Source organism: Pseudomonas lundensis (assembly GCF_001042985.1).
Lineage (GTDB): Bacteria > Pseudomonadota > Gammaproteobacteria > Pseudomonadales > Pseudomonadaceae > Aquipseudomonas > Aquipseudomonas lundensis.
Genome location: NZ_JYKY01000030.1, coordinates 1 through 54012 on the forward strand (window position 1 = coordinate 1; position 54012 = coordinate 54012).

General features: G+C 58.3%; 47 protein-coding genes, 1 rRNA gene and 5 pseudogenes. 22 read left to right on the forward strand and 31 right to left on the reverse strand.

What is annotated here, in order from left to right; all coding sequences use genetic code 11:
- Window positions 1–126: 126 nt before the first annotated feature.
- The 3 genes and pseudogenes from TU74_RS19470 to TU74_RS19480 form a co-directional block, all read left to right on the forward strand.
- A pseudogene (locus TU74_RS19470) lies at window positions 127–690 on the forward strand (site-specific integrase); the annotation flags it as partial.
- 90 nt (window positions 691–780) lie between these two features.
- Window positions 781–1887 (forward strand): helix-turn-helix domain-containing protein, encoded by a 1107-nt coding sequence (locus TU74_RS19475; protein ID WP_048377394.1) that lies wholly within the window; start codon window positions 781–783, stop codon window positions 1885–1887.
- A gap of 8 nt (window positions 1888–1895) precedes the next feature.
- Window positions 1896–2402 (forward strand): hypothetical protein, encoded by a 507-nt coding sequence (locus TU74_RS19480; RefSeq protein ID WP_048377395.1) that lies wholly within the window; start codon window positions 1896–1898, stop codon window positions 2400–2402.
- 581 nt (window positions 2403–2983) lie between these two features.
- Here TU74_RS19480 and rfbC read toward each other — a convergent pair.
- From rfbC to TU74_RS19560, 16 genes are all read right to left on the reverse strand, one after another.
- Complete coding sequence (rfbC, locus tag TU74_RS19485; RefSeq protein ID WP_047277588.1) at window positions 2984–3526, reverse strand: dTDP-4-dehydrorhamnose 3,5-epimerase; 543 nt, start codon at window positions 3524–3526, stop codon at window positions 2984–2986.
- Window positions 3526–4410, reverse strand: coding sequence for a glucose-1-phosphate thymidylyltransferase RfbA (gene rfbA / locus TU74_RS19490; protein WP_047277589.1), 885 nt, complete (start codon window positions 4408–4410; stop codon window positions 3526–3528). The genes rfbC and rfbA overlap by 1 nt, the downstream gene beginning before the upstream one ends.
- 478 nt (window positions 4411–4888) lie before the next feature.
- Window positions 4889–5404 carry an Hcp family type VI secretion system effector gene (locus tag TU74_RS19495; protein WP_047277591.1) on the reverse strand — a complete coding sequence of 172 codons (516 nt, stop codon included), beginning with the start codon at window positions 5402–5404 and terminating at the stop codon, window positions 4889–4891.
- Between the two features lie 419 nt (window positions 5405–5823).
- Window positions 5824–6402, reverse strand: coding sequence for a TerD family protein (locus tag TU74_RS19500; RefSeq protein WP_047277593.1), 579 nt, complete (start codon window positions 6400–6402; stop codon window positions 5824–5826).
- 39 nt (window positions 6403–6441) lie between these two features.
- Complete coding sequence (locus TU74_RS19505; protein WP_048377396.1) at window positions 6442–7017, reverse strand: TerD family protein; 576 nt, start codon at window positions 7015–7017, stop codon at window positions 6442–6444.
- 27 nt (window positions 7018–7044) lie between these two features.
- Window positions 7045–8091 carry a TerC/Alx family metal homeostasis membrane protein gene (locus TU74_RS19510; RefSeq protein WP_047277597.1) on the reverse strand — a complete coding sequence of 349 codons (1047 nt, stop codon included), beginning with the start codon at window positions 8089–8091 and terminating at the stop codon, window positions 7045–7047.
- Window positions 8092–8098: 7 nt separating this feature from the next.
- Window positions 8099–8548 carry a tellurite resistance TerB family protein gene (locus TU74_RS19515; RefSeq protein ID WP_047277599.1) on the reverse strand — a complete coding sequence of 150 codons (450 nt, stop codon included), beginning with the start codon at window positions 8546–8548 and terminating at the stop codon, window positions 8099–8101.
- Window positions 8549–8614: 66 nt separating this feature from the next.
- The gene (locus tag TU74_RS19520) at window positions 8615–9814 is read right to left on the reverse strand and encodes a TerD family protein (protein WP_048377397.1); all 1200 of its coding nucleotides are present in this window, start codon (window positions 9812–9814) and stop codon (window positions 8615–8617) included.
- The gene (locus TU74_RS19525; RefSeq protein ID WP_047277603.1) at window positions 9811–10401 is read right to left on the reverse strand and encodes a TerD family protein; all 591 of its coding nucleotides are present in this window, start codon (window positions 10399–10401) and stop codon (window positions 9811–9813) included. The genes TU74_RS19520 and TU74_RS19525 overlap by 4 nt, the downstream gene beginning before the upstream one ends.
- Before the next feature lie 76 nt (window positions 10402–10477).
- The gene (locus TU74_RS19530; RefSeq protein WP_047277605.1) at window positions 10478–11152 is read right to left on the reverse strand and encodes an HAD family hydrolase; all 675 of its coding nucleotides are present in this window, start codon (window positions 11150–11152) and stop codon (window positions 10478–10480) included.
- A complete protein-coding gene (locus tag TU74_RS19535) occupies window positions 11149–12108 on the reverse strand; it encodes an HpcH/HpaI aldolase/citrate lyase family protein (RefSeq protein ID WP_048377398.1) in 960 nt (319 codons plus the stop codon). Before TU74_RS19535 ends, TU74_RS19530 begins: the two co-directional genes overlap by 4 nt.
- The gene (locus TU74_RS19540) at window positions 12108–13202 is read right to left on the reverse strand and encodes a cysteine protease StiP family protein (protein ID WP_047277608.1); all 1095 of its coding nucleotides are present in this window, start codon (window positions 13200–13202) and stop codon (window positions 12108–12110) included. The genes TU74_RS19535 and TU74_RS19540 overlap by 1 nt, the downstream gene beginning before the upstream one ends.
- Window positions 13195–13953 (reverse strand): HAD family hydrolase, encoded by a 759-nt coding sequence (locus TU74_RS19545; protein WP_048377399.1) that lies wholly within the window; start codon window positions 13951–13953, stop codon window positions 13195–13197. The genes TU74_RS19540 and TU74_RS19545 overlap by 8 nt, the downstream gene beginning before the upstream one ends.
- Window positions 13943–15079: a phosphoribosyltransferase domain-containing protein gene (locus TU74_RS19550; RefSeq protein WP_047281264.1), complete on the reverse strand. Its 1137-nt coding sequence runs from the start codon at window positions 15077–15079 to the stop codon at window positions 13943–13945. Before TU74_RS19550 ends, TU74_RS19545 begins: the two co-directional genes overlap by 11 nt.
- A gap of 77 nt (window positions 15080–15156) precedes the next feature.
- Entirely contained in the window at window positions 15157–16296 is a 1140-nt protein-coding gene (locus TU74_RS19555) for a trypsin-like peptidase domain-containing protein (protein WP_048377400.1), read from the reverse strand.
- A 42-nt stretch (window positions 16297–16338) separates the two neighbouring features.
- Entirely contained in the window at window positions 16339–17352 is a 1014-nt protein-coding gene (locus TU74_RS19560) for an ATP-grasp domain-containing protein (protein ID WP_047277615.1), read from the reverse strand.
- 291 nt (window positions 17353–17643) lie between these two features.
- Between TU74_RS19560 and TU74_RS19565 the strand changes: the two genes are divergently transcribed.
- The 5 genes from TU74_RS19565 (at window position 17644) to TU74_RS19585 (ending at window position 20806) form a co-directional block, all read left to right on the forward strand.
- Complete coding sequence (locus TU74_RS19565; RefSeq protein WP_047278526.1) at window positions 17644–18087, forward strand: TM2 domain-containing protein; 444 nt, start codon at window positions 17644–17646, stop codon at window positions 18085–18087.
- A 226-nt stretch (window positions 18088–18313) separates the two neighbouring features.
- Window positions 18314–18823 (forward strand): hypothetical protein, encoded by a 510-nt coding sequence (locus TU74_RS19570; protein WP_047277620.1) that lies wholly within the window; start codon window positions 18314–18316, stop codon window positions 18821–18823.
- A 202-nt stretch (window positions 18824–19025) separates the two neighbouring features.
- Complete coding sequence (locus tag TU74_RS19575) at window positions 19026–19409, forward strand: transcriptional regulator (RefSeq protein WP_048377401.1); 384 nt, start codon at window positions 19026–19028, stop codon at window positions 19407–19409.
- Window positions 19410–19490: 81 nt separating this feature from the next.
- On the forward strand, window positions 19491–20141 hold the full coding sequence (locus TU74_RS19580; protein WP_047277624.1) for a DUF2589 domain-containing protein: 651 nt from the start codon (window positions 19491–19493) through the stop codon (window positions 20139–20141).
- A 65-nt stretch (window positions 20142–20206) separates the two neighbouring features.
- Complete coding sequence (locus TU74_RS19585; protein ID WP_048377402.1) at window positions 20207–20806, forward strand: DUF2589 domain-containing protein; 600 nt, start codon at window positions 20207–20209, stop codon at window positions 20804–20806.
- A gap of 5 nt (window positions 20807–20811) precedes the next feature.
- Here TU74_RS19585 and pmrG read toward each other — a convergent pair whose 3' ends face one another.
- Window positions 20812–21534 carry a lipopolysaccharide core heptose(II)-phosphate phosphatase PmrG gene (gene pmrG / locus TU74_RS19590; RefSeq protein ID WP_048377403.1) on the reverse strand — a complete coding sequence of 241 codons (723 nt, stop codon included), beginning with the start codon at window positions 21532–21534 and terminating at the stop codon, window positions 20812–20814.
- Window positions 21535–22004: 470 nt separating this feature from the next.
- Between pmrG and TU74_RS25120 the strand changes: the two are divergent.
- From TU74_RS25120 to TU74_RS19605, 4 genes and pseudogenes are all read left to right on the forward strand, one after another.
- Window positions 22005–22937: pseudogene (locus tag TU74_RS25120) on the forward strand (methyl-accepting chemotaxis protein); the annotation flags it as partial.
- 141 nt (window positions 22938–23078) lie between these two features.
- Window positions 23079–23792, forward strand: a complete 714-nt coding sequence (locus TU74_RS25125; protein WP_371058662.1) for a methyl-accepting chemotaxis protein — start codon at window positions 23079–23081, stop codon at window positions 23790–23792.
- A gap of 426 nt (window positions 23793–24218) precedes the next feature.
- Entirely contained in the window at window positions 24219–25250 is a 1032-nt protein-coding gene (locus TU74_RS19600; RefSeq protein ID WP_157315196.1) for a DUF2599 domain-containing protein, read from the forward strand.
- Between the two features lie 198 nt (window positions 25251–25448).
- Window positions 25449–25829, forward strand: coding sequence for a hypothetical protein (locus TU74_RS19605; RefSeq protein WP_047277634.1), 381 nt, complete (start codon window positions 25449–25451; stop codon window positions 25827–25829).
- Here TU74_RS19605 and TU74_RS19610 read toward each other — a convergent pair whose 3' ends face one another.
- The 4 genes from TU74_RS19610 to mdaB form a co-directional block, all read right to left on the reverse strand.
- Window positions 25830–27275 (reverse strand): SulP family inorganic anion transporter, encoded by a 1446-nt coding sequence (locus tag TU74_RS19610; protein ID WP_048377406.1) that lies wholly within the window; start codon window positions 27273–27275, stop codon window positions 25830–25832.
- A 171-nt stretch (window positions 27276–27446) separates the two neighbouring features.
- Window positions 27447–29114: a gamma-glutamyltransferase gene (gene ggt / locus TU74_RS19615; RefSeq protein WP_048377407.1), complete on the reverse strand. Its 1668-nt coding sequence runs from the start codon at window positions 29112–29114 to the stop codon at window positions 27447–27449.
- A gap of 87 nt (window positions 29115–29201) precedes the next feature.
- Window positions 29202–30113, reverse strand: a complete 912-nt coding sequence (locus tag TU74_RS19620; protein ID WP_047277640.1) for a LysR family transcriptional regulator — start codon at window positions 30111–30113, stop codon at window positions 29202–29204.
- A 68-nt stretch (window positions 30114–30181) separates the two neighbouring features.
- A complete protein-coding gene (gene mdaB / locus TU74_RS19625; protein WP_047278542.1) occupies window positions 30182–30766 on the reverse strand; it encodes an NADPH:quinone oxidoreductase MdaB in 585 nt (194 codons plus the stop codon).
- Between the two features lie 196 nt (window positions 30767–30962).
- On the opposite strand from mdaB, the gene TU74_RS19630 reads away from it, so the two are divergent.
- Complete coding sequence (locus TU74_RS19630) at window positions 30963–31277, forward strand: putative quinol monooxygenase (protein ID WP_047277644.1); 315 nt, start codon at window positions 30963–30965, stop codon at window positions 31275–31277.
- Here the strand turns inward: TU74_RS19630 and TU74_RS19635 are convergent.
- Complete coding sequence (locus TU74_RS19635) at window positions 31267–32031, reverse strand: sulfite exporter TauE/SafE family protein (RefSeq protein WP_048377408.1); 765 nt, start codon at window positions 32029–32031, stop codon at window positions 31267–31269. The genes TU74_RS19630 and TU74_RS19635 overlap by 11 nt on opposite strands.
- A 142-nt stretch (window positions 32032–32173) precedes the next feature.
- On the opposite strand from TU74_RS19635, the gene TU74_RS19640 reads away from it, so the two are divergent.
- Both TU74_RS19640 and TU74_RS19645 read left to right on the forward strand, forming a co-directional pair.
- The gene (locus TU74_RS19640) at window positions 32174–33058 is read left to right on the forward strand and encodes a LysR substrate-binding domain-containing protein (RefSeq protein ID WP_048377409.1); all 885 of its coding nucleotides are present in this window, start codon (window positions 32174–32176) and stop codon (window positions 33056–33058) included.
- A 149-nt stretch (window positions 33059–33207) separates the two neighbouring features.
- The gene (locus TU74_RS19645) at window positions 33208–34611 is read left to right on the forward strand and encodes an amino acid permease (protein WP_047277649.1); all 1404 of its coding nucleotides are present in this window, start codon (window positions 33208–33210) and stop codon (window positions 34609–34611) included.
- Window positions 34612–34731: 120 nt separating this feature from the next.
- Here TU74_RS19645 and mmsB read toward each other — a convergent pair whose 3' ends face one another.
- Window positions 34732–35619, reverse strand: coding sequence for a 3-hydroxyisobutyrate dehydrogenase (gene mmsB / locus TU74_RS19650; protein ID WP_047277651.1), 888 nt, complete (start codon window positions 35617–35619; stop codon window positions 34732–34734).
- A 10-nt stretch (window positions 35620–35629) separates the two neighbouring features.
- A complete protein-coding gene (locus TU74_RS19655) occupies window positions 35630–37141 on the reverse strand; it encodes a CoA-acylating methylmalonate-semialdehyde dehydrogenase (RefSeq protein ID WP_047277653.1) in 1512 nt (503 codons plus the stop codon).
- A gap of 112 nt (window positions 37142–37253) precedes the next feature.
- Here TU74_RS19655 and TU74_RS19660 point away from each other — a divergent pair, with 112 nt between their 5' ends.
- The 7 genes and pseudogenes from TU74_RS19660 to TU74_RS24020 all read left to right on the forward strand — a co-directional run.
- On the forward strand, window positions 37254–38201 hold the full coding sequence (locus TU74_RS19660) for a LysR family transcriptional regulator (RefSeq protein WP_048377410.1): 948 nt from the start codon (window positions 37254–37256) through the stop codon (window positions 38199–38201).
- 238 nt (window positions 38202–38439) lie between these two features.
- Complete coding sequence (locus TU74_RS19665) at window positions 38440–39789, forward strand: S-type pyocin domain-containing protein (protein WP_082149902.1); 1350 nt, start codon at window positions 38440–38442, stop codon at window positions 39787–39789.
- The gene (locus TU74_RS19670; protein WP_047278554.1) at window positions 39789–40040 is read left to right on the forward strand and encodes a bacteriocin immunity protein; all 252 of its coding nucleotides are present in this window, start codon (window positions 39789–39791) and stop codon (window positions 40038–40040) included. The genes TU74_RS19665 and TU74_RS19670 overlap by 1 nt, the downstream gene beginning before the upstream one ends.
- 99 nt (window positions 40041–40139) lie before the next feature.
- Window positions 40140–40751, forward strand: a pseudogene (locus TU74_RS19675) (S-type pyocin domain-containing protein).
- A 7-nt stretch (window positions 40752–40758) separates the two neighbouring features.
- On the forward strand, window positions 40759–41013 hold the full coding sequence (locus tag TU74_RS19680; RefSeq protein WP_048377411.1) for a bacteriocin immunity protein: 255 nt from the start codon (window positions 40759–40761) through the stop codon (window positions 41011–41013).
- A 22-nt stretch (window positions 41014–41035) separates the two neighbouring features.
- Complete coding sequence (locus tag TU74_RS24015) at window positions 41036–41512, forward strand: hypothetical protein (RefSeq protein WP_047277661.1); 477 nt, start codon at window positions 41036–41038, stop codon at window positions 41510–41512.
- Window positions 41513–41536: 24 nt separating this feature from the next.
- Window positions 41537–41692: pseudogene (locus tag TU74_RS24020) on the forward strand (bacteriocin immunity protein); the annotation flags it as partial.
- Window positions 41693–41837: 145 nt separating this feature from the next.
- On the opposite strand, the gene yfiB reads toward TU74_RS24020, so the two are convergent.
- The 7 genes and pseudogenes from yfiB to rrf all read right to left on the reverse strand — a co-directional run bounded on the left by yfiB (window position 41838) and on the right by rrf (window position 54010).
- Window positions 41838–42341, reverse strand: a complete 504-nt coding sequence (gene yfiB / locus TU74_RS19690; RefSeq protein ID WP_047277663.1) for an outer membrane lipoprotein YfiB — start codon at window positions 42339–42341, stop codon at window positions 41838–41840.
- A 3-nt stretch (window positions 42342–42344) separates the two neighbouring features.
- Window positions 42345–43616, reverse strand: a pseudogene (dgcN, locus tag TU74_RS19695) (diguanylate cyclase DgcN/YfiN).
- Complete coding sequence (gene yfiR / locus TU74_RS19700) at window positions 43613–44188, reverse strand: regulatory sequestration protein YfiR (RefSeq protein ID WP_047277667.1); 576 nt, start codon at window positions 44186–44188, stop codon at window positions 43613–43615. Before yfiR ends, dgcN begins: the two are co-directional and overlap by 4 nt.
- A 147-nt stretch (window positions 44189–44335) precedes the next feature.
- A complete protein-coding gene (recD, locus tag TU74_RS19705) occupies window positions 44336–46420 on the reverse strand; it encodes an exodeoxyribonuclease V subunit alpha (RefSeq protein WP_048377412.1) in 2085 nt (694 codons plus the stop codon).
- Window positions 46417–50109: an exodeoxyribonuclease V subunit beta gene (gene recB, locus TU74_RS19710; protein ID WP_048377413.1), complete on the reverse strand. Its 3693-nt coding sequence runs from the start codon at window positions 50107–50109 to the stop codon at window positions 46417–46419. The genes recD and recB overlap by 4 nt, the downstream gene beginning before the upstream one ends.
- Complete coding sequence (gene recC / locus TU74_RS19715; RefSeq protein WP_048377414.1) at window positions 50109–53558, reverse strand: exodeoxyribonuclease V subunit gamma; 3450 nt, start codon at window positions 53556–53558, stop codon at window positions 50109–50111. The genes recB and recC overlap by 1 nt, the downstream gene beginning before the upstream one ends.
- Window positions 53559–53894: 336 nt before the next feature.
- Window positions 53895–54010, reverse strand: a 5S ribosomal RNA gene (gene rrf, locus TU74_RS19720).
- Window positions 54011–54012: the final 2 nt, after the last annotated feature.

Consider the following 54012-nt stretch of genomic DNA (forward strand, 5'->3'; position numbering starts at 1 on the left):
TGCGATTCTTCATGTACTACAACCGCACCAGGCTCCACAGCTACAACAACTACCTGTCGCCAATAGCCATGGAGCAAAAAGCGGCATAAGCACCGTAAATGGTGTCCGGGATTACTTGACCAGTTCATCCTGGCTTCTATTGATGGGCAGGCTCGCAACCTAGTGCAGTTCGCACTCTGGACCGGAATGCGCACAAGCGAACTCGTGGCGCTGGACTGGGGGGATATCGACTGGCTGAAGGGAGAGGCTTATGTGTCCCGGGCAATGACCCAAGCGGCAGGAGGAAAGGCTGAAGTGACCAAGACCGTGGCGGGGAAACGCAGCATCAAACTGTTGATGCCCGCCCTTGCCGCGCTGACCGCGCAAAAGGCTCACACTTTCCACGCAGGTAATGAGGTGTTCCAGAACCCTCGGACTGGCGAGCGATGGGCCGGTGATCAGCCGATTCGAAAAACCATGTGGGTGCATGCGATGAAGAAGGCCAGGGTTCGGTACAGACGCCCCTACCAAACGCGCCACACCTACGCCTCGATGATGCTGTCTTCTGGGGAGCATCCAATGTGGGTGGCCAAGCAGATGGGGCATAGCGACTGGACGATGATTGCCAGAGTGTACGGCCGTTGGATGCCGACGGCCGATCTAGACGCTGGGAACAGGGCAGAAGCAATGTGGGAACCACCCGAAGTGTAAACCCATAAAATCTTGCAAAAGCATATATTGCAAGATTTCCTTGCATGGACCAATACTGATGACTATGCTCCGCAACCGAATGGAGGAGCCATGACCACCCCAAATATTACCTTCCGCCTACAGCATCTGCGTCGCAAGCACGGCCTGACGCAAGAGGCTCTCGCCGAAGCACTTGGCTTCAAGGATCGCCAGACTCTGTCTCAGATCGAGACCGGAGAGCGCAAACTCAGCTCCGAGGAAATGGTTCGAGCAGCGGAAGTGTTTGGCGTTTCCCTAGACTACTTTACCGATCCTTTTGAACTAGCAGGGGAAGGCCATTTCTCTTGGCGGCAAAACGGCACTAAGCCCGAACTGCTGGATGATTTCGAGCTGCGAGCAGGCCGGTGGATAGCGGCCTATCGCCACCTATCGAAGCTGAAAGGAGAGGTGATTAACTCGTCAACTCGGCGAGTGGCGCTGAATCACCAATCTACCTTCGAAGAGGCTGTCGCCGAAGGCGAGGCTATGGGAAAGGCTCTTGAGCTTGGTAATATTCCATCTCAGAGGCTAGCTGATGCGCTCGAGGAAAAGCTTGACACTCTTGTACTTGAAGTTGACACCGAGCAAGGCATCTCCGGGGCAGCATGCCGGCTGAACCAGCTGAACGCAATTGTGATCAACCGGAATGAAACTCTGGCTCGGCGCAATTACGATATGGCCCACGAGCTTTTTCACCTAATAACTTGGGACACAATGCCGCCTCCTAGGCTGGATATTGAAACTCCAACTGATAAGAAATCGAAACGAGTAGAGCAGCTCGCTGACAATTTTGCGGCAGGCTTGCTCATGCCGGGCAGTCTAATTGAGAGGCTAATTGAGAAGTCTGAGCTAAAAAAAGGTTCAGAACTCGCAACCTGGCTTACCTCAAATGCGCAGATTCTTGGAGTTAGTGCGGTTGCTCTTCAATGGCGGTTGGTTAACATGGGCAAGCTCAATAAGAGTGCCATTGTTAGCGAAGAATTTATTCGAAACCTTGGTGAGGCTCAGCGCACCAAGCCACCAGCCAAGTACGGTAAGCGATTTATGGCGGCCCTGGGCTGGGGCATTGACGAGGGTTATGTCTCGGTGCGCAGAGGAGCCTCGCTTCTGGGCGTGACCGTAGATGAGCTTGCGAAGCTCTTCGAGAATCATAATCTGCCGACTCCGTACGACCTTTGAGGATAACGATGTTCGAGAAGGATCAAATCGTACTTGTCGATACCAATGTGATCCTAGAGGCTCACAGGGTCACTTGCTGGAACACGTTAGCGAGCTATTTCAGGCTTGCGACGGTTGAGACTGTCGTGGAAGAAACTCAAACGGGCTTTCAGAACAGAAGCCCAGCTCAGACGATTCAATTGGCACCTCTTCGTGGCTCATTCCATCACATCGAAAATATCACGAATGAGGCAAGGGCTCAGTTCGCACTGGACAACCCTAACGTGTTGCTCGATCCGGGTGAGCGCGACTTGATAATTTACGCCCGGTCGCTTGATCCTAAGACGACGTGGTTCCTGAATAGCCCGGATATGGCCGCAGTCCGCTACTGCCATCACAGCAAATGGCTGGATCGACTAGTGTCTCTGGAGGCCATGAACAAGCACATTAGCGCCCATACAACCAGTAACCTTCGAGATAACTTCTCGGAAAATTGGCTGAGCGTACGCAAGACCAAACTGCTGCTCGGGATGTAATGACAGCCTTATGCCAGCCTCTTCGCTGGAGGGCACGTAATTGCTTGCTTGGCTGCGGGTTCAAATCCCCCCGGCCACCAACTCAACATCTAAAGACGTCCACGGACGTCTTTTTTTGTGCCTGAAATCCAGAAAAATCAAGGGCTTCGGGGCTACTGGCTTCAAGAGAGGCCATTTGAGTTCCGCTCCTTTTGGTATCCCAAGCGTGCTGGTGCCAATGTTTGGAACACCGCAACGGTGTCAGAAGTAGCTCTCATGCCTGCGTGAGCCCACCACCTGGCCAGCCGCCAGCGCAAGGCAGAGAACAAAGCCAAGCGAGCACTGTCGGGACAATCGTTAGAGAATGTGGCGATTGCCAGGTTCGATTTGAACAAATACTTTGTCACCGCAGCCTGCGCCTAAGACATCTGGCACGCGCTCACCCTGCATAGTTTTCTAAGCCTAGGTTTTCTGGTCATCGTGCGTGTGTACGGCCCGCCACAGGCGTTTTTTGATCAGACGTGGAAGCCGGGGGACTTGGTTAAACAATCGTCTCCCAGCTCGCCACCGGCGGCTGACCGCGGTTAAACCTTGGCGCGATCCTAGAAAACGTCTGCGTCCGCCAGGCACTTGCCCTGACGGTCTTTACCGGACAATGCGGGCTCGCCCTTTAGAGGCCAGTCGATGCCGATTGCAGGATCATTCCAGCTGATGCAACGCTCGTGTTCCGGCGCGTAATAGTCTGTGGTTTTGTAGAGGAACTCTGCGCTGTCGGACAGCACGACAAAACCATGGGCAAACCCTTCTGGCACCCACAACTGGTGCTTGTTTTCAGCGGAAAGGTACGAGCCTACCCATTTGCCGAACGTCGGCGAGCTGCGCCGGATATCCACGGCCACGTCGAATACTTCTCCGTGCACCACACGCACCAATTTGCCCTGGGCGCGGTGAAGCTGATAATGCAGGCCGCGCAGAACGCCTTTCACGGAGCGGGAGTGGTTGTCTTGAACAAATTGCACCGAACGCCCGATGGCGTCTTCAAACTGGCGGTGGTTGAAGCTTTCAAAGAAAAACCCGCGATCATCCCCAAAGACCTTGGGTTCGAATCGCACGACGTCGGGTATGTCTAGCGGGGTGGTTTTCATCAATAGATCTTCTCTAGCAGAAGGCGTTTCAGGTAATGACCGTAATCGTTTTTGCACAGCGGCTCAGCGAGCGCTTCCAGTTGCTCGGCACTGATCCACTTTTGTCGAAACGCCACTTCTTCAGGACAGGCGACTTTCAGGCCCTGGCGGTGTTCCAGCGTGGCAATGAAAAGACTCGCTTCGAGCAGTGACTGGTGCGTGCCGGTGTCGAGCCAGGCATAACCGCGCCCCATGATCTCAACCGACATTTCGCCCCGCTCCATGTAGATGCGATTAACATCGGTAATTTCCAGTTCACCACGGGCTGAAGGCTTGATGCTCTTGGCGATGTCCACCACTTGCTGGTCGTAGAAATACAGGCCCGTCACGGCATAGTTGGACTTGGGCTTGAGCGGTTTTTCTTCAAGGCTGATGGCTTTGCCCTGATTGTCGAACTCCACCACGCCATAGCGTTCCGGGTCTTTCACGTGGTAAGCGAACACGCTAGCGCCTGTCTCACGCTGCATGGCGCTGTGCAGCAGTTCGTTGAATTGGTGACCGTGATAGATGTTGTCGCCCAACACCAGTGCGCATGGGTCATTACCAATAAAGTCCTGACCGATGATGAACGCTTGTGCGAGGCCGTCGGGTGAGTCTTGCACGGCATACGCTATGTTCAGGCCCCAACGGCTACCATCGCCCAGCAATTGAGAGAAACGCGGAGTATCTTGCGGCGTCGAGATGATCAAAATATCGCGAATCCCGGCCAACATCAGTGTGGTGAGCGGGTAATAGATCATCGGCTTGTCATAAACCGGCAATAGCTGCTTTGAAATAGCCAATGTCGCCGGATGAAGGCGGGTGCCAGATCCGCCAGCCAAAATGATCCCTTTACGCTTAAGCATGTTTAATTCCTACACATTCGGTGAGCATCCGTCCCACACCATCTTGTCGAATGCCAAGCCTCGACGAGAGGATCCTTGCGGACATCAAGTCGCGTCCCCTTCAGCGATCCAGAGGACGACTTGGGGCACTGCGTGCCGGTAAGCCTAATACACAATGGCCGACTGCGACGTTATCGCAACCTGTAACGCTGAAAAATTCGATAAAACAATCGAGGCTGCTGAGAATCTTGCGAAACACAGAGCCATTGAGGCGCGGCAGGCAGGATACCTGCAACGTAGTGGATCGGCTTCTTTTTATGCCAATTCAACAGGTTATCGAGGGGGATTGACCGAGAGGGGGCTCAGCGCAAAAGGGAGGGATTGAGAAGACAAGTCTCAGGGTGCTGATTAAATCGCTGGTATGAAAGCATGCATCCATTTTTGAAGCAGTTATCGGCCCTCGTAAGGGCCGATAACAGGCTAGAGCGAAGCCCCAGCTTTAGACATTCGGCGAGCGCCAGTCATCCGAACCCGAAGTGCCGCACACTTCGTGCGTCCAGGTGATTTTGCGATACGTGAAATGCACGTCCTCCAGGTGCGTGAAATGAGCATTTTCCGGGTCCTGACAGTTATGCATGTACCCATTGATCTCAACGATGATCGCGTCTTCAAGCTTGGTGGTGTAGTAATGCTCCTGAGTGCCATTGGCAGACGTTCTGTACCACTGGATGACAACCTCGCTCATGCGCTCACCTGATGTCAGTGCCGCCCACAGCAATGGAGAAGCCTTGTCGAAAACCTTAGTAACGCACACAGGCTTGTGAACGCGCTGCCCGGTTGGCTGACCCGATTGAGGATCACGTGGAATGATGACCTGGTGACTGAACGCCTGGACCATGACCTGGTTTTCATGCCCTTCCTGATAGGAGTTCCCTACTGAATCTGCCGTGAAGGCTTCATTGGTGATCAACCCCTGTTTTTCACCGGTGACGGACATATACGCTGGCGTAGCCATAACTCTCTCCTTGGAATCCATAGGGTAAACCTGCGAATACTGTTTGCAGGTGCCCCTGTAATCCAAGACTTGTGCCAGAACAGCTGAACCCCTTATGCATCGGGGGTTTGAACGCTGAGCGCAACTAAAAAATCATATAAACAGACACTTGATGCCTTCGATTGCGCAACTATTGGCTCACTCCTCTGCAATTAATGGCGCAACAGGCTGCAGGCCCTGGTTATTAAGACTCGACGAATTCGGGGCCGGTAAAAAACAGCCGGTTTGCAGTACGAAAAGTTGCGCAAATGAGGGATGTTGAAAAGGCTGCGTTTGAGCGTGCAATACGCCTACATCCGAAATCGATGACACCCTCCTCGCGACCGCATAAAAAAGGCCCTTCCCGTTTCCGGAAAGAGCCTTTTAATTAACGCAACGCTTTAGCCCAAGTTAACGCCATAACTTGAGGCCAGGGCCGCCAGGCCACCCGCATAACCTTGGCCAATGGCCTTGAACTTCCACTCGCCATTATGGTGATACAGCTCGCCGAAATTCATCGCGGTTTCGGTCGATGCATCTTCACTCAGGTCGTAGCGCGCAATTTCTTTACCGTCCGCTTTGCTCAGAACGCGGATATACGCGTTCGAAACCTGACCAAAACTCTGCTTGCGTGCATCGGCGTCGTGAATGGTGACGGCGAACACCAGCTTCTTGGTTTCCGGTGCAAAGCCGGCCAAGTTCACGTTGACCTGTTCGTCATCGCCATCGCCCGCGCCCGAACGGTTGTCACCCTGGTGCACAACGTTGCCGTCCGGCGACGTCTTGTTGTTGTAAAACACAAAGCTGCCGTCATTCAGCACTTTGCCATTCTCACCAAGGATGAATACCGAGGCGTCGAGGTCAAACTCCGTACCATCCGTTACACGTGGATCCCAACCCAGACCTACAACCACTTCGGTCAGACCGGGGGCTTCTTTAGTCAGGGAAACGTTGCCGCCTTTACTCAGACTTACTGCCATGTTCGTGAACCCTTATAGAGAGAGTTGGTGGGGTGACGATTAAAATTTCAGACCGAAACTTTCAGCGAGAGGCTTGAGGCCACCGTTAAAACCTTGGCCTACCGCACGGAATTTCCACTCGGCGCCGTGGCGATACAGCTCACCAAAAATCACCGCTGTTTCGGTGCTGGCGTCTTCATCCAAGTCATAACGTCCCACCTCGACGTTGGTGTCCTGATTCACAATGCGGATAAACGCATTGCGCACCTGACCGAAGCTTTGACGCCGGGCTTCAGCTTCGTGGATGGTGACCGTAAAAGCGATCTTGTGGATATCAGCCGGTATTTTTGACAGGTCGACCTTGATCGCCTCGTCATCTCCGTCACCTTCGCCGGTACGGTTGTCGCCGGTGTGCTCTACCGAGCCATCAACACTTTTAAGCTGGTTGTAAAAAATGAAGTCAGAATCGGCGCGTACTTTGCCGTCAGCCTTGAGCAGGAAGGCGCTGGCATCCAGGTCAAACTCCGTACCATCCGTAGAACGGGCATCCCAACCCAGTCCAACGAGGACTTTGGTCATCCCAGGGGCTTCCTTGGTCAACGACAGGTTGCCGCCTTTAGTGAGGGAAAGTGCCATGAGTGATTCTCCTTAATAAATATGCGATCAAGCGTTCGTGTCGTTTTTGACGTCAGATTGCTCTTCATCTTTACCGGGAAAGATGACGCTGGCCACGATACCTATGGCCAATACCACCAATACAACGATCAAGCTGGTGTTCGGATCGATGCTGATGCCATGGCCAAACAGGTGATCGGTGGCGTTCAGGGCCAGCTTGCCGGCAATAAAGAACAACAGCGCGATAACCGATTTTTCCAGGTGAACGAGGTAGCGCTTCAGGGCTTCGAGTACGAAGTACATGGTCCGCAGGCCCAGAATCGCAAACATCATGGCCGAGTACACGATCAACGGTTCGCGGCTCACGGCGATCACTGCCGGTACGGAGTCGAAGGCGAACAAGATGTCCGACACCTCAACCACCACAACACACAAAAACAACGGTGTTGCGAACAAAGCACCCTTGCCCACCAGGGTCATTCCCTTGTTCTGCGGCTTCGTGATCTCTTTTTCAAGCTCTGTGCGTGAAACAAAGAAATTATGCCCGTGCAGCTTCGGCCAAACCGGGAAGAGTTTTTTCGCAAACCGGTAAGCAATGTGCTGGGAATAATCCTCGTCTTCGTCGTCTTCGCTCCCACGCAGCATCATGATCGCCGTCCAGGCCACGACCACGGCGAACAGCACTTCGACCCATGGGCCGAACGCCAGCAAGCCCGTACCGATAGCCACGAAGATGAGACGGAAAACGATGGCCCCGATGATCCCCCAGTACAAAACACGGTGGCGCAGCGCGTCCGGTATTTTGAACCAGGCAAAAATCGCCATGAACACAAAGAGGTTGTCGACGCTGAGCACTTTTTCGAGCGCGTAACCGGTCACGAACAGGCTGGCCACGCTCGGGCCGTGGGCGTAGTACAAGTAACCCGCAAACGCGAGGGAGATCAGCACCCAAAAGATCGACCAGACGGCCGCATTGGTCAGCGTGACCGGTTTATCGCTTTTGTGCGTGAACAGGTCGATTGCCAGAGCAATGACCGCCAAAGCCACAAATACCGCGATGGTCGTTGGCGGAAAGCCAATTGCCGTGTTTTCCATGATGTCCTCAGAGATCAAAATCGCCAGGGTTCAGCCCCAGCTCATTGCAGATGGTGCGGCAAGCAGCCCGCTCACTTTCATCGAAGTTGCCGTCAGCACTGCCGATGGCGCAGCACACGCGCACCAGCAGACGCGCGGCATCTTCTTTTTTACGTAATTGACCGATCGACTTCAGTGCTTCGGCACGGCCGATCTGTTGATCGAATTCGAATTTTTCGCACACGGCGTTGAAGGACTTGATGACGTCTTTCACGTCAAATGCCTTCAGCTCATTCGAGTTCTGGATAAAGCCGACCATCTTTTGCTTTTCACTGCTGCTGATGTCGCCATCGGAAGCGGCCACCAGCGCGCACCCGGAAACAACGGCTTCCATGAATTCACGGTTCTTGAACTTGCTGACTTCTGCCGAGAGTTTGTCGCGGGCAGCCGTCGCGTTGGTTTTCAGCCATTCGAGCATGGGAGTTACCTTGTCAGAAATTGAGGGAGCGCCGCCTGCTCCGGCAGGCGGCCATTCACAGAACGCTCATTTGGATCCGGCAGCCCAGCGCATGCCCCAGCCAAAGGCTTTGTCCATGTCTGAATGCCCTTTGAAAAATTCCACCTTGCGGTTGACCCGCACGCTACCACCCACGTTTTCGAGCAAAGCGATGGCGCACATGCCTTTGCTGCCACCCTCTTCACTCAAACGCACCTCAATCGGGGCTTCGCCGGGGATATACAAGGTGATGACGCCATCCGTCGCCTGCCAGTTAGGTGCGCCTTCGTAAATGAATGCGTACACCAGCACGCGGCGGATCTGGCGCCATTCCTTACCGTTGATGCGCAGCCATTCGCCATCACTGACCGAACCTGTGCGGTCATCGCCCATCAGTTGGATAAACGGTGCGTCACGGAAATCGCCAAAGGCATTGCCCAAGGCCTGTACCGCGCCTTTGCTGCCGTTTTCCATTTCATAGAGACAACCGACGTCAAGGTCGATACCGCCCGACTTGCCGCGCAACGAGGCAAAGAAACCGCCGCCGCCACTGTTTTGAGAGCTGCGGTTCCAGTTCAGGTTGATTTTGATCTCGCCGAAGTCGCCGTCTTTCTTTTCAAGGCTGATCGACGGGCGCTGTTTGTCGAGGGTGATTTTCGACAAGTTCACTTTCGACGCAGGGGCCGGGGCTGCAGGGGCGGCAACGGGCGCAGGTGCGGGGGTCGGAGCGGCTGACGGAGCAGGCGCCGCGATGTCCACCCCGAAGTGCTGAGCCAGAGGGGCAAGCCCGCCCGCAAAGCCCTGTGCCACGCAACGGAACTTCCACGCGCCCTGGCGACGATAAAACTCACCCAGGATCAAGGCGGTTTCTTGCATGCCCTGGGTCGGGATCGGAGCTTCGATTCCGCCACTGACCGACACGTTCAAAACCGGGAACGCCGCGAATTTGGCCTTGTTCTCGTAAATGGTGGCCGTCAGGGCGACCTTCTCGACGGCCTGATCGATCGCCTCCAGGTTCAAACTGAAGACCGTGCGCCCCGCCGCTGATTCGACCAGTTTGACCGCGCCGTTGTTGACGCTTTGCTGGCCGAAGAAACACATGTCGTTGTCGCCACGCACCTTGCCAGTATCGGTGAGCAAGAACGCCGAAACGTCCAGGTCAGCGCCCGCAACCGGGGTGTAGGTGATGGTGACGGTTTGCACGCCCGCGGAAACGGAGGTGTTGGCACCCGGCGTCAATGTGCTCATGCGCGCACCGCCCGAGCGGCATCGTTAACCAGATCCTGTGCAGTACGGCCATTGGCCACGGTGCCGAGGGTGGTGAAGTCCCAACCTGCAGAGGTGCGGCTCAGGTTCGCCATGACCAGGCCGGTGTGACGGCCTTTTTCCGATAAAACAAAACGCGCCAGTTCTTTGCCGCTGACTTCATCGACGATACGGCAGTAAGCGTTCTCGACCGCTTCAAAGTTCTGCCCGGTGAACGAGTTCACGGTAAACACCAGGTGCTTGACGTTGGCGGGTAATTTCTCAAGGTTGACCTGAATCGACTCGTCGTCGCCGTCCCCCTCGCCAGTGCGGTTGTCGCCCGAGTGGACGATGGAGCCATCCTTGGACTTGAGTTCACGAAACCACACCAGGTCCAGCGATTGCTTGTCGCTGTCGAGCACGATGCACGACGCATCCAGGTCGATGGCGCTGTCACTGTTCAGTAGCTTGGCAAAAAAACCGCTGGGTTTGACCGGGTCCCAGCCTAGGCCCATGCGGATTTTCTTGAGACCGGTTCCGGCTTCTTTTTCGAGGGAAATGGTTTGGTTCTTGGACAGCGAAATGGCCATGAAGCGTCTCCTTGTCTGCATCGATGCACAACGTGCTGTTTAACCTAATCTAACGCCTGTATATGACGAGCAGTGCTTACAGTTCTTCACGCAAGCACACGTCAAGCGGCCGCTTGCGGCGCCACAGCGCATGAAATTCACGCCAGTGGGGCTCTTGAGCGGCGCCGAGCATTTGTTCATCGCCCCGGGTGTCACCCCAGGCGCGCAATGTGTATTGGTCCAAAGGCCCGTATTGCGCCTCCAGACGGATGACTTTTTGTTCACACCGGCAGTTAGTGCCGCTGATTTCACCGGTCAGCACGCCGTTTACCGCCTCCAGTTGAGTGCCGATCAAGCCGATACCCAGTTTTTTGGCGAACGGTTTGAGTACCAATTCAGGCGATGCCGAGCAAATGGTCACGAGCGCCTGCTGCTCTCGTTGATGGGCGACAGATGTTAAGCCCAAAGGCCGCATTAACCGCTGCCACGAAACGTCACAAAATGCTTCAGCACGCTCTTCAACCCACGCGACTTTGGCACCTGTCAGATAGACCGTGATGAGCTTTTCCTTCAGGTCGTTGCGGGAAATCTGCCCCAGCAAGTAGCTGAGCGTCGCTGGAATCATCCGGAACAGACGCATGGCAAACAGCCGATTGCCGAACGCAAAGCGTAAAAACGGTACAAAACTGTCATGATAGGTCAGCGTGCCGTCGAAGTCGAACGCCGACAGCACCTGTTTATTTGTAACCGGTTTATTTAAAACGTTGTTCAACCTACCCATTCAGCCAATCTCAGGCTGCCTCCAAAAGTGTCGGAAGGGTTACCGCACTCTGTGCGAACCCCTTGCCAATGAGCGCGTTCGATAACGGTTTGCGCCCATTTGTAATGTGTTGCCGGCTCGCACATGGCGTCGTTGAACTTGAACACCGCGGGCGCCGACTCACTCAGTATTTGGCGTGCGCTGTTCAAATCTTCAAGGGTGACTTGCAACGCCTTGTGGATAACCGTGATTTGCGACGGGTGTATCGCGGTTTTACCCACAAGCCCGTGCGCAATGTCCAATGCCAGCTCCTGCTCCAGCAGATGCGGTGTATTGAGCTGTTCAAACACCGGCGCCGTCAGCGCAAAACCCGCCGCGCCCATCACCCCGCACAACATCGGGATCACGTAACTCATGGGCGTACTGTAAAGCGTCAGGGCCGGGCTGCGCCGCAAGCCCAGGCAGCCCATCAGGTCATTGCCGCCAATGCGCAGGGCGATGATACGTCCCGGCAACTGTTCCAGCATGGCGTCACGCAGCTCCACCATGGCCCCCGGATCAAACACCTCCGGGGTTTCAAGCGTCGGCATCAGCATCAGTTCGTGACGGGTAACGGCCTGTTGCCATTGACGAATGTTGCTCAGGCGCAATTTGGGCACCACAAAACCATCGACGTGACGCATCAACGACCACTCGTTGAGCACCGCCGCCATTTCCGCATCCCGCGGGCGAACAAACAGAATCGGCCCGCCGGACGGTCGTCCGCCCCGGGCTTCTATCCCCAATAACAGATGCTTGAGATTGGACAGCGCCTGCTGCACGTCGGTCTCGGCGACAGCGTCTTCCAGGCACACCACCAATGAGCGCAACCCTTGAATCTTCTCGCCAAACACCACATCCAGAATGTCCGCACGGGTGGCGGGCATATACAGCGTGGCGCCCAAGGCATAAGCGGAATGTCTGATCATCAACGAACACTCCTGATCACGGTCACGGCCCGATAAGGCCCCAGCTCATCGCCCGCCTCTTCGACGTCAATATTGGCCTGACGGGTCAGGTGCATCAGCAATTGCACATCCTGATCGTCGCGGCTGCGTACCAGCACGTGGTCCGGCACGCGGCGCATCACCGCGCGCGTGGCTTCGGCAATGCCCGGTTTGACGCGATTAGGGTTGGTCACCCCGAACCGCGTCGAGATACGTTCGACCGCAGCCACGGCTGAGTGTTGCAACGCATGTGCCTGCTCGCAGGTCCACGGCAGCGCCGGTGCCTGTGGCGCCAATAGCGCGCGCTCGCGTTCGATGCTGTGGATAAATGCCTGCGTCACGTCGTGCTCGGCCAAATGCCCATACACCACGCACCCGTGCAGGCCCGGATCAGTTGGCCAGATGGAGCGCGAAACCAGCCCCGACACGGTGGCCCCCAGGATGCCCGAGGGAATCAACCAGTCTTCGGCCGATGCCGACAACCACGCCCGACCACATGGGTCGGCCAATACCACGAGACGCGGCTCGGACGGGAAACGCGCATCCCCCGCCAGGCTGTCGCGAATCTGACCGCTGATCGCCCCTTTACCGGTCCAGCCGTCCACGAACACGATGTTCTCGGCGCCGTGGGTCTTGATGATAGCTTCAAGTGCCACGCTGTCGATGCCACGGTCACGAATGATGCTGATGCCGTAGTGCCGCGCGTCGCGCCCCATTTCAACCAGCGCCCGACGCAGCAGTACGCCCAACGGCAACCCGGCGCGCACAAACGACACCAGCGCAATCGAGGAACCCTGATACCGCTCATTCAGGGCCAGGGCCAATGCCTGAACATCGGCGGCCATGCGTGCGCCATTTTGCGCCAGCGCTTGCAGGTAAAGGCTTTTGTGAGTGTCAGACGGCGGGTGTTCCTGACTGATCATTTCCGAATAGTGGCGCTGTTGGGTCTGAATCAGACGCTCTTTTTCCTCTACGTCGGTGACGTCGATGTCCATCGCCCGCAACAGGAAATGCACGTCATCCGGGGCATAGCTGCCACTGCCTACCGTGGTTAAACCGTCAAACGCGTCACGCATGGTCAACACTCGCCATCACATGGCTGGCCAGTTGCCCACGACGGGGCGTGCCCCACCAGTCGCATTCGGCCATAAACCCCAGGTCCGACACACTGTCGCCAAAACCCAGCATCGGCCGCTTGCCATTGACCGCCTGATCGCGACGAATCCATTCGCGCACGGCTTCGCGCTTTTGCAGCGCCAGCGGCAGAAACGCCAGATTGTTGCCATTGCCATGCACATACAAACCGTCCAGCAAACCCCGCGCCTTGACCTCGGCCAGCACGGTCAGCAGCGCGTCGTCGGTTTCGTTGTTGTGTTTGGTGACGACGTAATGGGCCAGCCCCTGTTCCTCCACCACCCAGCCGCGCAGCGAAAAACCCAGTTCGGCGCCAATGGCCAGGGTGTGCTCGCTCAGTTGGTGCAAACGGGTTTGTTCCTGCGCCAGCAAGTCGCCCATGCGTGCATGCCAGGCGGCGTCCAGCGACCCATCGGCGGCAAGGATCACGCCTCCGTGGGCGCACACCGCGCCATGGGCAAACGGCAACTGCACCCGCTGATAGGCTTCGATGCTGCGCGCCGTCACCGGCACCACATCAGAGGTGGCCAACAGCCACTCAACAAAGCTCTTTTGGGTGGCGTTCATAAAGCCGTTAGGCTGCCCGTCAACATCGAGCGTGGCGGTAAAACGGGGTTCATCGCCCATTTTGCGGGCGGTCTGGAACAGGGTGTCGTCGAGATCGACGAACACCAGCGGACGATTAGTTGTCATCAACGATCACCTGCGCATTCAACGCGCTGACCAGCGCCGGGTCGACGGCCGCGGCCGGCGTTTCGCTGCAAATCAGCACCCGGTCGAACTGGCCGGGGGCGACGTTATACAAAAAGTTAGGAATGCCCAGCCCGTAGTTATCGGAAAAACACAGCGCATGGTCAATGGCATGGCCCAGGGCAATCGGCGAACGGCTGGTGGAACTGAAATGCACATCAGCCCCCGCCTTTTCCAGGCGCTCGGCCAGCAAGAAGGGACGCCACACAAACTCGCTGGTGCCCACGACCAAAATGCGCTCGCCGGGTGTGACGTGCAGGTCGGGCGCCAGCGTATCGCGGTGTTCGCTCACCCCCATGCGGCCCCAGTCGCGACGCGGGTCCAGCGTCCAGTCACCTTGGGCAACACTGCCCACTTCAGGCATGTCCGGCAAATCAGCGGTGGGATCTTCGTGGAACGTGTAGCGACCGTCGAGCAACGAGACACTGGTCACTTGATCGCCCATCGCGTGACGCACGGCGTCTTGCGACCAGTCTGTCAGGGTGGCGGTCACCAGACGCTCAATGCGCGTAAGCCCGGCATCCACCAAGGCTTTGGACAGGTTAATAAAGGTATTGCCAGTGGAGGCTTCGTCATCCACCAGCACCAGCGAGCGCGCCGCCATCATCCGCTCACGGGTGACCGCATCAGCGGGCAGGTGCAGCAAATGCGAACTGGCGTGGCTGTGCTCTTCTTCAAAGCGGGCAAACAATTGGCTGCCGGTCGGGTGACGGGTGCTGACCAGGTACACGGTGTCATCGCGAGTCTGGCTCAAGGCTCTGTGCACACCGGCGCCAAGGCCGACGGCGGTTTCAGCCATACCGATCACCAGCACTGGGCCGGGCAAGTCCGCAGGAATTTTTGCCGCAAGGGCGTTGAAACTGTCAGCCATCAACGAAGGACGCGCCGGTATATGGCGACCGAGCACACGGGAAACAAACAAAAAAGCGCGCTTGGGATTACGACGTTCAGCGAAACTGAAAAGTGCCTCCGGGTCAAAGGTCGATGCATTGACCTCAACCTGGAGACGACCACGCTTAAGGTTTGCGTGCAAAACCTTGGAGCCGGTCAGGGGGTTACCGCTATTCATTAAAATTGATTACCTGGAAATACAAAAAAAGTGAGAGACGATTCGCGAGTCAACGGGTTATGACAAGCACGAAATCGTTACTGGAGATGGCTGGCGTCAATCCGCCATAAACCCGACTGCGCCGCCCGAACCAGCTCGGGCGTGCTCAACGCGCGTTCACTGCGCCCGCGCTGAGCGGGCACGCGGGCGGCCTCAAGAAACGCCAGCACCAGCGCCGCCTTCACGGCAAAATTCATGTTCTGCGCATCTGCCATGCTGGACGTGACCAACCCGCCCACCAGACCGTACGGGTCAAACACCGGGCTGCCACTGGAGCCCGGCTGTATCGGTGCAGTGAACTGCATCAGGCTGGCATCATCGCGCAGACCGAACAGCCCCGATACCACACCTTGGGAGACTTGCACCCCGCCACCCGCCAGCCCGGCCAACGGAAAGCCCAACGTGACGACGCTTTCGCCCAGCTCGCAGCCAATGCCGTCACGAAACGTCACCGGGCTCAAAGGCGGCGCACCACTGACCCGCAGCAGCGCCAGATCATTCGTGCGATCCACCACCACGGCTTCTGCCTGAAAGCGGCCCTCGAACGAGGCGATGGACAAATGGTTCAAACCTTCAATCACGTGGGCGCACGTCAGAATATGCTGCGCACTGACCGCAAACCCGGTGCCAGTCGCGCTTTGTCGCGCGTCAGTGGCAGGGGCATCGGTGCTGACCCGTTGCGGGTGACGATCATCCAGACTGCTGCCCAGGTGTCGGACAAATGCACTCAAACCGTAAGCCGATGCTTCAACCAATGCACGAAGCTTCCATTGGTCCTGGCGACGGTACACCTCGGCAATCACCATCGCACTGTCGCCGTAGTCAGCCAGCGACAGACCATGCTCGATCTGGTCTTCAACGTTTAGCTCAAATGAACCCAGCTCACGCAGCGGCCCCAGCGCCCCGTACACATACAACACCAGCAGCACGCGTTCGCAGGTGGCGGGCAGTTGATCCAGCGCCAGGGCAAACTTGGCCAGGCCACAGGTGTCGTGCCATTGCACCCAGGGCTGGGGCTGATGCAACAGCGCAGGTTCAGTCACCAGTTGACGCTGGCTATCCAGCGCCAGCAAGGCCAGCCCGGCGTAATCGCCCAGCGCCCCGGCCCGCGCGCAAACCAGGTTAAATTCACAACGCACCGACTGCAGAGGCGCGTTGCCTCCCGGCATCAATTTCATCTTCCTTGATTCCCCTGTGCCAGTACGCTTAATGAGAGGCGCTCACCTTAACAGCTCTTCCCCACGAACCGAAACGGCCACCGTAATGGCCTTGACCTGCACATCGTCACGCCATGCGCCCAATGGTTGCGGCAGATTCAGACGTCGGGTGGCGAAAATTCCCGGCAGGTTGACGCCGGTTTCTCGTGTGTAACCGATACCACCTGAATAACGCAGATTAATCTCCAGCAAATGCGGCTGGCCGCTGGCGTCATCACGGGTTTGCACATTGACGATGCCATCGCAGCCAAAATGCTCAGCTGCCCGGAGGGCCAGTTCCACGGCATCGCTGTCGCGCTCGAACGTTTGCATCAAGCCCTGTTTGCGCCGCCCGACGAACGCCACGGCCTTGCCCGCTTCGCACACCATGTCCACCGAGCACTCACTGCCCGGCATATAGGGCATCACCAGCAGTGGCTTGGGCTGCTCGGACTGGCCATACGCCTGCGCGAAGACATTCAGATTCACCTCGTGGGAATCAGCGTTGGCGAAGCTGCGAAACGGGTCGACGTCTTCCGACACACGCCAGAACCCTTGGCCATAAATACCGCGCGTGGGTTTCACACACACCTGCCCATCACGGGACAACTGGGCGTAGGCGCTTTCCAGTTCGGCTTGGGTGTGTACGGTGATTGCAGGGATACAGGCCAGTCCGGCCGCCGATGCCTCGCGGGTGAACACCGACTTGTCGTCAACCCGCTCAAAGGTGTCGAGGCTCAGTGCGCCCGTGACCAGCACCAGCCCGGCCCGCTCAAAATCAGCCCGATGCGCTTCATAAACGTGCCCGACCCGACCCGCCAGCACGACCTTGACGCCATGGGCGCGTGCGGTGTCGATGACCCAGGCGATGCGCGCTTCATTGTCCTGCGGTTCGCGTAGGGCCAAATCCGCCAGCCCGGTGATTTCGGGGCGGCTCTGGCGATGCGAGGCCACAATTTGTATACGTTCAGGCAATGCCGCACGGGCGCCCGCAATCACGTCGCGCTGGCTGGATTGCCCTTCAAGAAACCAGATCATGGACATCCCTTGGTACACATGGAGGAGAGACACACTAAGCGCGGAATTCTACGCCAGCTCACCTCAATGTGAACGCTTATGAACAGTACTATTGAAATGCCACTACTGCACATGCTCCAATTGCCGCCCTTTTTGAAACATTCGGCATTAATTGGCTCTGACCGACGCGTGTGCGGTCGCCAATTGGCCTTAAACCTGTCCGCGTTTAAGAGCGCCGTTTGCCCGGAACAGACTTAGCAGCAACTCATCTATCTACCCCTCGTTTAATGAGGGGAACACAAGGAGCAGTACATGAAAGGCAAGGTTCTTGAGTTCAACTCGGCAAGTCGCACCGGCACCATCTCGGCGGATGACGGCAACCGTTACGCGTTCAGCGTCGATCAATGGAAAAGCGCAGTACTGCCAAAGGCAGGCAGCCGTGTGGATTTTTCCGCCAATGCCAGCAACGCCGAAGCCATCTTCCTGGACGGCCCGGCAGCCTCCGGTAACTCGAAAAAAATCCCGGCGGCCCTGCTGGCGTTTTTCCTGGGTGCATTTGGCGCGCACAAGTTTTACCTGGGCTACAACGCCCAAGGCATCATCATGCTGTTGGTGTTCCTGTTCGGCTTCATCTTGCTGGGCGTGCCTTCGATGATCATCGGCCTGATCGCCTTCATCGAATTCATCATCTACCTGACCAAGACCGACGAAGACTTCGAGCAGACCTACGTGGTTGGCCGCAAGCCTTGGTTCTAAGCCATCACGCTGACGCGTTGTAATCGCTGACGAGCAGCGCGAGGCTGCGTCCCATGGCACAGCCTCGCACCACGATGACAACCCCTCATGCCTGTACCGCTGTGCGGCCTGCGCCTCGTAGGCCGCGAAGATGATCCAGCGCAATAGAACCTGACTTGGCATGGCCCTTCGCGGCGAATTGACTACGCTCCACTGACGCTGTTTTCAACCCGTCAAGGAGCCTGCCATGACCCTTTCCGTTACCAGCAAAACCCTCAGCGACTACGACGCCCAGTGGGCCTTTAACACCGCCACGGCGTTTTTGCGCAAATCCCCCATTGCCGACTACTTGATCAAGCAGCTTGAAAAGCAGAAAACAGTGACGCTCACCGTCGAGGTGTATGCCGACCCTGCCCAGGCCAACCGCAACACGTCCGATCACGGCGTCATTGAGTGGAGCGTGCTCAGCAACGACCTGTCGAGCAATGAAGCAAGCGAAGTCACCGCCTTTCTGAGCCGCACCCCAATTGAGCAAAAACCTTACCTCGCCAGCCAATTGAATTTGCTGCACCTGCTGGCCCTCGCCTGCCAGCAACTGAATAACCAGCTCGACTTGCGTGACGCCGATGCCCCTTGGCCATGGCTGGATGAGAAGACGCTCAGCGCAGTCGATATCGAAAACCACGTCGCCCGGGAATTGAGCGAACAGCCGTTGCCTGACGAGCAGAACTGGGATCGCATACTCAACGGCAAATAAGCCCTGTACCTGACGCCCGGCCACCCAGGTCGGGCATGCCGCTTCCTCTGTGCAATAGGGAAAATCGCCGTGCAGCGCTCAGGTGAAACCTGATATCACTTGGTAATAATTCCTATCTGCAAGGGGTGCATTTCCTACTTATAAGGGGGTGGCACGCGTCCTTAGTATCCAAATGGACACTTAAGATTCCAAGGACCGAACAATGGACGTCAACGACCTCAACCTGGTCAACATTCGCCAACTGCCCCACTCGCTGCAAGCGCTCATTGACTGCGTGGGGCTGGAACATGCCTACCGACTGACCTGCGAGTTTGGCGGCAGGCCCAAGTACATCCCCAAACACGCCGAACGCACCTCGCTGTCGCAGATCTTGCCGCCCGAGGCACTGGGCGCACTGATCAAGCGGTTTGCCGGGCTGGCGCTGGAAATCCCCAAGGCTGATCACTTCTGCCGCCAGATCCGCAATCAGCATATCCAGCAGGAAACCTGCCAAGGGTTGTCGCGCAGCAGGCTGGCGGACAAGTACGGCCTGAGCCTGCGCCAGATCGGCAATATCCGCCGCCTCGAAACCCCGATTCCACGGTAATCGGTTCCCGCTGAACGGCTCCTGGGCGAGCCCCTACAGTGACATTGCGCACCCTCGCGCACCTCAATACGGAGATTGACCATGTCACACATCGATTCAGGCCTGATTGGCTCAGTGATTAACGCACTGCCGCTGGACCGCATGATTGCGGGTCCGTTGCAGGCCATGATTCAGGCGCAGGTGCAGGCCAGCAAGTCGTACGCCGACTTCCTCATGGGCGTGTGCATTCAGGAAGGCAAAGCGGTTTCGGTGCAGTTTGACTACGACGAAACGCTGGTGGACGACCAGGGCGTCTACAAGGGAACCGTCACCAAGCACATGCGCATCCCGCTGCTGGCGGCGATCAGTCACCCGAACATCACCATTGAAGAAGGCAACATCGATTTTGAGCTGACCATCAGTCAGCAAGCCGAAAGCACCCAGCAAACCAGCGGCGAAGGCAGCTTTGCCGCGTCGATGGGCTGGGGGCCGTTCAATGTGTCGATCAAGGGGTCGGCCAGTCACACGTCGTCGCAAACCCGCAAGACCGATACCCGTGCGCGGTATGCCATCAGCACCCGGGTGGTGCGTCAGGGCCCGCCCGAAGCGCTGATGCGGGTGATCGACTTCCTCACCGAGGCCGCCACCAAGCCCATCGTGATGCCAAACGCGACCGCGCAGCATCTGGATGCCCTGCCGACCGCCGGGGTCTTGCCCGCGCCGGGCGCACCGGCTGCACACACCCAGGCATAACCCTCTGGACGTGGCCCCGTCCCTGGCGACGGGGTCGCTTACCCCCACACCAAGGAGTGTGAAACATGGCGCTTTTCAATCGCCACAAAGAGCCGCTGGCGTTGCCCGACCCACGCAAGCAACCCATGGCCGCCTGCGACCTGAGCAGCATTACCCGGGGTTTGCAGCAAGCCGCTGCGGCCACCCAACACCTGGTGGCGCAGCAATACATCAAACTGTTCGACCAGTTTTTCGACTACGACATTGACGACCTGGGAACCCCGATGAAAGCCAAAATGGTCGACGTGGCGCTGGATGAACAGCACACCCTGCGCGTACCGCTGGTGACGCTCGTGGCACCGCGCGGTTTGGCGCTGGAAGCGATGAAGGTGGATCTGTCGGTGCGCATGCACGCCACCGAGCAGCAAAAGGCCAGCCACGCACTGGAGAACGGTGAGCTGGACTGTGCGCAGTTTTTCGTCACCTTTGGCGGTGACAAAAACGACCATCACCCCCGCAAAACCGATGAGATGCACATCAGCATGGAATTTCGCGCGTGCGATCCTCCCGAGTCGATTCACCGCATGATTGAGGAATACACCCAACTCATCAGCCCGGTGCGTAACGACTCGCCAGGGGTTTCGTCCGGTGCGCCCCGGTCGCCGGGTGTATTGAGCGAGCCGTGAAGCGCTTAGAAACTGGAGGTTTCAAGGCTGCGGTGCAGCCCGGCCACGACCCTCGGCAGGATGCGCTCCCAGTCGCCGGTTTCGATGTAGCCCAGCATCTTGGGTGGCGCGTTTGCAGCGCCAACCTCAATAAACAGCGATGCGCCGTAACCAAAGGTGGTGTCAGTGGCCACGTGCAGCGACTGCTCCAATTGGTCCATGCATTCGCTGTGGGTGACCAGCACCAGATTGCGCCCCGCCACCTTGTGCTTAAGGGCATCACTCAACAAGGTGCTACGGCAGTTGAATAACCAATCCTGAGCCTGCACCGGCCGCTCGAACATAAAACCGGCCGTCTGCCGGGTTCGGGTCAGCGGGCTGCTGTAGATGTCCACGTTTTGCAGACCCATTTTCTGAAAGTCGGCACCCAGTTGGCGGGCGGTGTCGGTGGCGCGCACGGTTACCCCATCGACAGGTCCCAGGCACGGCGCAATGGACCGGTCGCAGCGCTCAACATGACGCACCAGCGCAATCACGTCGCCCTGGGCCCAGCTCCGGGTCAGCGCCTGCACGCGGTCAAGGTGCCGCGTCTGGGCCAGATTGGGCGCCGACGCTGGCGCCAGCAACTGCACCGTGAGCACGATGGTCAGCACGCTGGCGGCCAGCACCACCCAGGCATTACGGTAACGGGCGAACACACGGCGCAGCGGGAAACCTTTAACGTCGGTAAGGCCAAGACTTGGCGTCAAAATAGCACTACCCCTGTGGGACTCATTAACTGAAACAGGCCGATAAGCCCTCGATACAAGGCAGATCCTTGCACGCACAGGCCATCAGCCGACTGAACAGAAGTCTAAGAACAGGCACGTCGGGGATCGGTGAAACCGATGTGAAAAAAAACGTGAGCGCGCGGCCTTTCCCTCACTGTTTAAAGGGCTTCTGACCGTTTATCGAGGCGTTTAAAAAAGCGTTTCAGCTCTGCGCCCTGCCGCCGATACAGCCCAATACACCTTCTGCTGGGCCAGAACAAAAAGACTCTCCAGCGAAATCTCGATCAAGAAGCGAACGGTTCCTGGAGGAACGCATGAACAGCTGGCTGAGCAATATCAGCGTCAACATGAAACTCGCACTGGGCTTTGGCCTGGTGTTGACCCTTACGTTATTAATGGCCATCAGCGACTGGCTCAGCCTGGACAAGCTGATCGACCGCAGTAACTGGATGAGCGACATCACCCGCCTCAACAGTTCATTGACCAACCTGCGCGTGGCGCGCTTGCAGTACATGCTCACCGATGGCGACGAAACCGCGGCGCAAAACGTGCAGACCAATCTGGACGCCTTTGTGGTGCAGCAAAAACAGCTGATTGCATCGTTCAAGAGCCCGGAAAACCTCAAGCTGCTTAACGAACAGCACGAGATCATCAAACAGTACCAATCGGCCCTGGTCACCATGCGCAAAGCGTATGTGGAATCGGCGGTGTCTCGCGATGAAATGGACCAGTACTCGAAAGTCGCGCGCGACGCGATGGACCTGTTGAAAAGCCGCGTCATGCAGAGCAGTGCCAGTGAACAGGACCGCTTTGAGCAATTGGAAACGCTGACCACCGTTCGCGAAAAATTCCTCGTCGCCCGCTACCAAGTCCGCGCCTACATCGCCGCCCAGACCACCGCTAACGAACAGGCCGCACGCCAGCAACTCAACGAGGCGATTGCCAGCCTGACCACGCTCAACACCTATTTCGTCGCCAGCGCTCCTGAGACCCTTCGCACCCTGGATGACGCGTTGTCGCACTATCAGCACGCCTTGCAGGTCTACGCCGACACCGACAAAACCATCACTGACATGCGCAAGGAAATGACCGACTACGGGTCGGGCATCCTCAACCGCAGCGATGCGTTGTACACCATCCAGCTGGAGCGCCGCGACAACGAAAGCGCCAACGCCAACACCATTCAATTGGTCAGCACGCTGCTGGTGCTGTTGTTCGGGATACTGGCCGCCGTCATCATCACCCGCCAGATCACCCGCCCGCTGCGTGAAACCCTGGAAGTCGTGGAGCGTATTGCCGGGGGCGATCTGAGCCACAACCTGCGCGTCACCCGCCGCGATGACCTGGGCGTGTTGCAACAAGGGATTGCGCGCATGGGCACCACCCTGCGCGAGCTGATTGGCGGCATCCGCGATGGCGTGACGCAAATTGCCAGCGCCGCCGAAGAGTTGTCGGCCGTGACCGAGCAGACCAGCGCCGGGGTCAACAGCCAAAAGATCGAGACCGATCAAGTGGCCACCGCCATGCATGAAATGACCGCCACCGTGCAGGAAGTTGCACGCAATGCTGAAGACGCCTCGCAAGCCGCCGCGGCAGCCGACGCTGAAGCCCGCGAAGGCGACCAGGTGGTTAATCAGGCCATCGACCAGATCGAGCGTCTGGCGGTGGAAGTGGGTCGTTCGACCGAAGCCATGGCCGTGCTGCAACAGGAAAGCGACAAGATCGGCAGCGTGATGGACGTGATTAAAGCAGTGGCCGAGCAAACCAACCTGCTGGCCCTCAACGCCGCCATTGAAGCCGCACGTGCCGGTGAAGCCGGTCGCGGGTTTGCCGTCGTCGCGGATGAAGTGCGGGGGCTGGCCCAGCGTACGCAAAAGTCCACCGAAGAAATCCAGACGTTGGTCGCGGCCCTGCAAAGTGGCACCCAACACGTGGCCAGCGTGATGAACAGCAGCCGCAGCCTGACCGACAGCAGCGTGACCCTGACCCGTCAGGCGGGGACTTCGCTGCAAGGCATCACGCGGACCGTGTCCAACATCCAGTCGATGAACCAGCAAATCGCGGCAGCGGCGGAACAACAGAGCGCCGTGGCAGAAGAAATCAGCCGCAGCATCATCAACGTGCGTGACGTGTCGGAACAAACCGCCGCCGCGAGCGATGAAACGGCCAAGTCCAGCATCGAATTGGCCCGCCTGGGCAATCAGCTGCAAATGATGGTGAGCCACTTCAGAATCTGATGCAGCCGCCACGACGTTGATCTCAAGCCCTTCTCAATGAAGGGCTTTTTGTTTTCAGACTGGCTGAAGCTCACTCCCGCGTCAGGCCCGCAGCGGCCCGTGGGGCTGGGGCTACCTGTCATTTATGACAGTATAAAAACCGCGTGAAATCACTTAATAAAGGAGCACCCCACTCAACCGTTAGAGCATTGCATGACGACAATGATCATCTCGGACGGCCGCCCCCCGATAACACGGCCAATTAAAACAAAAAGGGCCCCTCGGACATTCTCCCGCCTGATTTATTTAACGGCCCTGGCCGGCCTGACGTTTAACGCTCTGGCTGAACCGGGTGATGACATTGCCGCCGAGATGACCCGGTACTACCTGTCCACAGTTGAATCTTGTGCTGACGGGCAACGCCCGGCCTATTACTGTTCGGGCCTGATGATAAAAAACACACGCCCGCGCCCGGGGCATTACGCCTGGAATCCGGGGCGCGCTGCGGTCTCAAGCGGGGGCACCTCTTTCATCTACTTGCGCGCCGACACCCGGTTCAATAACCCCGACGCCAATACGCTCAATGGCTTTGTGTTTTACCCCTATGGCCATGCCCAGCCGCCCATAAAAAAAGCGCCCCAGGTGCTGTGCGCGTTTCCTCTCGCGACATGGACGCACAAACGGGACGATAAAGGGTGCGGGGATCAATTCGATACATCGGCCGTCGAAACGTCCTGTGAAGCACTGAACATTCATACGGCTGAAGACTGGGTCGACGACCATTTGAAAACCGATGGCAACCTCAGAAAGCAATGCGCCTTCCGGGAGGTCAGCGGTCGCTTTGAAGAAAAGGGGGCGCAACACTTTTATGCCAGCCTGAAGGCCCGATCACTGCTGCTTAAAAATTCGGACCAACTTGAATACGACACCTTTGAAACACCCAACACACTGCGCTTATCGACCTGGGCAGAAAACCCGGATTCGCTGCCGATCATGGCGTTCTTTTACGTAGACGATCCGTATCTGGGCAGCGGGCTGGCGGCCGCTCAACAGGATCAACTGGATTGGGTCGTCGAGAACAAGCGCGCCTACACCCCCATTATCAAAATCACCTACCCGGCCACCATGAAAGAGCACGCGGTCTTCACGTTCAATCAAGCCGATCAACGGGTATGCCCCACCTACTTCGATTCGTCGCGCTGGGTGTTGAAAGAGGGCAAATGGTGGTTGGTGGTAACACCCAGCGCATGCAGTCAAGCGGTTGCGCTGTTTAACAGCCAGGCCGCGAGCAAAGAGTTGCTGGCGCTGCACGGCGCGGATGCCGAGTTCAACGCCTTGGCGCCAGGTCATTCGATAGCAGAACAGCTCCAGTGCCTGGCCTCCAGGTACCGCAGCGCCGGAGAATGGAACCTCGCTCCCTGGCGTTCGGCCGAGGGTTTGACCCAGGCTCAGGTCCTGGCTGCGGATTGCCAACCCTAGGGTCTGTTCCCGCTTCATTGCCAACCGCGTCGCGGGGTCATGGATTAACGGATCAACTGAATGCCAGCGCGGCGAGAAATCTAAAAAAAAACGGCCGTGAGTGAAGGCAGCCACGGCCGCAGAATCGATACAGTCTTGACCCGTTTATTTCCCTGAATCGACGCTGCTTCAGCGCGCTCAGGCTTGAGTAGGTCGAGAATGCGTTTAAAAGTGTGTGGCTGGATCGGTGCGTGGTGTGTATTGCTGACCTTGCAGGGCTGCGGCCCGAATGTCTCTTATGTGTATTCGCCGCCACCGGACGTGGCCGGCAAATACTGCATCAACGCCTGCTCCAGTCAAAAAAGCCAGTGCAAAACGATGGCCCAGATGCAGTCGCAAACCCAGCGAGCGCTCTACGATGCGCAGTTGACGGCGTACAACTATTGCCGTCAGAACGGCGATAAAAAACAGCGCAAATTGTGCAGCTATCCCACCGCGAGTTACCACTACGGCGGCTTTGGCGACACCTGCGGCGAAGACTACAACGCCTGCTACCAAAACTGCGGTGGCACCATCCGCCGCGTGGTTCACGACGACTGATTACACCGCCTGCACGCGTGCCCGTTTAAGCAGCTTTTTGCAGCGCTCGGACACGTTCAGCACCCGCAGGTGTTTGCCCGCCTTGGCATAGCGCTCGCGCAATGTCATCAGTGCGGCAATGGCCGAATAATCGACAAAGCTCAGGTGACGACAATCGAGCGTCACCTGGGCCGGGTCGTTGGCCGGGTCGAACTGATTTAAAAACGTGGTCGTAGACGCAAAAAACAGCGTCCCATGCACGCGGTACAGCTTGCTGCCATCACGCTCCAGCGAGCTGTCGGCGTACAACTGACGCGCTTGCTGCCAGGCAAAGTTCAGCGCGGCGATGATGATGCCGCACAGCACCGCAAAGGCCAGGTCGGTGAACACCGTAATCACCGTCACGGCAACGATCACCAGTACGTCGTTGAGCGGTACTTTGTTCAGCACCCGCAACGAGGCCCAGGCGAAGGTTTGCTGCGCGACCACAAACATCACCCCCACCAGCGCCGCCAGGGGAATACGCTCGATCAACGGCGACAGAAACAGCACGAACAACACAATCATCACCCCCGCGACCACACCTGACAGTCGCCCGCGACCGCCGGAGCTGAGGTTGACCACGGTCTGGCCGATCATCGCGCACCCGCCCATGCCGCCAAACGCGCCGGACACCATGTTCGCAGCGCCCAACGCCACGCATTCGCGGTCCGGGTAACCACGGCTTTCGGTGATTTCGTCCGTCAGGTTAAGGGTGAGCAACGTTTCCAGCAGTCCGACCATGGCCATCAAAAACGCATAGGGCGCGATGATGCGCAGGGTGTCGAAGGTCCATGGGATCTGCGGCAGGCTGAAGCTCGGCCAGCCGCCTGCGATGTGGGCCATGTCGCCCAGCGTGCGGGTCGGCAGGCCCAACAGGTACACCGCCAGCCCCACCCCCAAAATCGCCACCAGCGCGGGCGGCGCCACTTTGGTCAGGCGCGGCAGGCCGTAGACCACCAGCATCGTCAGCGCCACCAGCCCGGCCATCACATACAACGGCGTGCCCGTGAGCCACTGCCCGTCCTGCTTGAAATGCTCCAGCTGGGCCATGGCAATGATGATCGCCAGCCCGTTGACGAACCCCAGCATCACCGGGTGCGGGACCATGCGCACCAATTTGCCGAGCCGGAGCAGCCCGAACGCCATCATGATCAGGCCGCCCAGCAGCACCGTGGCGAGGAAGTACTGCACGCCGTGTTGCACCACCAGCGCGATAATCACCACCGCCATCGACCCGGCCGCGCCGGACACCATGCCGGGACGGCCGCCGAACAGCGCGGTGAGGGTGCAAATGATGAACGCGCCATACAGGCCCATTAACGGGTTGAGGTGAGCCACCAGCGCAAAAGCGATGCACTCGGGCAGCAAGGCAAAGGACGTCGTGAGTCCGGCCAGAACATCGGCACGCAGACGAGAGAATTTCATGGAGTACCTAAAAGCGGGACGATCAGAAGGGTGTTTCAGAAACAGATAGTAACAAACTGCGTAGCACTCAGATAACTGGAGCCGCTGACGGGGTGAGCGCGGCTGCGCTCAGCAGGCGAAAGCGCTTTGCACGCCTTCGCCGCTCCTGCCCCGACAGCGACTGCAAGAAGGTTACTTCACCACTTTGCCCACGCCACGGCCGCGCGGGTCGGAGGCTGTTTCAAGTTGGGTGCCGTTGACGCGGATGGCCTGAATGTCGCCCATGTTCCAGCCCTGATCTTCCAGGGTGTAGCCCATGGCTTTGAGTTGGTCAGCCACTTGGCCAGTGATCGGCGCGTAGGCATCGAAGTAGATCGTGTCTTTGGGCAGCAACTGGTGATGCACGCGCTGGGCGCTGACGGCTTGCTCCAGCGGCAGGTTGTAGTCATACAGGTTGTTCAGCACCTGGAAAATCGAGGTAAAGATCCGCGATCCGCCCGGCGTACCCAGCACCAGGGTGACGTCGCCATCACGAGTCACCAGCGTCGGGCTCATCGACGACAGCATGCGCTTGCCCGGCTCAATCGCGTTGGCGTTACCGCCCACCACGCCGAACGAGTTGGCCACGCCCGGTTTCGAGCTGAAGTCATCCATTTCGTCGTTGAGCAGGAAACCCGCGCCTTTGACCACAACACCGCTGCCGTAATCCCAGTTCAAGGTGTAGGTATTGCTAACCGCGTTGCCGTCTTTATCGACAATGGAAAAGTGCGTGGTCTGATGCGGTTCCAGGCCCGGTTTGACGTTGTCTGTCGCTGAAATGGCTGTGGGGTTGACCTCTTTCGCACGCTTGGCGATGTACGCCGGGTCGGTCAGTTCGGCCACAGGCATCTTGCCGAAATCCGGGTCGCCCAAGTAATCGGCGCGGTCAGCGAACACGCGTTTTTCAATTTCAGCCAGCAGGTGGATATACGGCGCAGAGTTCAGTTCGACGCCTTTGAAGTCCGCCGCCCGCGCTTCCTTGATGCCGATCAGTTGCGCCAGCGCGATCCCGCCTGAGCTGGGCAGTGGCGCGGTGTACAGGGTATTGCCACGAAAATCGACGCGCATCGGTTCACGCCAGTTGACCTTGTAATCGTTCAAGTCTTCCTTGGTGATCAGGCCCTTGTCCTGCTGCATTTGAGCGACCAGCAAGTCGGCGGTTTTGCCGCGGTAAAACTCCTGGGCGCCCTGATCGGCAATGCGTTCCAGGGTGGTGGCCAGTTCTGGCTGCTTGAAGGTTTCACCCGGCTTCATGCTGCCGAAATAATCGCCGAAGTTGGTGGTGCCGTTGAACAGCTTCAACGCATCCTCGCGGTATTGGTATTGCTTGTCCGCAACCTTGAAGCCATTTTTCGCGTACCCCACGGCGGGGGTCAGCAACTCTGACCACGGCAATTTGCCGAAACGCTGGTGCGCTTCCCACAAGCCCATCACCGTGCCCGGCACACCGGCAGCGCGTGAGCCCACCAGGCTCATGTTTTCGATGATCTCGCCTTTGTCGTCCAGGTACATGTCGCGGCTGGCGGCTTTGGGCGCTGTTTCGCGGTAGTCGAGAAAGTAAGGCTTGCCATCGATGAACAACGTCATGAACCCGCCGCCGCCAATGTTGCCGGCTTCAGGGTAGGTCACGGCCAGGGTGAACGCCGTGGCGACGGCAGCATCGACGGCGTTGCCGCCTTTTTTGAGGATTTGCGCGGCCACTTCAGCGCCATATTGATCCGGGGCGGCCACGGCGCCGCCTTCCAGAGTGACGGCAAACGCCGACGAGCTGGCTGCAATCGCAGCCGCCAAGGTGAGGGATGTGAACCTGACAACACGCATGGGGACTTCCTTTTATTTTTGTATGACGGTGCTGAACCTTGTCTGATTTCAGAAACCTTTTCAAACAACAAAAGAGAAGCCCGAGGCTTAATGCGTGAAGTTGGCGGCCGCGTAGCTCGCGAGTTTGGTCTGGATAAAATCCAGAAAACACTGAATTCGCAGGGCCAATTGCGAGTTGCGGTAATACACGGCATGAATCGGCTGACGATAGCCGCTGTTGAACTCCCCCAGCACCACCTGTAAACGGCCGGCGGCGATGTCTTGGTGGGTCATGAAATGCGACAGGCACGCGATGCCCTGCCCCTGCAACGCCAGATGCCGCACCGTCTCGCCACTGGACGCGCTGATGTTCGGCTCGATCGGCCAGCGATCGCCCTGTGCATAACGCAGAGGCCATTGGTTCAGGCCATCGTTTTGGGTGAAGCCGATCAGGCTGTGACTGGCCAGCTCTGCGACCGAGTTCGGCATGCCGTGAGCGGCGATGTACGCCGGACTGGCAAGGATATTCAGCGGACTGCACCCCAACGAGCGGGCATGCAACGTGGAGTCAGCCAGGGTGCCGATGCGAATGGCAATGTCGGTGCTTTGCTCCAGCAAGTCGATAATCAGGTCGTTGCTGTTGAGCTCCAGCTGAATGTCCGGGTACAGCTCACGAAACTCGGGGATGTACGGCACGATGGCATGCAGCATGAACGGGGACGCGGCATTGATGCGCAGGCGCCCGGACGGCGTGCGCTGGTGAGCGATCAGGCGCTCTTCGAGTTCGTCCATTTGCTCAAGGATCTGCTTGGCACGCTCGAAGAAAAACTTGCCCTCCTCGGTCAGGTCCATGCGCCGCGTGGTGCGGTTGATCAGCGTGGTCTCGAGCTTGGCTTCAAGCCGCGACAACGTGCGACTGACGGCAGACGGTGTCTGCCCGGCATGTTCGGCGGCGGCTGAGATTGAGCCGCACTCGATCACCGACACAAAGATTTGCAACTCATCCGATCTGGCTTTCACACGCGTCCCTCATTGAATAGCCAGTCATGGTAGTCGCTGCCGGGCAGCGCGCGGCTGCGAGCCTCTCGTTACCGAAGAAACACGTCGGTGAGGTGTTGCTCGTAGCGGGCAGCATCCACTTCAGGCTGCGGACGCTTCATCACGTCAACGCACAGGAAGGTCGGCAAACCACTCATGCCCAAAAACTGGTTGGCTTTGTGGAATGGAAAATACACCGCATCGACGCCCTTGCCTTCAAAGAAATCGGCCGGATCGTCAAACGCTTGCTGCGGCGCATTCCAGGTCAGGGACAGCATGTATTTTTTGTCGTGGATCAAACCGCCACTGCCATAGCGCTGGGACGCATCGGAGCGCGTGCGGCCATCACTGGCGTACAAACTGCCATGGCCTTCGGTGAACACTTCGTCGACGTATTTTTTAACGATCCACGGGGCGCCCATCCACCAGCCGGGCATTTGATAAATGATGACGTCGGCCCACAGAAACTTTTGCACCTCTTCGGCCACGTCGTAGCCTTCGTCGATGTGGGTGACTTTGACGTCAAAGCCATTGCGGTCGAAAAATGCCAGTGCGGTGTCGTGCAGGGTCTGGTTGTAACGACCGTCCGAGTGCGCAAATTTTTTGGCACCGTTGAGCAAGAGTATTTTTTTCATCATCAGCCTCGTGGATAAACCCTCTGCGCTGTTGAGCGGCGTTGGAGTTAAAGGTTTAAAAGTGACCGGCACAGTAACGATTCCTTCCTTTAGGAAATACCCGTGCCGCGGCAAATAACATTTGCTCAATAATCACAAATAACCATTGCATTGTTGCCTTATTCTCTCGAAACCACTGACCTGAGGAGCCGACGAGATGCGCCCATTGCACGGATTTATTCTGCACGCCCATACCAAACCCGAAAAAGCTGACGCCTTTGAAGCGTTGTTTCGTTCCTACGTGGCGCCTAGCCGTCTGGAACCCGGCTGCATCGAGTACCACATGCTGCGCGATCAGCAAGACCCCACCCTGTTCATCTTTTATGAGATCTGGCAGTCCCGCGAGCACTTGGCCGTGCATGAAAACCTGCCGCACATGAAGCAGTTTTTCGACAACCGCATGGACTATCTGGCACGCGACTTTGACGTGCGCCTGATCGACATGCTCAGCCCGTCTTCGGCTAGCCGCTGATTAACAAGTGCGCGCCCAGCAGGGCCATGCCGACGAAAAAGACGCGTTTGAACAACGTCGCGCTGACGCGTTGACGCAGGAGTTGCCCGATCCACATGCCGAGCATGGCGGGTAACAGCGCCAGCAGGGACGCGCTCAATTCGCCGCCCCCCAAACTGCCGCGCCCATACAGCCCGGCAGCCAGAGCCAAGGTGGAGACACTGAAGGACAATCCCAAGGCTTGAACCAACTGATTTTTGCCCAGCCTCAAGGCTTGCAGGTACGGCACGGCAGGGATCACGAACACGCCCGTCGCTGAGGTAATGACACCCGTGACCACGCCACACAGCGACCCGAGCCAAGGCTCACGGGCCGGCGCCACCCGCCAGGTGGGCAAAAACAGTCCGCTCAAGGCGTACAGCAATAACGCGGCCCCTAAGGCGCGCACCACCCCGCTGCCGCCGTCGATGCCGAGCCACAACATGCCGAATCCCGTGCCGCAAACAATCCCCAACTGCATGGGCCATAAACGCCGGATCAAAGCGCGCAATTGACCACCGGCTGCCAATTGCCAGGCATTGGTGACGATCGACGGAATAATCAACAACGCGGCTGCCTGCGCCGGAGCAATAGCCAGCCCCAGCATGCCCATCGCCACCGTAGGCAAGCCCAGGCCGATCATCCCTTTGACCGTGCCTGCCATCAGAAACGTGAGCATGACCAGCAGCGACACTGCCCAACCCAGGGTTTGGTAAAACTCGATTAATGTCTTCATGCGCGTATGCTGGCGCACGGCCGACAAGCAGAAAATGCGCCATTGCCAGAGCCAGCCTATTGTTTGGCAAGAGGCTGTATCACCTCACACCGTCCGAATCTCGTCGCCCGACGCTGCGGGTGCAACAGAAGGAAACCCCACGATGCCTGTCGACCTGATCGATTTGCGCCTGTATTTGAACATCGTGCAGGCAGGCAATATCACGGCGGGGGCCCGCCTCAGTCATTTATCGCTGCCCGCTGCCAGCGCCCGGATCAGGGCCATGGAAGCCTCGCTAGGGGTCGAATGTTTGCAACGCAGCCGACGCGGCATCAGCCCGACGCCAGCAGGTCAGGCGCTGGCCCAGCATGCCCGGGTGCTGCTGAAACAGGCCGAGCGCATGCGGCACGATCTGGCGGAGTACGCACAAGGCTTCAAAGGCCGTGTGCGGCTGCTGTGCAACACCTCCGCACTCACTGAATACCTGCCGGAGTTGCTGGCAGACTTTGTGCGCCAACACCCCGCGATCAGCGTCGATCAGCAAGAACTGACCAGCCTGCGCATTACCCACGCCCTGCGTCAGGATGCGGCCGATATCGGGATCATTTCCGATGCCGTAGACACACACGACCTACAGACCCGCCCCTTTCGCAATGACCCGCTGGTGCTGGTGATCCCGCTTGATCATCCGCTGGCTGAGCACGCGGCCCCGTGCTTTAACGACGCTTTGCGCCATGATTTTGTCGGCCTTTCCGTCCATAGCGCGCTGGCGGTGTACCTGGAGGAACAAGCGCTGCACAGCGGCTTTCGCCTGACCACGCGATTGCGCGCAGAGGGCTTTGACGGTGTGTTGCGCATGGTCGCCCGTGGCGCCGGGTTGGGGATTGTGCCGCGCGCCACCATTGAGCGATGGCAAGCCCCCCGCACCTTCCGCGTGGTCACGCTCAATGAGCCGTGGGCAGATCGCAGGCTGCTGTTATGTGCGCGTTCGTTCGAGCAACTTCCGGCGTACGCACAGGCGTTGGCGGACGCGTTGTGCGCGCCATAGCCTTGTAGGAATTGGCCTAGAAGCACGCATGACTGTATGCCGGAATTTTTACCGGGAGTACTATCGCGGACTTTACTGCGCGAGGGGCTGGCACCTGCCATGCCTGACGTGGACTCCAACACTGAAAACAACAACGAACAGGGCACCTGATGGCTGACCATAACGCTCCCCCCATCACACTCAAGCGCGGCCTGAAAAACCGCCACATCCAGCTGATTGCCCTGGGCGGCGCCATTGGGACGGGGCTGTTCCTCGGCTCGGCGGGCGTCCTCAAGTCCGCCGGGCCATCGATGATCCTGGGCTATGCCATTGCCGGTTTTATCGCGTTCCTGATCATGCGCCAGCTCGGCGAAATGATCGTCGAAGAGCCAGTGGCCGGGTCGTTCAGCCACTTCGCCCACAAGTACTGGGGCGGCTATGCGGGGTTTCTCTCGGGCTGGAACTACTGGGTGCTGTACGTACTGGTGGGCATGGCCGAGCTCACGGCGGTCGGCAAATACATACAGTTCTGGTGGCCCGAGGTGCCGACGTGGGTCAGCGCCGTGGTGTTCTTTGTGCTGGTCAACCTGATCAACACCTTGAATGTGAAAGTGTTCGGGGAGATGGAGTTCTGGTTTGCCATCATCAAAGTGGTGGCGATTATCGGCATGATCGCGCTCGGCTGTTACCTGCTGATCAGTGGCACCGGCGGGCCGCAGGCGTCGATCAGTAACCTGTGGAGCCACGGCGGGTTCTTCCCCAACGGTGGCACCGGGCTGTTGATGGCAATGGCGTTCATCATGTTCTCGTTCGGCGGGCTGGAGCTGGTGGGCATTACCGCTGCCGAAGCCAGCGAGCCGAAAAAAGTCATCCCCAAGGCGATCAACCAGGTGGTGTATCGCGTGCTGATTTTTTACGTCGGCGCCTTGACCGTGTTGCTGGCGCTGTACCCGTGGGATCAGTTGCTGGTCACCCTGGGCGCTTCGGGCGATGCCTACAGCGGCAGCCCGTTTGTGCAGATTTTCGCCCTGATCGGCAGCAACACAGCGGCGCAGATTCTTAACTTCGTGGTGCTGACGGCCGCGCTGTCGGTCTATAACAGCGGCGTTTACTGCAACAGCCGCATGCTCTTCGGCCTGGCCGAACAGGGCGACGCGCCCAAAGCCTTGATGAAACTGACCAAAAACGGCGTGCCGCTGCGGGCTCTGGGTGTGTCGGCGCTGGTGACAATGCTGTGCGTGGTGGTGAACTACGTGGCGCCGCACAAGGCGCTGGAACTGCTGTTTGCGCTGGTGGTTGCCTCGCTGATGATCAACTGGGCGCTGATCAGCCTCACGCACCTCAAGTTCCGCAAGGCCATGGCGGTCCAAGGGGTGGTGCCCTCGTTCAAGGCGTTCTGGTCGCCGTTGAGCAACATCGTGTGCCTGGCCTTCATGGTGATGATTGTGTCAGTGATCTGGATGATTCCCGACGTGCGCGCCTCGGTGTATGCCATCCCCGTGTGGCTGCTGATCATCTACGGTTTCTACCGTATTCGCCTGCGCACTGGCCAACCGTTGGCCACGCAACGCTAGGGTCAGTGCCCGTTTCATCGCCGCTGCAACGAAAACCCCCGGCACTCGCAGAGGACCGGGGGTTTTTAATGGCCGCAAAAAACCGGGATGCCCGCCCGACGCGGACTCCCGGAAAAGACCCTATTCGGGCTTGCGATAACTGTTGATGATGGCGGAAAAGTCCTTGCCGCCCTCGCCGCGCAAACTCATCGCCTGGTACAGCTGCTGAGCCACTGCGCCCAGTACCACCGGCTGATGCGCCTGACGCGCGGCTTCGGTGGCCAGACCCAAGTCCTTGAGCATCAGCTCGGCCCCAAAACCGCCGGTGTACCCCCGTGACGCCGGGGCCGTTTCCACGATGCCCGGCCACGGATTGTAGGTTTCGGAACTCCAGCAGCGCCCGGTCGAGCTGTTGATAACACCGGCCAGCACTTCGGTATCGATGCCCAATGCCGCGCCCAGCGCCATGGCTTCGCTGACACCGACCATGGAAATCCCCAGCAGCAGGTTGTTGCAGATTTTAGCCACTTGACCGGTGCCCACCTCCCCGCAATGGACGATGTTGCGCCCCATCTGCGCGAGTACCGGGTGCAAGGTATCGAACAGCGCTTTTTGCGCACCGACCATAAAGGTCAGGGTGCCGGCCTGCGCGCCACCCGTACCGCCGGACACGGGCGCATCGGCCATCTGCACGCCCTGTTTGGCCGCCGCAGCCGCCACGTCACGGGCCGTTTGCGGGTCGATGGTGCTGCAATCCACGGCAGGAATGCCTTCGCCAATCCCCGCCAACACCCCCTCTTCACCCAACCACACGCTGCGCACGTGAGCGGCAGCGGGCAGCATGGTTATCACCAGCTGCGCCCCCTGCGCGGCCGTCTTGGGCGACGCGCTGATGTGCCCGCCCTGGGCGGCGAGTTCCGAGAGAATGTCCTGGTTCAGGTCGAACAGGTTCAGCGAGTGCCCGGCCTTGATCAGGTTGCGCGCCATTGGCGCGCCCATGTTGCCCAATCCGATAAATGCGATGTTCATGACGCTGTCCTCAACGAAGATTGATGGTGGTGTTGACGCCATCATTCACGCTGTCATCGTCGAACCAACGACTGGTGACGGTCTTGGTCTGGGTATAAAACTGCACGACCTGTTTGCCGTACGGGCCCAAATCACCCAGTTTGGAGCCCCGCGAGCCGGTGAAGCTGAAGAACGGGACCGGGACCGGGATCGGAATGTTGATGCCAACCTGACCCACGTCGATTTCACTCTGGAACTTGCGGGCGGCCGCACCACTTTGGGTAAACAGACCGGTGCCGTTGCCGAAGGGGTTGGCGTTGACCAGCGCGATGGCCTGGTCCAGCGTATCGACCTCCAGTACCACCAACACAGGGCCAAAGATTTCCTGGGTATAGATCTGCATGTCGGTGGTCACGCCCGAAAACAGGGTCGGCCCGACAAAGTTGCCCTGCTCGAAACCCGGCACGCTCACCGTGCGACCATCGAGTTCCAGCTTCGCCCCTTCCTTGATCCCGCTTTCAATCAAGCTGAGCACCCGCTCTTTCGCCCGCTTGGAAATCACCGGGCCGACGTCAGTGCCCGGCTCACTGCCTGCGTTCACTTTGAGTTGTTGCGCCAGCGCCTTGAGGTCTGGCAGCCACTGTTTGGCCGCGCCCACCAGCACCACCACGGAGGTGGCCATGCAACGCTGACCCGCCGCGCCGAAACTGGCACCGACCAGCGCATTCAGGGTCTGTTGACGGTTGGCGTCCGGTAGCACCACGGCGTGGTTCTTGGCGCCCATCATCGATTGCACGCGCTTGCCATGGCGGCCGGCCAGGTCATAGACATGAGTGCCGACCGCGGTTGAGCCGACAAACGAAACAGCTTTGATATCGGCGTGGGTACACAGCGCATCCACCACTTCCTTGCCACCGTGGACCACGTTGAGCACACCCGGCGGCACACCGGCTTCAAGCGCCAGCTCGACCAGCATCAGGGTCGACAACGGGTCTTGCTCCGAAGGCTTGAGAACGAATGTGTTACCGCAGGCGATGGCCATGGGGAACATCCACAGCGGAATCATTGCCGGGAAGTTGAAAGGCGTGATCCCTGCGCACACACCAATGGGTTGACGCAGGGTGTAGGTATCGACCCCGCCCGCGACGTTTTCAGCGAATTCGCCCATTTGCAGCGTGCCGATGGAGCACGCGTGCTCAACCACTTCCAGGCCACGAAAAATATCGCCCTCGGCGTCTGCAATGGTTTTGCCCTGCTCGGCACTGAGCACGGTGGCGATGCGTTTGGAGTGTTCACGGATCAGTGCTTGCAGCTTGAGCATGATGCGCATGCGCGCACCGATCGGCGTCAGCTTCCAGGTCTGGAAGGCACGCTGAGCGGCCTCGATGGCCGCGTTGACTTCAGCTGCAGTGGCGAACGGGACTTTGGCCAGCACTTGCTGAGTGGCCGGGTTGACGATGTCTTGCCACTGCGTGGTTTGCGACTCGATCCACTCACCGTCAATCAGCAAGCGGGCGTTTTGATACGGGGTAGAAGCCGTCATGGAAGTCTCCGGAATTATTCTTATGGGAGGGGCGACGGGTTGGTCGCGGGACTGTTTTTGGAGTATAGGTGTGCGTTCTTCTAATAAGAACGCACATAAAAGCCGGTCTAACATGCAAAAAAACATCACTTCGTTGAGCGCACTGAACTGGGACGACCTGAAGTATTTTCTTGAGGTGGCCCGTACCCGCAAAGCCAGCAGCGCGGCCAAACGGCTGGCGGTGGACTACACCACGGTATCGCGACGCATCAGTTCGCTGGAGACGGCACTCGGCACGTTGCTGTTTGAAAAGTCGCGCACCAATGGCTTCACCCTGACCAATGAAGGCCAGCGTTTGCTGGGCTATGCGGAGTCAATCGAAAGCATGCTGCACATGGCCTGCGAGCAAGTGTCGGGGTCGGGCGTGGCGTTGTCGGGGCATGTGCGCATGGGCTGCACAGAAGGCTTCGGCAGCTTTTTCATCACCCCGCAGCTCAGCCATTTTGTGGACACCTACCCGGCCATTTCGGTGGACATCCTGCCGCTGCCGCACTTCATCAGCCTGTCCAAGCGCGAAGCTGACATCGTGATCGCGCTGGAGCGCCCCGAGCATGGGCCGTATGTGTGTTGCAAATTGTGCGACTACCGGCTGCAACTCTATGCGACCCAGGACTACCTCGACGCTCACCCGCCGATTCGTCGCCCGTCAGATCTGGCAGAGCATCCGTTTATCAGTTATGTCGACGACCTGGCCTTCAGTTCCGAGCTGCTGTACCTGGCGAACGTCCTGCCGGGCGCCAGCGCCACCCTGCGCAGCACCAGCGTGATCGCCCAATACGTCGCCGCGCAGCAAGGTCGATCAATGGCGATTCTGCCGTGCTTTTTGGCGGCTCAAGACCCGCGCCTGCTGCCGGTATTGCCGCAAGAGATCAATCTCACGCGGCAGTTCTGGATGTACTGCCGCGAGGACCTGCGCAAGCTGAAGCGGATCACCCTGCTGTGGGATTACATCCGTGAGGTGACTGAGCTGAATGCGCCGTTGCTGCTCGGGGAAACGCGGGCGTTGAAGTTTGCCGATTGAGCATTTAACGGGGGTTAGCAAGCCATTTCCAACGCCTTGTAACAAGACTTGGAGGTAACTCGTCATACGCCGACGTGTGCATTCCGCCCCACTCAAGGGTGCCTCCCCATTCAAGCATCCAGTGACGACTTTTTATAACTTTTGAGAATCTTCCTACCGACAAGCCAAACATCTGTGAAGTAGCGTCCTGTTGCACTTAGGCGGTGAATACGGATCGTCAAATTGCAGAGGCGGTGTTATGGCGGTTAAGCATATCTTCCCGAATACCCTGGGATGTAATGGGATCGATGGCAACCGGCGACATGCCGAGGCCACAGAGCAAGCACAGGCCGCTTGGGACAGAACACTGGCGGCGAATGCACGGAACGAGCGGGAAGCTGACGCACGCAGGCGTTCGATCAAGAAGCCGGATGTGGTGGCCTCACGCGGATGCGTCTTTGCCAAGAGTTGCACGCTGCCATACGGAACCATCAACTACATCAGTCCCGGCGGAGCCATCCCTACCGATCCGGTTAGCCAATATGGCGAGTTTGCCTTGCTGGGCGGCCGTGAAACGGATGCACAAGGAAACATTCCCCTTAAGAAAATCAGCGGCTCCGTACCCTCGTCACTGGGAACACTTCTATTGGGCGGCGCTGCTACTGCCACCGCAGGCGGTGTGTCTTGTGGTGGTTTGTGTACGGCTGGTGCTGTGGCGTCCGGGCCCACCACGGGTGTTGCTGCGGGTCTTTTGGTGGGAGTGGTTGCATTGCTGTGGCCATCCAGCTTGGGCGACAGCAGCCTATATACCGAAGAACAGCTCCAGACGCTTAAAGAGGGACGTATACGTGTTCGCCTGCACGTTGAGCAGCAGGCCGACGGCACCTTGAAGGGGTACGGGTACAACACCCAGAAGCGCCGCGACTGGGAAATGATTCCCGTGGTGCAGTTCGTTGCCCAAGGCTCCCGGCAAGTGGCTGACTTGGGCGATGGCGTAACCCTGATATGGACACCCGCCGCTGACCCGTCCAACACCTTAGGTATTCCAGCGTTAGAGGGTGCACCTCAAGCCCCACAAATCTGGATTTATCCGCCATCTGAGAAAGCGGATAGCATCATCGTCAACCCGATCTACCCGCCCGAGTACAAAGACTTCATCCTTGTGTTCCCGGCTGACTCTGGCATTCAGCCGCTTTACATCGTGATGAACGTTCGTCGAAAGCCTGGCATTGTTACAGGCCAAGGGCAGGACGTAGTAGGAATATGGCTTGCAGGTGCTGGTGTAGGACTTGGTGTACCGGTTCCCTCACAAATCGCAGACCAACTGCGGGGACGGGAATTCAAGGACTTCGACACTTTCCGAAAAACCTTCTGGGAGCTTGTAGCCAAAGACCCAGAGCTAAGTCAGCAATTCAACGAACGCAACCTTAAAGGCATGTTAAATGGTCTGGCACCTGTCAGCCCGAGGGCTGGACATGCAGGAAAACGAATCGCATTCGAGCTGCACCACATCGAACTAATCAAGGATGGTGGTGCGGTATACGATACCGACAACATCAATGTCGTCACCCCTAGACGCCATATCGACATTCACAGGGGAGTTGAGTAATGGAATTGAAGAGCCAACTGGCTGACTACACCGAACAGGAATTCAAGTCGCTGATTCAGGCGATTGAAGACGCAACCACCGAGGACGAAAGGGGCGAGCTTGTCGATCACTTCAACAAGATTGTTCCCCATCCGGCAGGAAGCGACCTACTGTACTATCCAGAGGATGGCGAGGATGATTCAGCAGAAGGTGTAACACGCACCGTAGGCAACTATTGCCGTGCGAATAGTCTACCGGGCTTCAAGAACTGACAGAAAAAAGAAAAGCCCGCTCAATCGCGAGCTACAAACTCTAGGTTCTGAGCCTATCGAATGAAAAGTGAAACATCGTAGTAGCTGTCGAAGATTTTCATGACGATCCAAGCCGCGAGGGTGCCGCCTGCCCCATCCGACACCTTAGGTATTCCAGCGTTAGAAGGCGCACCACAGGCGCCACAGATTTGGATTTATCCGCCCACTGAACAGGCGGATAACATTATCGTCAGTCCGCTCTACCCGGACGCTTACAAAGATTTCATCCTTGTGTTCCCGGCTGACTCTGGCATTCAGCCGCTGTACATCGTGATGAATGTCCGGCTTGCCCCCGGTACCGTTACAGGACAGGGGAAAGATGTGACGGGTATCTGGCTCGCCGGGGCTACCTCTGGACTTGGCGCCCCGATACCAACAGAGATTGCCGATCAACTACGGGGCAAAAGCTTCGCTAGCTTTGACAGCTTCAGGCGGGCGCTCTGGAAGGCTGTCGCAGGTACTGGATTAGTGGAGCAATTCACAGACAATAGCGTTGACCGAATGCGAGAAGGCAAGGCACCAAAGGCACGTTAAAGAGACCGTGCAGGAAAACGTAGTTCCTTCGAACTCCACCACACAGACGAAGTAGCCAAGGGCGGTAAAGCTTACGATGTCGATAACCTGAAGGTCGTCACGCCGAAGCACCACATCGACATCCACAGGAACGGATAACACGACAATGAAGAAAGATATCACCGACTTTACCGAAGACGAATTCATCGCATTCATGCACAAGATTCTGGCTGAAAACGTAGGGCCAACGGATGATGTATTAGACGTGCTCCTAGAGGAGTTCTGCGAGATCACTGGTCATCCAGATGGCACCGACCTTATCTACTATCCTGAAGCTGACTCCAGCGGATCAGCAGAGGATGTAACACGCGTCGTGAAGGAATGGCGCGCTGCTCAAGGACTGCCGGGATTTAAAGAGTAATCAAGGGAGCGTAAAAGAAAATATGGAGCTTCGCCCTGACTTAATGCCACCGGTGCTGGATGAATCCTTGGTTTCTCGGCTGACGAAATACGCTGAAGAAATTGATTGCGGACATCACGAACAAACTCGGAGTCAAGTGGCAGCGTTCAACCGGGAAGCAATGACCGCACTTGAGTTCATCGACTTTCAGGGAATCTATGGTGGGCAATCTCACGACACATGGGTTCGCAAAGTCTTAGCAACACCGTATGAGCGGCGCCTGACGGATGTAACCAAGCAAGAGTTGGTTGAGTTGGCTCGAAGGGTCATGGAGGATGTTGGCGCTGACCATGAAGTCGAGTTCTGGTTGAGCATGTTGGCAATCAACATACCCAATGAACGTATATCCGATCTGATTTTCTGGCCGGATGAGTACTTTGGCGATGTGAACTACTCGCAGAGACTATCGCCAGAGCAGGTAGTAGAAATTGCGTTGGGTGATCGAGATATAGAGCTGTAATCAAGACCCGCCCACACCAACTTGCTCCTGTTGCACTTCGAGAACGTAAGCGAGCACCCAGCAGGATCAGACTTGATCTACTATCCAGAGCCAGGAGCAGATAACCCCCCTGAAGGTGTGACGCAGATTGTAAAAGAATGGCGTGCGTCCAAGGGCTTGCCGGGATTCAAAGACAATTGACTTCCACTGCCAGGGAGAAGGGATGACAATGGCATGGCGCCAACCGTCAACGGTGAAATGACATTCAGACGCCCACTGAATACGCCGTTGCTGCTCGGGGAAAAGCGGGCGTTGAAGTTTGCCGATCATCCGCTTTGATACCGGATCAGTCCGCGATGACCACAATCGAGACACGGCGGTTTTCGGTACGTCCGGCGCGGGTTTTGTTGGACGCTACGGGTTCACGGCTGCCGAGGCCTCGCACCTGGATGTTTTCCGGGCGCATGCCCACTTGGGTCAGTACGTTGACCACGCTGTTGGCGCGGCGCACTGAGAGTTGCTCGTTGTAGGCTTCTTGACCCGAGGCGTCCGTGTGGCCGTCGACGCGCACGCGTTGGATATCCACAGCCAGCAACGCTTTGCCGATACGTTCGACGATTTCCCGGCTTTGCGCGTTGAGCACTTCGAGGTCGCTGCCAAACAGGACTTTGCCCGACAAACCAAACGCCCAGCCTTCTTCGGTCAGTTCAAAGCCTTGTTGTTTGAGTACGGCGATTTGCGCCGGAGTCAGGCCTTTTTGCGGCGCCGTCTGGCAACCGCTCAGCGTCAGCATGACGAACAAGACGCCGAGGCCGAAAAACTGAAAATAACGCTGAGTCATCGCGCGCATGGGTTAGCTCCTGAGGGTGACGGGGGGCGCAAGAGACTGGTCTTGCGCCAGGTGTTGGCCGCCCCGGTCCTGGCGCTTGGCCTGGTACATCGCGGTATCGGCGGCACTGAGCAGTGAGTCCGGGGTGGCGCCATGTTCGGGGTAAACCGCAATGCCAATACTGAGCGAGGTCACGACCTGCACCTGATGGGGCAAGTCGATGGGCGCCAGCATGCTGGCAATGATCTTGTCGGCAATACGTTGCGCATCTTCGGGTTTGTGCAGCGGGGTCAGCAGAATCGCAAATTCATCGCCTCCCAGGCGCGCCACCAGGTCCTCTTCGCGCAGTTGGGCGCGTATGCGCGACGCGACGGCGACCAGCACGGCATCGCCTGCCGCATGGCCATAGGTGTCGTTAATGCCTTTGAAACGATCGCTGTCGAGGAACAACACGGCCGCTTTTTCGTCGGCTTTTTTCAGTTTGCGCAAGGTCCGCGCCAAGCATGCTTCGAAGTAGGCGCGGTTGGGCAGGTCGGTCAAGGAATCGTGGCTGGCCTGATGGGCGAGGGTTTCATTCTCGTTTTTCAGATGGGTTTGCCATGACTCCAGCTCGTCGAGCAGGGCGTTGAAGTCGTTGCCCAGGTTATTCAGCTCCTGAATCCGGGCTTCAGGCACCCGCTGATCAAAGGCCCGCTCCTGACGCGCCGCGTGGGCAACACGGGCTAACTGACGAAGCGGCCCGGTGATGCCATTGAGCAAGCGTCGTGACAGAAACAACGCACTCTAGGCGCTGAGGATGGTGCACACCAGAATGCCGAGCAGGCCACTGAGCAAGAAGCGCAGCATGTTGGCGCCGTGGCCGCTGAGGGTGACGGTGCCGACTTCGCGCCCCTGGTGCAGGATGGGCAAGGTGATGGGTTGCGCCAGCAAGCTGTTGGCCAGCAGCATTTCGACTTTGGACAACAGGTCGGTTTCGGGGCGTTTCCACTGCGCCAGTAATTCGCCGTCAGCGGTGAACACCTTGGCATCGGCCACGGCTTCGGTCGAAGCGATCAACGCCAACGCTTCGGTGGCTGCTGCGCGGTCTTCGAATACCACAGCTGCCTCGACGGTGTAATTGATGGAGCGGCCGATGAGGTGCAGGTTGTGGTCGGCGTACACCTTCAACGCGACCACTCCCAAAATGGTCAGCGATACGCTGGCCATCGTCACCGCCACCAGCGCCAGCCCTAAATGCCCACGGCTTAGCACCGAACGCAGGCTGCGCCGTTGTTGGGGCTTTTTCGACGCACTCATGGCTGGGCGGCCCGCCGACGCGACAGTTGCAACACACTGGGGTGAATGCGCACGCCGCTTCGGGCCACGGAATCGAGGTTGACCTCAAAAGACACTTGTTCATCGCCCACGCGCAAACAAAACAATGTGCCGACGGTGCAACGGTCATCGCGCTCACTGATGCTCAACACCGGCTGGCCATTGAGCCGTTGGAACAGCGTGCTGCGCTCCTCTTCCGTGAGTTTTCCCAAGTACAGTGCGTTGCAGTCGCTGACGATGGCGGGGTTATTTGCCAGCAAACGTCGGACCTGCACCGGCCGGCCTGTGGATTGGGTCGCGCCCTTGAGCAAGTCATCGGTGTATTCGGTCGGGCCGACCACACACAGGTGCAGCTCGGCCGGTTCGACGGGCCAGCGCGCATAGCTGAGGATGCCGAGGACGACTTGTGTCACGGCTTTGGCACGCTGATCAGCCAGACTGATCGGCGTTTCAGGTTGGGCAAAGCAGGGAGTGCTCATCAGAAACAGGCAAAGTGGGAGCCAGAAATGCCACCCTCTGCAACGCTGCTCTGAAGATGAGGCAGCCACGTCCATGCAGGAATACTCTGTGAACTTTGTAGGAATGATGCCGCAACGATAGCACAGGCGATGTACCGCCTGTGATACACGTCACGTTTCATCCATCGCCCCCACCTGTGCCCTATACGGCCCTAGTCTTCCTATCGAAGGTACGCGTTGGCTTTATCCCAGCCCCAACATCAATCCGCTGAGACGCTTCACTTTGCGCAACACCGCGCCCTCGAAAACGCCCGCACGCGGCTCGATCAAGCTGAACCAGTGTTTGGCCCGCGTGATGCCGGTGTAGATCAGCTCTTTGGTCAAGACCGGGTTGAGCGCCTCCGGGAGCACCAGTGCCGTGTGGGAAAACTCTGAGCCTTGGGACTTATGCACAGTCATGGCATACACCGTTTCGACATCATTCAGACGACTGGGCAATACAAAGCGGATGCCGCCCTGCCCGTCGTTACGCGCAAAGGCCACGCGCAGCACGTGCCGTTCGGTGTGGCCGTCGCGTTCAGGGAGTTTCAGGGCGATGCCGATGTCCCCGTTCATCAGCCCGAGGCCGTAGTCGTTGCGGGTCATGAGAACCGGTCGGCCTTCGTACCAGTGTTGGTCGCTTTCAATCAGTTTGCGGGCAAAGAGCGCGCGGGTGATGCGCTCGTTCAAACCCTCGACGCCCCAAGGGCCTTTCCGTACCGCGCAGAGCACTTGAAACGTCTCAAAAGCAGCCAGCACCTCGCCCGCCCATGCGGCCCAGCAAGGGTCTTCGAGCGGCGCGCCGGTGGCCGGACGCTGATCGCGCAAGACCTCCAGATAATGCCGATAGCCTTTTGCCTCGCCCCCTCGCCCTTCGAGCACCAGGCGCTCGAAGGGCGTGTCCTGATCCCCCTTGAGCGCCAGCGCCGACAGGTCTGCGTACTCGCCAGAGGACAAGAGCGCACGGGCTTGCTGCGCCTGCTGCTGATTAACCAGACGCGAAAGCTGCCCGATTCCGCTGCCCTCTCCGAACCGCCGTGAATGACGCAGCATCACCACTTGTTGGGCCAATGGGTGCGTGCCATCCAGGTCCTGCTGCAAACCACTGTCCGCCAGGTTCTCACCGCTGACGCGCTCCAGCCAGGCGCGGGTCGCCGGGGTGTACCAACCAGCTTCGGCATCGCGACACAAATCGCCGAGCACGGCGCCCGCCTCCACCGAGGCCAATTGATCCTTGTCACCGAGCAGTACCAGCCGCGCATGGTCCGGCAGCGCATCCAGCACGTTGGCCATCATTTCCAGATCAATCATGGAGGCTTCGTCGACCACCAGCACGTCCAGCGGCAACCGGTTGCCCGCATGATGACGGAAGTGCCGCGTACCGGGTCGGCTACCGAGGAGTCGGTGAACGGTGGTCACATCACTAGGGATTTTTTGCCGAAGGTTGTCGTGCACTTCAAGGGATTTGACCTGAAGGCTGATGGATTCCGTCAAACGTGCAGCGGCTTTCCCGGTGGGCGCGGCCAGGCGAATCCGCAGAGGCGTGCCGGCTTCCACGGCGGGGGCTTGCAGCAGGGCCAACAAACGCACGACGGTGGTGGTTTTGCCTGTACCGGGGCCGCCCGTGACGATGCTGAAGGCACCACGGGTGGCCAGCGCACAGGCCAATTTTTGCCAGTCAATCGGCGCATTCGCCTGCGGACAGCCGAACAAGGTATTCAAGCGCGCAGGCAAGTCGTCAGGCGTCACCTCGGACACGGTCAGGCGTTGACGCAACGCGTTGTCGATTCGTCGCTCATACGCCCAATAACGCCGCAAGTACACACGCCGTTCGCTGATCACTAACGGTCGGTTGGCGGCTTCTGCCGAGGCATGCCCTGCGTGCTCAACCAACGGGCTGGCCTGTAACGCCTTACACCACGCTTCACCGTCCAGCGCCTCCAGCAATTGCGAAGGCAGCAGCATGGCGCCGGTCTGCACATCCCCTTCGGGCGGCAGCGACAGCGCAAAGTCGGGTTCTTTGAGGGTTTCGAACAGGTCCAGACAGACGTGCCCGTGCCCCAGTTGATGGCTGGTCAAGGCCGCGGCCAACAAGACCAGCGGATCGCCATGCGGTGCGCGCTCATGCAAAAAGGCGACGAAGGCTTTGTCCAGCGCACGCAGCCAACCCCGTTCGACCCAGCGCTCAAGCAGCAGCAATAAATCCTCGGCCCGGGTCAGTGGTTGCAACAGCGCAAGGCTCTCGGCCGTCAACGGGGTGGGCAACAGTTCGGCAAACGAACGACTCATAACAACACTCCCTGTTCACACGCGGGTTCAGCCACGATGGGCGGTGCCTTACCCTGAAACATGACGTCCAGGCTTTCAATCAGATTTCTGGGCGGCCGAGTGAAAAAAACGCCCTGACTTTGGGAACGTGTACCCCGTAAAAACAGGTATAACGCACCGCCCATGTGCCGGTCGTAGTCGTAGTCCGCCAAGCGGGCCTTGAGTTGGCGGTGCAGGGCCAACAGGTAAAGCACGTATTGCAGGTCGTAACGGTTGTCCAGGATAGACGCGGTCATGGCCTCTTCGGTATAGGCCATGTCGTCTGGCCCAAGCCAGTTGGACTTGTAGTCGGCCACGTAATAGCGCCCGGCGTGCTCGAATGTCAGGTCGATAAATCCCTTGAACATCCCGTTGAGCACGCTCGGTTCAGCGGCGGGCCGCGCGGCCCCGCCATGGGTGTGCTGGCGCACGGTTTGATCGAGTTGCAGCACGTCGACTTTATGACTGGCGAACCAGAACTCCATTTCAATCTGATACTGGGTCAATTCGCTCAGGACCACGGCGGGCTGGCCATTATTCAGCCGCAACGGTTCATCTTGCAGGTGCACCAGCCACTCGCCGAGGGTTTCGATCCAGCCTTCCCACCCCCGCCGGTTGCAACGGCGCGCAACGGCGTCCTCGACCACCGAAGGCGTTGCCTTGAAACCCTCCCTGCCCGCCCATTCGAGCAAGCCGTGCAAGAACGTTCCCGGATTCGGCCCACGTGGAAAACGGTGAATATCCCCACCACTGAGCAACACGTCGCGCGGAGCATCCGGATCAAGCCGCTCGTCATCCGAGAGCTTTTGTGCCAAAGCACTTTCCGGCGCCTCGGACGGGCTGAGGCTGTCACCAATGCGCAATGCACTGTAGGACGCAATCCACCAGTTTTCAGACGCCCGCCGCGCAGGGACCCGAGGTTTAAGCAGCGTCGCCAGATTGAGCGGCGGGTAAAAATGCGCTTCGCTGGCGGGCGGTACAGGGGCGTAGTCAATCGCCGCACAGCCCTGTTGCAGATCGGCCAGCCACCGTTCCAAGCCCGGCGACTCGGTCAGCAACGCGCCGCCACCGAGCAAATACCCCAAAGCTGAAGCATGCAAGACAGAGCGATTGTTGTTACCGCGTTTCAGGTCGGCCACGCCCAACCAGCAGGCATGCCGGGCGCGCGTCAACGCGACATAGAGCAAGCGCAGGTCTTCGGCCAGGCGCTCATCGTCAGCCTGGGTAATCAGCTCGGGCGTCGGCTTGAGGCTGACGTGCGCGTGACCGTCAGCGTCATGGAAATGCAAGGGCAAACGGCTGCCATCCACCGGTTTGGTTGAGCAAATAAAAGGCAAAAACACCAACGGGTATTCCAAGCCTTTGGATTTGTGGATGGTCACCACTTTGACCAGTTGCTCATCGCTCTCGAGGCGCAAAATTTGCTCTTCACCGGTCTGCCCGGATAACGCCAGGTGCTCACTCAGGTGCCGAATCAACGCCTGCTCGCCATCCAGTTCGGCGGATGCTTGCTGGAGCAGTTCCGACAAGTGCAGCACGTTGGTCAGCACGCGTTCACCGTCGGTACGCGCCATCAGCGCCTGGGGCAATTTGAAGTCGTGCAGCAGACGGCGCAGCATGGCCAGCACCCCTTGCTTGCGCCAGATTTCACGGTAGCCACGGAATTGCATCACGCGCGATTCCCACGCCAGTTCGTCCTGATTCAGACGCTCCAGTTCAATCAGCGGCAAGTCGAGCGTTATGCAGGCAAGCGCTGCGCGCAGAGGACGTTCGACGTCAGGTTCGGCACACGCGTTGAGCCACGCCAATACGTCATGCGCTTCTTGCGCCGCGTAGACCGAATCCTTGTCTGAGAGGTAAACGCTTCGCACACCACGCGCCGACAATTCACGCCGAACCGCCTGAGCTTCCTTACCGTCGCGCACCAAAATGGCAATGTCGGCCGGCAGTACGCCGCGCAGGGCGTCATCGCCCTTGGCAAAACCGCAACGGCCTTGTTGCCCTCCATTGAGTAACTCGACAATTTGACCTGCGCATACCGCAGCCATCTGCTGTCGATAAACCGCTCCTGAAATCGGTTGTTCAGAAGGCAGCAACCACAGGTTCATCGCCGTGACGGGTTGGCCATCCTGGAGCAACACTTCCTTTCGGCCCTGGGATTTGACCGAGACAAAAGGCACAGGGTTTTCGTCCCCATCACGAAACAGAAAAGCCCCACGACCCGCGTCCCGTTGTTCAGCACGCTCAAACACATGGTTGACCGCATTGACCATGGCATGGCTGGAGCGGAAGTTCGTGTCTAACGTGTGCAATCGTCCACGCGTGGCATGCCGGGCCCGCAAGTAGGTGTAAATGTCCGCGCCGCGAAACGCGTAGATGGCTTGTTTCGGGTCACCGATCAGGAACAGGCCGGTCTCCGGGCTGTTGGCCTCAATGCGGTAAATGGTCTCAAAAATGCGGTACTGCACGGGGTCTGTGTCTTGAAATTCGTCGATCAGCGCGACCGGAAATTGCTCTCGAATCAGAATGCCCAGACGCTCCCCGCCCTCAGCCTGCAAGGCTGTGTCGAGACGAACGAGCATGTCATCAAACCCCATCTCGGCGCGTCGGCGCTTTTCCTCTTCGAAACGCTCACTCACCCAGCGCGCCGCATGCTCCAGCACTGCCGCATCCGGACTTGGCAACGCATCGAGGGCTGCCTTGAGCTCGTGCATGGCGTCAAGGGCCGGATGCCGTGGCGGCTCACCCTTTTTCCAGGCTTGCGCCATCCCTTCAGGTGTCAGCCGCGTGAACCCGGTACCCAGGTCCAGTTGTTCCAATGAGGCGTCTGACGCCCAGGCAGACAGTTTTTCAAACCAGGGTTCGAAATAGCGCGCCTGCATTTTCCGACCGTCGACGGTTTTATCGGCCACACCTTGCAGGCAAATATCGCGCAACTCTTGCGCCCATTGCAGCCAAGGTGCTTTTAACCCGGTCAACACCTGGCGCCGTTCGAGCAGGCTCGCTTCAATCATTTCTGCTGGCGTTTGATCGGGGTTTGCGGCGGGCCGCGAGGTGCCAAACAAGACGCGAACCCGTGGTAACAGGGCAGCCGGGCCACTCCAGTTTGCGCGCACCCAATTCAGCGCATCGCCATGCATCGGGTAGCAAAACAGTCGCCAGTAATCACGCAGCACTTCGCCCAGCAAATCGCTGTGGTCGGTCTCAAGGGTTTGGGTGAACAGGCTGCCGCTGTCAAATGCGTGCTCGCGCAACATGCGCTGGCACCAACTGTGGATGGTTGAAACCGCGGCTTCATCCATCCACTGTGCGGCAATGTCCAACCGCCCGGCGCACCCTGCCCATTGCCCGGGTTCGAACTCTTCGCGCAACTGTGCGACCAGTGCATCGGGAGCTTCGGTTTCTTCGCGAAAGAAGCGCGCAGCTTCAGCAAGACGCGTACGAATCCGGTCGCGCAACTCTTTGGTCGCGGCATCGGTAAAGGTCACGACCAGGATTTGCGGTGGCAGCAGTTCTCGGCCAAAGCCGGTTTCCTGCGCACCGTGGCCAAGAATCAGACGCAGGTACAGCGCAGAGATGGTGAACGTTTTGCCTGTGCCTGCGCTGGCTTCGATCAGTTGACTGCCGCGTAACGGGAAGGCCAGTGCCAAAGGACGGTCGAGTTGATTCATTAGCGGCTCTCCTCGCCGGTCAAGGAGCGCCACGGCGCGTCGAACAACGGGCGGTATAGCGCATCGCACCAGGCTTCAAATTCTTCTGCCGCCATTAACGCTGCGTAGTCGGGATACTGCCGGGACAGCGCAGCGCTTTCACGCCGCTCACCTTCGCTGGTCTGACCGTCGCCTTCATAGGTTTTCTGGGCGGCCGCAGCGGCTTTGGCAGGATCGTTTTGGCCCAGCCACGCAAAGGCTGTTTTGACCGCGATGGGTAGCGGACGGCTCATGCCTGCCTGCCAGGCCATCATCAAATTGCCAAGGATCTCGGCGGCCTGCCTCGCATCAAGGGGCGCAAGCAGCAAGGTGTCATCGCTCGCCACCAAAGCGGTGGACATCTCTAAACCAGTGGCACAGGCCACCAAGTGGTTAACCCACGGGCGCGTCAATCGATGCCATTTACGGGTTTTGACTGCGCCAATGCTGTTAGGAATTGTCGTAACGGAGAGTAGGCCGTTGTCGCTGCGCTGATGCAGATTGGCCAACCAGCCTTCAAGGACCAGGCCATGGTCTTCAAACCTGACAGGTAGGGCACTGTTGAGGGGGGTTGGCCACATACTTAATAGCTGCTGATAACGCTGCAATACGTCAGGTAACGGTTCGATCAGCTCGTGCTGCAATGATTCGCCAAATCCGGCCATGGGCAATAAGCCACTGCCTTGTAACCGGGTGGCGCGAGTGTGCAGTGCTTTTTCGAGCTGGTCAGGTTGCGCCAGGGCGGCCTCAAGCAAGCTGTCGCTAAGGGTATAGCGCTCCAAGGCATTGAGCACGAAGGGCTCTTCGTCGGCCAAAGGCACGTGCGCGGCCTCAAAGAACACTTTTAGCCGCTGGCTGAAGAAGTGACGCACGGGGTTACGTAAAAAGTCCTGAAGCTGGGTGAGATTGATCGGTTCTTCTTGTACGTGAGCCGACAAATGGATGGGCACGGGCACTTCGCTTTGCGGCTCATGGAGTTGCTGCCACTCACGGGCATAACTGAATAGCTTGGGATTGCCTTCATGAAAATAGCGAGTGCTGAATGGCTGAAGCGGATGCTCCTGTGTCATAGCGTCCAGCAAGTCTTCACCCTGCGGGAGCCTCCAGCCGCTGGCCAAGTGATCACGCAACTGGCCAATTAATACGCATGCGGGGCGCTCACTGTTATCCCGGATACTTCGTCCGACCCAACTGATATAGAGCTGATCGCGGGCCGAAAGTAGCGCTTCCAGCAGCAGATACCGGTCATCTTCCCGGCGGGAACGGTCGCCCGGACGGTAGTCGCTGCCCATCAAGTCAAAATCCAGCGGAGGTTGAGCGCGCGGGTAGTCGCCATCGTTCATACCCAACAAGCACACGAGTTTGAAGGGGATGGCCCGCATCGGCATCAACGTGCAGAAATTGACTGCCCCGGCCAGAAAGCGCTGAGAGAGTTTGCCTTGGTCCAGCCCGGTCAGCCAGGCTTCACGCACGACTGTCAGGGGTAATGCATCTTGCAGACCGACCAGCTCACAGGTCTCCAGCCAGCTTTCGCGCAGCGCTTCAAGCTGGGCCAGCAGGTAGTCGTCATGATCCGTTTCAGCCTGGAAAAACAGCTGCATCAACGCTTGAAGCCGTTCGCCCCATTGATGCGGTAAAGCCGGTTGCGACAGCTCCTGGTGCGCAATTTCGAGCGCATCCAACAGGGCCACCAGCGGGCCAATCAAGACCGCGTCCAGACCGCCGATTTCGTCGTAAGGCTCAATGCCATCGCACCCTTCACCGCTGCCCACCGCGTATCCCAGTAGCATGCGGCGCAGACCAAAACGCCAACTGTTTTGCTCAAGGTGCGGTGGTAACCCCAGGCCTGCACGCTGCTCGGCATTTAATCCCCAGCGTATACCTGCACCTTCAATCCAGCGGTGCAAGGTGGGCAGGTCGCGCTCTTGAACGCCAAAGCGGGCACGCAAGGCCGGTACGTCGAGCAGGTCAAGAATTTCACTGACGGGAAATCGGCTGTCTGGCAGTTTCAGCAAGTGCTCGACCGCAATCAAAAGTGGATCCCGCCCTCGCTGGCCCTGGTCGGCCAGCGTGAACGGGATGAAACGGCGATCATCGCGATCGATCTGCCCGAACACGGCGCGAATATGCGGGGCGTAACTGTCGACATCCGGCACCATCACGATCACATCACGTGGATGAAGGTCAGGATTTTCGCTAAAGCGCGCCAGTAATTGATCGTGAAGAATCTCAACTTCTCGCTGAGCACTGTGCGCAATGTGGAAACGGATGGATTGGTCTTTTTCCAAATCCACTGCAGGCCAATACTCGCGGGTTTCGCTCAACGGGCGCAGCTCAAGGATGTCGTCCTGCAATTGGTTGAGCAGGTTGAGGGGTTCCACTTCACTGAACAGATCGATGCGGCCATCACGAAACGCAGATCGATAGCTGTTGGGGTCATCAAAACTGTCGAGCAGGTTAATGTAATCGCGGCCCTGCTTGCCCCACGCTGCCAATAAGGGGTGGGCGTGTTGATGCAGGATGTCTACGTCCAATGCTGTAGGCATGCCGGCTTTACGCGCTTGGCGTTTGTATTGATGCCGTAGCAGATCTTTATCGGCAACGATGTCAGACCAATGATGGCGACACGGGTTGTGCACGCACAGCAACACTTGGCTGAAGCGTGCAAGTCCCGCCAGCGCTTCGAGGGCCTGAGCTGGCAGTGACGAAATACCAAATACGATGACCCTGGCAGGCAAGCCCGGCGGCGCTTGTTCAAGACTGTTTATCTTTTCAATAAAACGCTGATGAACACCGGCACGGCTTTGAGCCATGCCTTCTTCACCGACATCCAGCAACAAGGCGCGCCACAGTTCCGCTTGCCAGCAATTGGCAGGGCTCAACGGCGGGGTTTCGCCTCGCGCATTTCGTAATTGATGGCGCCCGGCGGCCCAATCTTCGAGCCAGTCCGCGCGATACACCTGGTATTGGTCAAACAGGTCTGCAAGGCGTTCCGACAATTGATAGCGTTTGCGCAGATCAGTGTCATGCGTCAAAAAACGCTGCAGAGGCTCGAAATGGGGCTGATCGATCAGGGCGGGTAACAGGCGCATCAGTCGCCACGTTAAGGGGGCTTTATCGAGCAAGGATTTGGCGGGGATCTCTTCGCTGCCAAGCACAAGGCGATACAGCTGCCACAAAAACGTGCCAGGGAGCTGAACATCTATCGCTGCCGCAATGCCGCAGCCACCCGTATCATCGTCCTGTGCATCTTCGGCTAAGGCCAGCTTCAGCCATTGAGCAATGCCATTGCTCTGGACGAGAGCAATTTCGTTCTCCAAGGGAGCCAAGGGATACATGCGCATCCAACTGACGACCAAGCTGCGCAGTTCATCAAGACGGTTACCGTGAACCACCATAAAACCCGCATTGAGGGACGTAGCAACCGTCATGACAGCATCCTTAGGAGAAGGCGAAAATCAAAGGCGAACCTTACCACTGCGCAGGCACGTGAAGGCAAGTTGCGAGCTGCAAAGTAGGCGCATGGGCACTGCGGCTTTTGTCTGAACAACCGGGCCTTCGACCGTGTAGGAGGGAAGAGCTTTGTTGCGCTGGTAGCGTTGAGGCCAAGCAAGGTTGGCCGGAAAGAGTTTCGTCAATTGAGGCCGTCGCAGGCGTGTAACTTTTCTTGAGGGATGGGGTTACCCGTAGAAATACCTGAAAGCTCTTTTTCAGGCACAAAAACAAAATCCCTGTCTGCGTGAGCAGACAGGGATTTCGGAATTTAATCTTGACGATGACCTACTCTCACATGGGGAAACCCCACACTACCATCGGCGATGCATCGTTTCACTGCTGAGTTCGGGATGGGATCAGGTGGTTCCAATGCTCTATGGTCGTCAAGAA

Excerpts from the sequence above, each read along its gene's own strand:
- TU74_RS19475 (WP_048377394.1), top strand. The coding sequence starts at position 781 with ATGACCACCCCAAATATTACCTTCCGCCTACAGCATCTGCGTCGCAAG.
- TU74_RS19480 (WP_048377395.1), top strand. The coding sequence starts at position 1,896 with ATGTTCGAGAAGGATCAAATCGTACTTGTCGATACCAATGTGATCCTA.
- rfbC (WP_047277588.1), bottom strand. The coding sequence starts at position 3,526 with ATGAAAACCACCCCGCTAGACATACCCGACGTCGTGCGATTCGAACCC.
- rfbA (WP_047277589.1), bottom strand. The coding sequence starts at position 4,410 with ATGCTTAAGCGTAAAGGGATCATTTTGGCTGGCGGATCTGGCACCCGC.
- TU74_RS19495 (WP_047277591.1), bottom strand. The coding sequence starts at position 5,404 with ATGGCTACGCCAGCGTATATGTCCGTCACCGGTGAAAAACAGGGGTTG.
- TU74_RS19500 (WP_047277593.1), bottom strand. The coding sequence starts at position 6,402 with ATGGCAGTAAGTCTGAGTAAAGGCGGCAACGTTTCCCTGACTAAAGAA.
- TU74_RS19505 (WP_048377396.1), bottom strand. The coding sequence starts at position 7,017 with ATGGCACTTTCCCTCACTAAAGGCGGCAACCTGTCGTTGACCAAGGAA.
- TU74_RS19510 (WP_047277597.1), bottom strand. The coding sequence starts at position 8,091 with ATGGAAAACACGGCAATTGGCTTTCCGCCAACGACCATCGCGGTATTT.
- TU74_RS19515 (WP_047277599.1), bottom strand. The coding sequence starts at position 8,548 with ATGCTCGAATGGCTGAAAACCAACGCGACGGCTGCCCGCGACAAACTC.
- TU74_RS19520 (WP_048377397.1), bottom strand. The coding sequence starts at position 9,814 with ATGAGCACATTGACGCCGGGTGCCAACACCTCCGTTTCCGCGGGCGTG.
- TU74_RS19525 (WP_047277603.1), bottom strand. The coding sequence starts at position 10,401 with ATGGCCATTTCGCTGTCCAAGAACCAAACCATTTCCCTCGAAAAAGAA.
- TU74_RS19535 (WP_048377398.1), bottom strand. The coding sequence starts at position 12,108 with ATGATCAGACATTCCGCTTATGCCTTGGGCGCCACGCTGTATATGCCC.
- TU74_RS19540 (WP_047277608.1), bottom strand. The coding sequence starts at position 13,202 with ATGCGTGACGCGTTTGACGGTTTAACCACGGTAGGCAGTGGCAGCTAT.
- TU74_RS19545 (WP_048377399.1), bottom strand. The coding sequence starts at position 13,953 with ATGACAACTAATCGTCCGCTGGTGTTCGTCGATCTCGACGACACCCTG.
- TU74_RS19550 (WP_047281264.1), bottom strand. The coding sequence starts at position 15,079 with ATGAATAGCGGTAACCCCCTGACCGGCTCCAAGGTTTTGCACGCAAAC.
- TU74_RS19555 (WP_048377400.1), bottom strand. The coding sequence starts at position 16,296 with ATGAAATTGATGCCGGGAGGCAACGCGCCTCTGCAGTCGGTGCGTTGT.
- TU74_RS19560 (WP_047277615.1), bottom strand. The coding sequence starts at position 17,352 with ATGATCTGGTTTCTTGAAGGGCAATCCAGCCAGCGCGACGTGATTGCG.
- TU74_RS19565 (WP_047278526.1), top strand. The coding sequence starts at position 17,644 with ATGAAAGGCAAGGTTCTTGAGTTCAACTCGGCAAGTCGCACCGGCACC.
- TU74_RS19570 (WP_047277620.1), top strand. The coding sequence starts at position 18,314 with ATGACCCTTTCCGTTACCAGCAAAACCCTCAGCGACTACGACGCCCAG.
- TU74_RS19575 (WP_048377401.1), top strand. The coding sequence starts at position 19,026 with ATGGACGTCAACGACCTCAACCTGGTCAACATTCGCCAACTGCCCCAC.
- TU74_RS19580 (WP_047277624.1), top strand. The coding sequence starts at position 19,491 with ATGTCACACATCGATTCAGGCCTGATTGGCTCAGTGATTAACGCACTG.
- TU74_RS19585 (WP_048377402.1), top strand. The coding sequence starts at position 20,207 with ATGGCGCTTTTCAATCGCCACAAAGAGCCGCTGGCGTTGCCCGACCCA.
- TU74_RS25125 (WP_371058662.1), top strand. The coding sequence starts at position 23,079 with ATGCATGAAATGACCGCCACCGTGCAGGAAGTTGCACGCAATGCTGAA.
- TU74_RS19600 (WP_157315196.1), top strand. The coding sequence starts at position 24,219 with ATGATAAAAAACACACGCCCGCGCCCGGGGCATTACGCCTGGAATCCG.
- TU74_RS19605 (WP_047277634.1), top strand. The coding sequence starts at position 25,449 with ATGCGTTTAAAAGTGTGTGGCTGGATCGGTGCGTGGTGTGTATTGCTG.
- TU74_RS19610 (WP_048377406.1), bottom strand. The coding sequence starts at position 27,275 with ATGAAATTCTCTCGTCTGCGTGCCGATGTTCTGGCCGGACTCACGACG.
- ggt (WP_048377407.1), bottom strand. The coding sequence starts at position 29,114 with ATGCGTGTTGTCAGGTTCACATCCCTCACCTTGGCGGCTGCGATTGCA.
- mdaB (WP_047278542.1), bottom strand. The coding sequence starts at position 30,766 with ATGAAAAAAATACTCTTGCTCAACGGTGCCAAAAAATTTGCGCACTCG.
- TU74_RS19630 (WP_047277644.1), top strand. The coding sequence starts at position 30,963 with ATGCGCCCATTGCACGGATTTATTCTGCACGCCCATACCAAACCCGAA.
- TU74_RS19635 (WP_048377408.1), bottom strand. The coding sequence starts at position 32,031 with ATGAAGACATTAATCGAGTTTTACCAAACCCTGGGTTGGGCAGTGTCG.
- TU74_RS19640 (WP_048377409.1), top strand. The coding sequence starts at position 32,174 with ATGCCTGTCGACCTGATCGATTTGCGCCTGTATTTGAACATCGTGCAG.
- TU74_RS19645 (WP_047277649.1), top strand. The coding sequence starts at position 33,208 with ATGGCTGACCATAACGCTCCCCCCATCACACTCAAGCGCGGCCTGAAA.
- mmsB (WP_047277651.1), bottom strand. The coding sequence starts at position 35,619 with ATGAACATCGCATTTATCGGATTGGGCAACATGGGCGCGCCAATGGCG.
- TU74_RS19655 (WP_047277653.1), bottom strand. The coding sequence starts at position 37,141 with ATGACGGCTTCTACCCCGTATCAAAACGCCCGCTTGCTGATTGACGGT.
- TU74_RS19660 (WP_048377410.1), top strand. The coding sequence starts at position 37,254 with ATGCAAAAAAACATCACTTCGTTGAGCGCACTGAACTGGGACGACCTG.
- TU74_RS19665 (WP_082149902.1), top strand. The coding sequence starts at position 38,440 with ATGGCGGTTAAGCATATCTTCCCGAATACCCTGGGATGTAATGGGATC.
- TU74_RS19670 (WP_047278554.1), top strand. The coding sequence starts at position 39,789 with ATGGAATTGAAGAGCCAACTGGCTGACTACACCGAACAGGAATTCAAG.
- TU74_RS19680 (WP_048377411.1), top strand. The coding sequence starts at position 40,759 with ATGAAGAAAGATATCACCGACTTTACCGAAGACGAATTCATCGCATTC.
- TU74_RS24015 (WP_047277661.1), top strand. The coding sequence starts at position 41,036 with ATGGAGCTTCGCCCTGACTTAATGCCACCGGTGCTGGATGAATCCTTG.
- yfiB (WP_047277663.1), bottom strand. The coding sequence starts at position 42,341 with ATGCGCGCGATGACTCAGCGTTATTTTCAGTTTTTCGGCCTCGGCGTC.
- yfiR (WP_047277667.1), bottom strand. The coding sequence starts at position 44,188 with ATGGACGTGGCTGCCTCATCTTCAGAGCAGCGTTGCAGAGGGTGGCAT.
- recD (WP_048377412.1), bottom strand. The coding sequence starts at position 46,420 with ATGAGTCGTTCGTTTGCCGAACTGTTGCCCACCCCGTTGACGGCCGAG.
- recB (WP_048377413.1), bottom strand. The coding sequence starts at position 50,109 with ATGAATCAACTCGACCGTCCTTTGGCACTGGCCTTCCCGTTACGCGGC.
- recC (WP_048377414.1), bottom strand. The coding sequence starts at position 53,558 with ATGACGGTTGCTACGTCCCTCAATGCGGGTTTTATGGTGGTTCACGGT.